This window comes from Mesorhizobium sp. AA22, assembly GCF_001672375.2.
GTDB lineage: Bacteria > Pseudomonadota > Alphaproteobacteria > Rhizobiales > Rhizobiaceae > Mesorhizobium > Mesorhizobium wenxiniae.
On record NZ_CP048406.1, the window covers coordinates 4,270,659 to 4,327,269 of the forward strand.

Genomic DNA, 56,611 nt, shown 5'->3' on the forward strand with positions numbered 1-56,611 from the left:
GGGCGCCAAGGGCGACCTCGGCATCGAGCTCGACCTCGACAAGGTGCCGGTGCGCGAGGAGCGCATGAGCGCCTATGAGATGATGCTGTCGGAGAGCCAGGAGCGCATGCTGATGGTGCTGCGCCCCGAAAAGGAAAAGGAAGCCGAGGCGATCTTCCACAAATGGAGCCTTGACTTCGCCATCGTCGGCAAGACCACCGACGATCTGCGCTTTCGCGTGCTGCATCAGGGCGACGAAGTCGCCAATCTGCCGATCAAAGACCTTGGCGACCAGGCGCCGGAATATGACCGTCCCTGGGCCGAGCCGAAGAAGCCGGCGCCCCTGGCTGCCAGCGATGCCCCACAAGCCGACATCGCCGAGGCTTTGTTGAAACTGCTCGGCGGACCCGACCTTTCATCTCGCCGCTGGGTATGGGAGCAGTACGACACGCTGATTCAGGGCAATTCGCTGCAGCTTCCGGGCGGCGATGCCGGCGTGGTGCGCGTCGAAGGTCATCCGACCAAAGCGCTCGCCTTCTCGTCCGACGTCACGCCGCGCTATTGCGAGGCCGACCCTTACGAGGGTGGCAAGCAGGCGGTGGCCGAATGCTGGCGCAACCTTACCGCCACCGGCGCCCTGCCGCTCGCGGCCACCGACAATCTCAATTTCGGCAATCCGGAACGGCCCGAGATCATGGGCCAGTTGGTCGGCGCCGTGAAAGGCATTGGCGAGGCCTGCCGTGCTCTCGGCTTTCCGATCGTCTCCGGCAATGTCTCGCTGTACAACGAAACCAACGGGCAAGGCATCTTGCCGACGCCGACCATCGGCGGCGTCGGACTGATCGCCGACTGGTCCAAAATGGCACGGATCGGCTTTGCCGCCGAGGGCCAGATGATCCTGCTGGTCGGCGCGCCGTCCATGTGGGGAACGCATCTCGCGCAGTCGGCCTACATGCGCGACATTCATGGCCGCACCGACGGCCCGCCGCCGCCGGTCGACCTCGATCATGAAAAGCGCGTCGGCGACCATGTACGCGCCCTAATCGCCTCCGGCGTCGTTACCGCTGCACATGACGTTTCCGATGGTGGCATTGCGGTCGCGCTGGCCGAGATGGCGATGGCGTCCGGCATCGGCGCGACCGTCCCCGGCCTGGTCGGGACCGATCCGATCCCGGTCTGGTTCGGCGAGGATCAGGGCCGCTATCTCTTGACGCTGTCGATCGATCCGCAGAGCGATGAATGGGATGCAATTCGCGAACAGCAAAGTAAGCTCGGCATCTTTGCGCCGTGGATCGGCTCGACCGGCGGTAGTGACCTGAAACTCGGCGACGCACGGGCGATCCCTGTCGGCGAATTGACCGCTGCCCACGAATCCTGGTTTCCTCGCTTCATGGGAAATGAGCTCGTGGACCCGTGATATAATCGAGTGGGGCCGTTTGGGTGGTCCATCCGCCATTTCGATCATATCTATGAGATCACGACCTGAACAAGGAATCCTCGCATGGCAATGGATGCGCACGACATCGAACGGCTAATCAAGGAAGGCATTCCGGACGCCAAGGTGACGATTCGCGACCTGGCCGGCGACGGTGACCATTATGCGGCCGAGGTGGTGGCCGAGAGCTTTCGCGGAAAAAGCCGCGTCCAGCAGCATCAGATGGTCTATGACGCATTGAAGGGCAATATGGGCGGCGTGCTGCACGCGCTCGCTTTGCAGACCAGCGTGCCGGACTGAGGGTGTCGCCTCCAACCCCTCGTCACTTTTTCGCCGAGACGGCAATGATCGGCCCTGCAGGATAGTTTCCGCCGACGATCATCCTCTCGCCATTCGACAGCGCCGAAACCACGCCGTCGAAGAAAAGTGCGTTGGGGCAATGCAGCGCATCACGGAACAGGCGTGCAAAGCTGCCGAGACTGACTTGCGAGCGTGAGATCGCCAGCACGACCGTGTCTTCGTTACGCACGCCGACGCCATTGCGGATGTGACGCGACGTGCCGTTCGCCTCGAAGCGAGGATGAAGCCGGCCGTCGATCACCAGCATCGGGCCGGATTGCGTGGCGAACGCCACGTCCGGCTTGGCGGCGGCATAGGCGTTCGTTTCCATCACCGCCGCCAAGCCGTCGTTCCGAACCAGGAACACGCCATTCGGCTTCAGGAAGAAATTGCCTTCGCTATCAGCGAGGTTGAGCGGCGCCATCTCGCGACCATTTTCGACGAGAAGGCCGACCGGCGTCAGGTCCTCATGATACATGCCGGCGTTCATGGCGAGCAGCACCGGCCTGCCCTCGCCCGACATCGCCCTGTCGAATTTGTCCAGCGAGCCGAAGACCTTGCCGTCTGCGCCGGCGTGGAAGACAGCAACGTCGTAGCTGCGAAGATCGATCTCGCAGACGATATAGGGGATCGCCTCGAAATTCAGGTCCCGGCATGGCCCGGGCAGTTTGCCGCCGACGGTGACAGGCGGATGCTCCGATGGCCTGAACCACCAGATCAAGGCCAGCGCAACGAGCAGAACACCAATCAGGATTGCCGCGCTAAGTCGCCTTTTCATCGCTTCCTTGGGGAAATAGCTGGTCGATGCTCTTTGCCCAATATCAGGCCATCCTTTGAGCCATTTGCGTGACGATGCGGCAAACGTCTTGTTTCGGGCAACCTATGGGTTTATTTGAAGGGGCATGTTTCGAGCCCGACTCTCGCGGGCATGAAAGGATTCTCCATGAGCGGTATCAACGACTACATCGACAGCGAAGTGAAGGGCAACGACGTGGTTCTCTTCATGAAGGGCACGCCCGGTTTCCCGCAATGCGGATTTTCCGGTCAGGTCGTGCAGATCCTCGACTACATCGGGGCCGACTACAAGGGCGTGGACGTGCTGACCTCGGCCGAGCTGCGGCAAGGTATCAAGGAATACTCCAACTGGCCGACGATTCCTCAGCTTTACGTCAAGGGTGAATTCGTTGGCGGCTGCGACATCATCCGCGAGATGTTCCAGGCAGGCGAACTTCAGACGTTCCTCGTCGAAAAGGGCGTGAGCGTCAAAGGCGCCGCCTGACGAGCACGTCGGGCACTTCGCCAAGCTGATTACCTCCCGGTATCGGGGTACAAGACGAATGAATGCGCCGGTGCGCCGGCGCTTTTTCGTTTGAAGATCGGACTTTGCCGTGGATCAGCATGCACAAGCGCCGCAACAGGTAGGTGCCTTGCCTATTCCGCGCTGGGAATTCATCGCCCTGTGCGCGGCATTGATGGCGCTCAACTCGCTGGCCATCGACATCATGCTGCCGGCGCTGCAGCAGATCGGCGCCTCGCTGGGTGTGGAGAATGAAAACCACCGCCAATATGTGATTGCCGCTTATATTCTGGGCTTTGGCGGTGGACAGCTCTTCTTCGGACCGATCTCGGACCGCTTCGGGCGCCGTGCTCCGCTCGTTGTCGGGCTGGTGATCTATGTCGCGGCAGCGGCTGCGGCGGCAATTGCCCCGACATTCGCCATCCTTATCTTGTGCAGGGTGGTGCAAGGCATCGGCGCCGCGGCCACACGCGTCATCGCCGTCTCGATCGTGCGCGACACTTTCGACGGCCGGCGCATGGCCGAGGTCATGTCATTGATCTTCATGGTGTTCATGGCCATTCCGGTCGTCGCCCCCGGCATCGGTCAGTTCATCATGCTGTTCGCGACCTGGCACGTGATCTTCATCACCATGGCGGCCGGGGCGCTGATCGTGTCGGCGTGGGCGCTGCTGCGCTTGCCCGAAACGCTGCATCCCGAATATCGCAGGCCGCTGACGGCCGAATCCATCATCGGCGGCTTCCGCATCGTGCTGACCAATCGCATGGCACTTTGCTATGCCTTTGCCAGCACTTTTGCCTTCGGCGCGATGTTTGGCTTCATCAACTCGGCGCAGCAGATCTATGTCGGCGTCTTTGGCGTCGGCGAGATGTTCCCGGTGATTTTTGCAGGGATCGCCGGCGTGCTCGCCTTTTCGAACTATCTGAATTCGCGCCTTGTCGGCCGCATCGGCATGCGCAGATTGTCGCAGAGCGCGCTGCTCTTGTTTCTGGCCATCAGCCTCGCCTGGCTGATCGTTTCCATCCAAATGAAGATGCCGCTCTGGCTTTTCATCACCTTCTTTGCCTGCGCGATGGTCCCGTTCGGCGCACTCGGCGCGAATTTCAACGCGCTCGCCATGGAGCCGCTCGGCCAACTGGCCGGCACAGCATCGTCCATTCTGGGTTTCATGCAGACCTTCCTCGGCGGCCTGCTCGGCACGCTGATCGGCCAAGCCTTCAACGGCACGGTGACGCCCTTGGCCGCCGGATTCTGCAGCGTGTCGCTTGGCGCATTGGTGATGGTGCTGATCGCCGAGCGCGGCAAATTCTTCCAGCCGCAAAACCAGCCGGTTTAATGCCGGACGCGCTTTAGGATGCACTCCCACTCGCTGCCGTGAAGCGAGGGAACAGCATACGCCCTGCGATCGCTTCACCCATGCTGTCCGAAACGGGCAGTGGCAGAGCCTTGTCGAGAGCCTCGAGGACGGAAGCCACGAAGGCCCGGTTGAGCGTGGCATCATCTCCTAGACGCGAGTAGGTGGCGCGAGGCTTGCCGATAAGTGTGCCGTTTCGGCGAATTGAGAACTGCAGCGTCAGGGTCATGCCCGCGGTTCCGGGCGGCGGCTCCCAACAGGCGACGATCGCGGAGAACATCTCGTTTATGGTGTCGACGGGATCGGGACTGCGACATGCGCGTTCCTGCGATTTCGCCTCGTTCGGGCCGGCAACCAAGGCCAGGGCAAGAGCCAGTGCGACAATTGCGGACCGAGGTTTCATTTCGGGTCTCCGGTTTTGCGCGGACAAATGTAATCGAATTTTTCGACGAAAGCCTCCATCGAGTATCAGCGCGTCGCATGAATCCCTTCAGACGTCGGCATCGATGACGGCGAGCGCCGCGTCGATGCCTTTGCCGACCACGAGTTCCTGGCCCAAGGAATTCATCGCGCCGCCAAGTGCCGTCAGCGCCGCAATCGCATAGATCGGCTGGGCGGTCGGGCCCATATGGCCGATACGTGTCAGCTTGCCCAATGTTTCGCCACGGCCCGACGAAAACACCACGCCGTAGCGGGCGCGCGCCGCCTGGCGAAGCGCCTTCTCATCAATGTCTTCTGGCGTCCGGACGGCAGTCGTGGTTGGCGATGCGATATTGTCGCTGGCGGCCCAGATCGACAGACCCATGGCGGCGACGCCCGCGCGCATGGCCCTGGCGGTCAGCGCGTGGCGCGCCCACACCGCTGCCGGTCCCTCGTTGAGATAGAGGTCGAGCGCGACGTCGAGCCCGTTCATCCCTGCGACGGACGGCGTGAATGGAAACGGCTTGTCCTTCGACCAAGCATGCTCCCAGTCGACGATGCTGAGCATCGACGCGCGTGGCGCCAGTGGATTTGCCTTCATCTTGGCCCAGGCGCGCTCGCTGACGCCCATCATCGTGAGGCCGGGAGGCGCGCCGAGGCATTTGTTCGGGCCGGTGACGTAGATGTCGGCCTTGCAATCCTCAGGATGCGTTTTCATGCCGCCGAAGGACGAAACGGCATCGACGATCAGATAGGCGCCATGCGCCGAAACCAGCGCGCCGATGGCGTCGATCGGGTTGATGGTGCCCGACGGCGTATCGTGGTGGCAGACGGAAACGATGGTGATTTCCGGATGCGCTTCCAGCATTGCCGCAACCGCCTGCGGGTCGATCGCCTCGTTGTAGGGCACCTCGATTTCGAGGAGTTGCGGCGAATAGCGCTTGGCCCAATAGCCAAACCCCTTGCCGTAGACACCGGAGGCAAGGTTGAGCACGACGTCGTCGGGCGTGATCAGCGAGGCTGCGGCGGCCTCCAGGCCAAGGACCGGCTCGCCATGGAGAATGACCGGCCGGTTCGACAGCCGCATCGCCTTCTGCGCCTTGTCGACCACACGCTCGTAAAAAAGCTGGAACGCCGGATCGTGATCGTAGAGCACGGTGCGGCCGAGGCCGCGCAGCACGGCGGGGTAGGCGTTCACCGGGCCTGCGGTGAGCGTGATGACCGGTTCGGCGTGTTCGAAATAGCGCATGGTCTTTGTCTCCGCATTGGCGGCGTCAGCCGTAGAATGGCGTGCCGGTCCTGTAGGCCTTGAAGTTATCCATGTCGTGCGAATGCATCAGCTCGGCGCCAGTCCTCGGCGAGCTTCTTCACCTTGCGCATCGAATTGAAGGCCGCCTAGCACAACGTTTCAAGGCTCTTCTGCGTTTAGGCCGCGTCGATGGTGAACATGATCGGCTTGCGCTTGGGACCGGATCGATCCCAAACGGCCTATTCCGCCCAGAGTTCGCGGCGCAGTTCGCGCCAACTTTCTTCGTCCGGTGCGACAAGAAGGCCACCTCCGACATGCGAAGGCAGATAGGCGCTGCCGTCGAAACGCGCCGCGTAACCACCTGCCTCGGCATGGATCAGCACACCGGCCAGGTGATCCCACGGCATCAGCTTGTTGTAGACAACGAAGTGGGCGTGGCCGCTCGCCAGCAGGCGGTATTCGTGAGCCGCGCAGCGATAGCCGAATTGCGACAAGGATTTCGTCTGGTTGCGCGCCAGCCGTGACCGTTCCGGCTCGGGCATGTATTGCCAGGACACCGCGCCGGTCATTTGCGAGATCGGTGCAGGCTCGGCGACATGCACCTTCTCCAGAGTGCCATGCGCATGCCGTATGTGGCTGCCAGCACCCTTGGCGCCGATCAGCCAGTCCTTGCCGACGGGATCGTGAATGATGCCGCCGACGGTCTCGCCCTTCACGACGACGCCAAGCATAACGCCGAACAGCGGCACGCCCGAGGCGAAATTGAAGGTGCCGTCGACTGGATCGATGACGAAGGCAAGATCGGCTTCGCCGAGGCCCTGGAGCAGCGCCGGGTCGTCGGAGCAGGCTTCCTCGCCGACGATCATCGCCTGGGGGTAGCGCTCACGCAGCCTGACGGTGATGAGCCGCTCAGCATTCACGTCGGCCTCCGTCACCAGGTCGGCTGCCGAGGTCTTCTGGCGGACCTCGCCCTCATCCAGCCGTCGAAAGCGCGGCATGATCTCGGCAATGGCGGCGTCGGACAGAAGCTTGGCAAGCCAGTCGATCGCGGTATCGTCAAATGTCATCGGGAACGTCTTGCCGAATAACGGTTTCGTTGAGGGCGGCGAAATCGAAGAGTTTGCGATCGAGCAGATGCGAAGGCCGCACATTGGTCATGGCGTGGATCATCGTGTCCTTGCGGCCGGGCATCCGCTTTTCCAAGTCGTCGAGCATCGCCTTCATCGCATTGCGCTGTAAGCCGTCCTGGCTGCCGCACAGATCGCACGGGATGATCGGGAATTTCATGGCGCCGGCGAATTTTTCGAGATCGGCCTCGGCGCAATAGGCGAGCGGCCGCAGCACCATGACGTCGCCGTCGTCGTTGAGCAGTTTTGGCGGCATGGCGGCGAGGCGCCCGCCATGGAACAAATTCATGAAAAAGGTTTCGAGAATGTCCTCCCGGTGGTGTCCGAGCACCAAAGCCGAGCAGCCCTCCTCCCGCGCGATGCGGTAGAGATGGCCGCGCCTGAGCCGCGAGCACAGCGAACAATAGGTGCTGCCCTGGGGAAGCTTGTCGGTCACCACCGAATAGGTGTCCTGATATTCGATGCGGTGCGGAATGGCGTATGTGTTGAGATAATCGGGCAGAATGTGTTTCGGAAAATTCGGCTGGCCCTGGTCGAGATTGCAAGCCAACAGGTCGACCGGCAGCAGCCCGCGCCATTTGAGGTCGAGCAGCAAAGCGAGCAGGCCGTAGGAATCCTTGCCGCCGGACAAGGCGATGAGCCAGCGATCGCCTGATTTCACCATCGAAAAATCGTCGATCGCCTGACGGGCGAGGCGCAGCAGCCGCTTGCGCAGCTTGTTGAACTCGACGGAGGACGGCACATCGGCAAACAGCGGATGAAAGCCGCCTGCGGCATCGGCGATCGGTTCGAGTGTTTTGGCGTCTGGCAGCATGTTCATGGCGCGTCGGCCTCAAAGTCCATGTTGCTGCCCGGATTAACGCATCGGCCCGAAAACCGAAATCGATTTCGAAAAGCATGATGCGCAAATAGAACGAACCAGAGCGTACTTTGTGCGTCCAAGCGGATGCACATCGCTCTAGCATGGCTGACAAGGAAAAGCTGGGCGGACCAAAACCGGACAAAGAAAAGGCCGCCTCGATGGGCGGCCTTCGATGCTGTCGCAGACGGCGCGTTCGATCAGCGCGAATAGAATTCGACGACCAGGTTCGGTTCCATCTGCACGGCGAAAGGAACATCCGATAGGCCGGGGATGCGACCGAAGGTCGCTGTCATCTTGTTGTGGTCGACCTCGATATAGTCAGGGACGTCGCGCTCGGCCAAGCCCACTGATTCCAGGACGATCACCAGCTGCTTCGACTTTTCGCGCACTTCGACGACGTCGCCCGGCTTGCAGCGGTATGAGCCGATGTTGACGCGCTTGCCGTTGACATTAATGTGGCCGTGATTGACGAACTGGCGAGCGGCAAAAATGGTCGGCACGAACTTGGCGCGGTAGACGACCGCGTCGAGACGCGACTCGAGCAGGCCGATCAGGTTCTCCGAGGTGTCGCCCTTGCGGCGATCCGCCTCTTCATAGACCTTGCGGAACTGCTTTTCCGAAACGTCGCCGTAGTGACCCTTCAGCTTCTGCTTGGCACGAAGCTGCAGGCCGAAATCGGAAAGCTTGCCCTTGCGGCGCTGGCCGTGCTGGCCGGGACCGTATTCGCGCTTGTTGACCGGGGATTTCGGGCGGCCCCAGATGTTTTCGCCGAGACGGCGGTCGATCTTGTATTTCGCGGATTCGCGCTTGCTCATCGCATTCCCTTTCAAAACAACACACCCGGAACCTCATGGTCCGGGTGAGGGAAACGCGCCCTCCTCTGGCCCCCGTTTTCGAGACCTGACAGGGTTTTCCCACGCAACGCGGCGGAAAACCCACGGGACACGTCATTTACACAAGACCTGGGAAAATAGAGCGCTTCCCAACCGTCTTGCGCACATAAAGAAACCACCGGGCGTTGCGGCCCGGTGTTGGTGGGCTGATTAAACGGAGATTTAACCGGTGTCAAGCTTGCGGCTGGCGGATAACCGACCCGCTGCGGGCTGTGTGCTGGACCGCGGCCATCCGCGAATCGGACCCGCCCTCCGTGCGGGTGCGGATGAGCGGCTAGTGCTTTGATTTCTTCTCGGGCAGGCCTTTACGCTTGGTCTCCGCGAATTCCTCGAGCTGCTTTTCGCTCATCGATTTGTACATTCCCTTCGAAGCGCCTTTGAGCTCACTCTTTTTGGTCTCGCCACGCTTGGCGGACAATGCCGCTCCTGCGGCTTTCTGCTGGGCTTTTGAAGTGGCTGGCATGATCGTTTCTCCCGTCTTGCAATGAGGGAAAACGCACCGGTCCGGGTGACGTTCCCAGATATCAGGAAATCGCCAGCCCAAACCCCTGCATCAGGCGGCGAGTCGGGAAATCAACCCGCTTCGACGTGAAGACAGCAAGGTCGGCGCCTTCCGGCAACGCCTCGCCGCGATTCCTGGCCACGGTGTCGGCAAGCAGCGAGAGCGCCCGTCGCGCGATCGCCTCGGCGGGATCGAGCCAATCGACCGGCCAAGGTGCCGTCTTGCGCATGCGGTTGGCCAGAAAGGGATAATGGGTGCAGGCAAGCACGACGATATCGGTCCGCAGCTCATCATGTTCGACGAAGCACGGCGCGATCTCGGTTCGCACCGCTTCTTCATCGACAAAGCCATCTCGCATATAAACCTCGGCCAGCCCCGCCAGATTATCGCTGCCAACCAGGCGGACATGGCATTTTTGCGCCCATTTGCCGATGAGGTCGCGCGTATACTGGCGTTTGACGGTGCCGGGCGTCGCCAGCACCGAAACCAGCCCGGAGCGAGTGCGTTCCGCCGCCGGCTTGATCGCCGGCACCGTGCCGACGAAAGGGTGGCCGGGAAATCTCTCACGCAACGCATCGATGACCAGCGTCGAAGCGGTATTGCAGGCGATGACCGAGATGGCCGGCGAAAAACGGTCGAGCAGCTTGCCGAACAGCTCCAGTATATGCGCCCTCAGTGCCGGTTCCTCCCAAGCGCCATAAGGGAAAGCCGCATCGTCGGCGACATAGACGAAGCGGCGGTCGGGCATCAGCACGCGCGCTTCGCGCAAAACCGTCAGGCCGCCGATGCCGGAATCGAACATCAGGATCGGGCGGGCGCTTGAGGGATCGGTCATTGTCGTTTTGAGTCGCGAGAGAAGGCTGGGATTGCGAGAGAGGCTGGGGACCACGTCAGGAAGATGGTCACATTCGAAGGTCCATCATCCTAAAATGATGGACCACACCAAATAACATTCGGTTACTCGTGGTTAAGACTGGTCTTTGTCTGTCGGCTTCACGGCGCGTGCGGCCGCCGCCGGAAGCCGCCTTGGATCATCGCCCGGCGATCCGTCGCCGCGCGGCATGGCCGGCGAAAACCTGTCCAGCGATGATATTATGCCGCGCAGCACCCTGAGTTCCGGCTCGGCGAAGCCGGCGCGCGTCAGCACCGCGCGCAGATTGTCGACCATCTTCGGCTTCTTCGGCGCCGGGCGGAAGTAGCCGCGCGCTTCGAGCGCGCCTTCCAGATACGCGAACAGGCCGTGCAATTGTTCCTTAGTCGCTGGCATCATGTCGGGGCTGGAAAAATTGGTTTTCGTCTCATCTTCCAGGCCGGACTTCATCCATTCATAGGACATCAGCAGGGCCGCCTGGGCGATATTGAGCGAGGAGAAGGCGGCATCGACCGGGAAGGTGACGATCTCGTCGGCCAAGCCAACCTCGTCGTTGTAGAGCCCAAACCGCTCGCGGCCGAACAGGATGCCGGTGCGCTGTCCGGCTTGCTGGCGCGCCCTTAGCGCCCTGCCCGCCTCGACCGGTCCGCGCACCGGCTTGAAATTATCGCGTGCGCGCGCCGTGGTGGCAAAGACGAAATTCAGGTCGGCGACCGCCGAGGCCAAATCGTCAAATACCCTAGCGGCATTTATCACATGGTCGGCCCGGCTCGCGGCAGCGCGCGCCCTTTCGCTCGGCCAGCCGTCGCGCGGATTGACGAGGCGCAGCTCGGACAGACCGAAATTCGCCATGGCGCGCGCGACCATGCCGATGTTCTCGCCGAGCTGCGGCTCGACCAGGATGATCGCCGGGCCTGCGGCAGGAGGGATGTCGTTGCTGGCTTGCATGGCTGTCAATGAACTGCTGTTTGCGACATTTCAGCGTCCCCTGCCATATCCGGCCGCGAAAATGAAGCTTTCACAAAGAGTGGCCGATGGCGATGGTGAAGCACGCCCGCGCGGATCGCCGTTTGCGCGGCCAAAAATGCTTTGATATACGGGCCCATTCCCGGCCGAAAGCCATGCGGGCAAGGCCGTTCCGATCCCAACAATGAGGCATTCTTTCCATGGCGAAGATCAAGGTGGCGAAGCCGGTCGTCGAACTCGACGGCGACGAGATGACCCGCATCATCTGGCAGTTCATCAAGGACAAGCTGATCCACCCCTATCTCGATCTGAAGCTTGAATATTACGACCTCGGCGTCGAGCACCGCGACGCCACCAACGACCAGGTGACCATCGAGGCGGCCAATGCCATCAAGAAACACGGCGTCGGCGTGAAATGCGCGACGATCACGCCCGACGAGCAGCGCGTCGAAGAATTCAAGCTGAAGAAGATGTGGAAGTCGCCGAACGGCACGATCCGCAACATCCTCGGCGGCACCATCTTTCGCGAGCCGATCATCATGAAGAACGTACCGCGGCTGGTGCCCGGCTGGACCAAGCCGATCATCGTCGGCCGTCATGCTTTCGGCGACCAGTACCGCGCCACCGACTTCCGCTTTCCCGGCAAGGGCAAGCTGACGATCAAGTTCGTCGGCGAGGACGGCAAGGTGATCGAGCATGACGTGTTCGATGCGCCGGCCGCCGGCGTCGCCATGGCAATGTACAACCTCGACGAGTCGATCCGGGAATTCGCCCGCGCCTCGCTGAATTACGGCCTGCTGCGCAATTATCCGGTCTACCTCTCGACCAAGAACACCATCCTCAAGGCCTATGACGGTCGGTTCAAGGACATTTTCCAGGAAATCTACGAGGCTGAGTTCGAAGCCGAATTCAAGGCGAAAAAGATCTGGTACGAGCACCGGCTGATCGACGACATGGTCGCCTCCAGCCTGAAATGGTCGGGCGGCTATGTCTGGGCCTGCAAGAACTATGATGGCGACGTGCAGTCGGACACTGTGGCGCAAGGCTTCGGTTCGCTCGGCCTGATGACATCGGTGCTGATGACGCCGGATGGCAAGACGGTGGAGGCGGAGGCCGCACATGGCACCGTCACCCGTCACTATCGCCAGCATCAGAAGGGCGAGGAAACCTCGACCAATTCGATCGCGTCGATCTTCGCCTGGACACGCGGCCTCGCCCATCGCGCCAAGCTCGACGACAATGCCGAGTTGAAGCGTTTTGCCGAGACGCTGGAAAGGGTCTGCATACAGACCGTCGAGGCCGGCTTCATGACCAAGGATCTGTCGCTGCTGATCGGTCCCGACCAGCCATGGCTTTCGACCACCGGCTTCCTCGACAAGATCGACGAGAACCTGCAGAAGGCGATGGCCTGACGCATGACCCTGAAAACCGGAATCATTTTCGGACAGGATCATGCGCAAAATCAAAGTGCTACAGCGTCCTTTGCGCATATGAAAAGACGCGCGCTGTAGTGAGCATCATGAGCAAACCGGTCGTCTACGGGGCGGACTATAGCGTCTACGTGCGCATCGTCCGCCTCGTGCTCGCGGAAAAAGGCATCGACTACGAACTTGTCCCGGTCGACATCTTTGCGGTGGACGGCATTTCGGGCTGGTATTTCGACCATCACCCGTTCGGCCGCATCCCTGCCTTCGAGCATGACGGGTTCCGCCTATACGAGACCAGCGCGATTGCCCGTTATGTCGACGGGGCCTTTGATGGCCCGGCGTTGCAACCGGTCGAAGTTCGGCCTCGCGCAACCATGAACCAGATCATCGGCCTGCTCGACGCCTATGCCTATCGGGCCATGGTCTGGGATGTCGCTGTCGAGCGGCTGGAGAAGACGGCGCCTGACGAGGCTTTGATCGCCGCCGGACTTCGGCAGGCGAGAACGACACTACGGGCGCTCTCATCGCTGAAAGCCGAGGGGCCATGGCTGTTGGGCGAGCAACTGACGCTCGCCGACCTGCATGCCGCGCCAATCATCGGCTATTTCGCCAAGGTCGCCGACGGACAAAAGCTGCTGGCCGAGTTCGCCGATATCCAGGCCTGGTGGGCTCGCATCGCTCAGCGTCCAAGCTTTTCCGGAACTAAAAAGGCAGGGTGAGGCGAATGGCAGCTGCTCATTCGGGAAGGTAGATTTCCGCCTTCATGAAGGTCTTCGCACGACCTGCGATCAGCACGCGATCTCCAGCCAGGTCACACAGCAAATGCCCGCCGCGCTGCGAAAAATTGGAATGCCGACAGATGCGTCTTGCCGAGTTTTTCAGACCAGTAAGGCACCAGTGTCGCATGAGTTGACCCAGTCACCGGATCCTCGGGAATGCCCGCTCCGGGCACGAAATAACGCGAGACGAAATCATGGGCTCGCCCAGGCGCGGTAATGACCAGGCCAAGAGGATGAAGGGTTCCGATCCTAAGCAGATCGGGCACGAATGACCGTACGGATGCCTCGTCGACAAGCTCGACAAACAGGTTTTCGAAATTGCGGAAGCTCGAAACGGACCCCAGAGGAAATATCTCTTGCAGTGCCTGCATTAACTTCCCGCCGAGCGGCTGCGGCGGAAAACACGGCAGCTCGAGCTGGTAGGCACCTTCCCGTTGGGAAACCCGTAGCTCACCCACCCGCGTGGCAAAGGCCATGTCACCAGGCACATTGTGTTCCGCGGCCAACACATGGGCGGTCGCAAGAGTTGCATGGCCACAGAAGTCGGCTTCATGAACCGGCGTGAACCAGCGCAAATCCCAACTCTCGCCATTCGGCCGCGCAAACGCGGTTTCAGCAAGGTTGTTCTCGTTTGCGATAGCCTGCATCCCATCGTCCGATAGCCAGTCCTCCAAAATGAGAACGGCAGCAGGGTTGCCCTGGAAAGCCCGTTCGGCAAACGCGTCGACTTGATACATCGTCAACGTGGTCACATTATCCCCGCCGCCCTTTCGGCCCGCCCTACTGGTACATGTTCACGCCGCTTCCAGCGCCGCTTTCACTGCAGCGATCGCGTTCTCGGCCTTCGAGGCATCCGGGCCGCCGGCCTGGGCCATATCGGGTCGACCGCCGCCGCCCTGCCCGCCCAATGCCGCGGATGCCACGCGGACCAGATCGACGGCGCTGAAGCGGCCGGTCAGGTCGTCGGTGACGCCGACCACGACGCTCGCCTTGTTGTCCTCGCCGGCGCCAACGAAGACGACGACGCCGGAGCCGAGCGACTTCTTGCCGGCATCGGCCAACGGCTTCAAATCCTTTGGCGCGACGCCCGATACCGCCTTGCCGAGAAAACCGACACCGGCAATGGTTTCGTTTTCCGCAGGCACGCCGGCTGGCGAGCGGTCGCCCAGCGCCAGCTTCTTGCGCGCCTCGGTCAGTTCCTTCTCAAGCTTCTTGCGCTCGTCAAGCAGCGCCTCGACGCGGGCCGGCACGTCGGCCGGCGAAATCTTCAGCGTGGCAGCGACCGCCTTCAGCCGCCTGTCCTGTTCGTCGAGATGCTTTCTGGCCGCCTCTCCGGTCAGCGCCTCGATGCGGCGTACGCCAGCGGCGACAGCGCCCTCCGACACCAGCCGGACCAGGCCGATATCGCCGGTGGCGCCGACATGGGTGCCGCCGCAGAGCTCAACCGAATAGGGCTTGCCGGCCTTGTCACCGGCAACCCCGGTGCCCATCGACACGACGCGGACCTCGTCGCCATATTTTTCGCCGAACAGCGCCATGGCGCCCTCGGCAATCGCGTCATCGACGCTCATCAGCCTCGTCGTCACCGGGCCGTTCTGCACGACGATCTCGTTGGCCATCGCCTCGACGCGTTCCAGTTCCTCGGCCGAAATCGGCTTGGGATGGGAAAAGTCGAAGCGCAGCCGTTCCGGCGCGACCAGCGAGCCCTTTTGCGCGACATGGGTGCCGAGCACCTCGCGCAGCGCCTCGTGGACAAGGTGGGTCGCCGAATGGTTTGAGCGAAGTCGCGTGCGCCTGATATGGTCGACCTTCAACTCGACCGCTTCACCCGTCTTGACGGTGCCCTTGGTGACCTTGCCGAAATGCACGAACAGGCCGTCGCCCTTCTTCTGCGTGTCGGTGACGTCGATAGCAAAACCTTCGCCCGAAATCACGCCGGTGTCGCCCATCTGGCCGCCGGACTCGCCATAGAAAGGCGTCTGGTTGACGACGAGGCCGACGGTTTCGCCGACAACGGCGCTCTCCACCGCGGCGCCATCCCTGACTAGCGCCTGAACGATGCCTTCTGCTTGCTCGGTGTCGTAGCCTAGAAACTCGGTCGCGCCCGCCTTCTCGCGCACCGCGAACCAGACGGTTTCGGTGGCCGCGTCGCCGGAGCCGGCCCAGCTCTTCCGCGCCTCGGCCTTCTGCCGCTCCATCGCCGCGTCAAATCCCTCAAGATCGACCGAAACCCCGCGCGGGCGCAGTGCGTCCTGAGTGAGGTCGAGCGGGAAGCCATAGGTGTCGTAGAGCTTGAACGCTGTCTCGCCGTCAAGCCGGTCGCCGCTGCCGAGCGTCTCGGTCGCGTCGGCAAGCAGGCCGAGGCCGCGCGCCAGCGTCTTGCGGAAGCGCGTTTCCTCGAGCTTCAGCGTCTCTGATATCAGCGGCTGGCCGCGCACCAGTTCGGGATAGGCTTGGCCCATCTCGCGCACCAGCGCCGGCACCAGCCGCCACATCAGCGGATCACGGGCGCCCAAAAGCTGCGCATGGCGCATGGCGCGGCGCATGATCCGACGCAGCACGTAGCCGCGGCCTTCGTTCGACGGCAGCACGCCGTCGGCGATGAGAAAGCTCGATGCGCGCAAATGATCGGCAATGACGCGGTGGCTCGCCCGGTTCTTGCCTTCCGCCTTGACGCCGGTCGCCTCTTCCGAGGCACGGATCAGCGCCTTGAACAGGTCGATGTCGTAATTGTCGTGCTCACCCTGCAGGACGGCTGCGATGCGCTCCAGCCCCATGCCGGTGTCGATCGACGGGCGCGGCAGTTCGATCCGCTCCGCCTTCGTCACCTGCTCGAACTGCATGAAGACGAGGTTCCAGATCTCGATGAAACGGTCGCCGTCCTCATCCGCGCTGCCGGGCGGGCCGCCCCGAATGTCGGCGCCATGGTCGTAGAAGATTTCCGAGCACGGGCCGCAGGGACCGGTATCGCCCATCGCCCAGAAATTGTCGCTGGTGGCGATCCGGATGATCCTGTCCTCCGGCAGCCCGGCGATCTTCTTCCAGAAGCCCGCGGCCGCGTCGTCGGTATGGTAGACGGTCACCAGAAGCCGGTCCTTGGCGATGCCGAACTCGCGGGTGATCAGGTTCCAGGCAAGCTCGATGGCGCGCTCTTTGAAATAATCGCCGAAGGAGAAATTGCCGAGCATCTCGAAGAAGGTGTGGTGACGGGCAGTGTAGCCGACATTGTCGAGATCGTTGTGCTTGCCGCCGGCGCGCACGCATTTCTGCGAGGTGGCGGCGCGCGAATAGGGACGGCTTTCCAACCCCGTGAAGACGTTCTTGAACTGCACCATGCCAGCGTTGGTAAACATCAGCGTCGGGTCGTTGCGCGGCACCAGCGGGCTCGACGCCACGACGTCGTGACCCTCTTTGCGGAAATAGTCGAGAAATGCCGACCTGATCTCGTTGACGCCACTCATGAATACTGCCTTTTCGAGAGATCCGCCGATTGCCGGCGGAAAACAGACATCGCCTTTTAGCGGTCGCACCGCACCCTGTCCAGAAACACGGAATTGCTCCAAACCGTAGCGCTTGCCGGCTGTTCACAATGACCAGAGCTATCAGCAAAAACGCAAACCGCCGGCCCAAGGCCGGCGGCATAAACAAATCGATACACCAACTCAATTCGGGATACGCGAACTCAAACGGGTAACTTTGACTGGCAGCCTGTATCCTACATCGCGCCCGCTTCGTCCTCGAAACCATCGTCTCCGCCTTCGGAACCGCCATTTTCGAGGAATTTCTCGGCGATCAGCCCGGCATTCTGCCTCAGCGCCAGCTCGATCTCGCGTGCCGTGTCGGGATTGTCGCGCAGGAACAGTTTTGCGTTCTCGCGGCCCTGGCCGAGACGCTGCGAATTATAGGAGAACCAGGCGCCCGACTTCTCGACCACGCCGGCCTTGACGCCGAGGTCGACCAGCTCGCCGGTCTTGGACACGCCCTCGCCATACATGATGTCGAACTCGACCACCTTGAAGGGCGGCGCCAGCTTGTTCTTGACCACCTTGACGCGGGTCTGGTTGCCGACGACCTCGTCGCGGTCCTTGACCGAGCCGATGCGGCGGATGTCGAGGCGCACCGAAGCATAGAATTTCAGCGCGTTGCCGCCGGTCGTGGTCTCGGGCGAACCGAACATGACGCCGATCTTCATGCGGATCTGGTTGATGAAGATGACCATGGTGTTGGAGCGCGAGATCGAGGCGGTCAGCTTGCGCAGCGCCTGGCTCATCAGCCGGGCCTGCAGGCCGGGCAGCGAATCGCCCATCTCGCCCTCGATTTCGGCGCGCGGCGTCAGCGCCGCGACCGAATCGACCACCAGCACGTCGATGGCGCCGGAACGCACCAGCGTGTCGCAGATCTCCAGCGCCTGCTCGCCGGTATCGGGCTGCGAGATCAAGAGGTTTTCGAGGTCGACGCCGAGCTTGCGGGCGTAGACCGGGTCGAGCGCGTGCTCGGCATCGACGAAGGCGCAGATGCCACCCTTCTTCTGGGCCTCCGCCACCGTGTGCAGCGCCAGCGTCGTCTTGCCCGAGCTTTCCGGCCCATAGATCTCGATGATGCGGCCGCGCGGCAGGCCGCCGACGCCAAGCGCGATGTCGAGGCCAAGCGAACCGGTCGGCACCGTTTCGATCTCGACGACCTGCTCGTTTGCGCCGAGCCGCATGATCGAGCCCTTGCCGAAGGCACGCTCGATTTGCGACAGCGCCGCATCCAGAGCCTTTGATTTGTCCACCGTTTTGTCCTCTACAAGCCGCAAAGAATTCTGAGCCATGATACATCACCCCTTGGTCGTCAATGAAGGCCGGACAATCCGTAAACCTTATCAATTTGTACCTTTTTTGTTCTCGATTGGCAAGGGGAGACAACCGATTGAAAAACCAATAATATCAGGATTTGTTCTTTTTTTGTTTCAGGTTTTCACCCCGGGATGGATCCCGCTTCATCAGCAGGATTCTGCCGGGCATCTTCCGAATCGGCCTCCGGTTGCCGGGTTCCGCCTGGCAACCTAGTCTCATCCGGGGCAACAGCAAGGTCATCTCGCCGGCATGATGAAGTCGCCGACAATCCTGGCCGTGGGCGGCGCCTATATCGAGCGGCGCGGCCAGGTTTTGGGCGCCTTCGTGCCGGCGGCGTCGAATCCCGGCACGATGCGCGAGGAAGTCGGCGGCGCCGTCTTCAATGCGTTGCGCTGCGCCGTGCGCCGCGGCGTCTCCGGCTCGCTGCTTTCGGTTCGCGGCGGCGATGTTCTGGCCGATACGGTCTCGCGCGCCATTGCTGCGGCCGGCATTGCCGATCTGTCGGTGGTGTTCCTCGATCGCGCGACGCCGAGCAACACGGTGCTGATCGACAGCGACGGCGCGCTGATCGCCGGCCTTGCCGACATGGCGCTCTACGACCTGGCGCTTGCCAAGCAGATCCGCCGTGCCAAGGTGCGCGAGGCGATCGGCACCGCCGATTCGGTCCTGTGCGACGCCAACCTGCCGCCGGCGGCGCTGGAGCGGCTGGTGGCGCTTGCCGCCGGCAAGCCGGTTTTCGCCCTCGCCGCTTCACCGGACAAGGCGGTGCGACTCGCGCCGGTGCTCGGCAGCCTGGCGATGGTGTTCATGAACCGGCATGAGGCCTTCGCACTCGCCGATGTCGGTATCGACACAGCGCAGCGAGATATAGTCGACCGCCTGAGGCGCGCCGGCCTCAAAGGCGGCGTGGTGACGGCGGAGGACCGTCCGGTGCTGGGCTTCGACGAAGCCGGGGCGTTTTCGATCGTGCCGCCGAAAAAAGTCGCAGACGGCGCCGCCGATGCGCTGGCGGGCGCTACGGTCGCCGCTCTGCTGCGCGGCCTGACGCTGCGCGCAGCGCTGCGCGAAGGCGTTGCCGCGGCAATGCTTGCGATCGAAAGCGCCGGGCTTGTGCCGGTCTTAACGGCGGCAGATTTTGCCGACGCGCTGGCCCTTGTGCCCGAGCCGCAGAAAATTGGCATGAGCTGATGACCAGCGGAGAGGCAGCCTACTTGCCGGCCCGCAGCCCCGCTTCGTAGGCCCGGCGTGCCCAGACCGCCATCTCATCCGGATCGTCGAAGGCGCTGTCGGGAACGCTCCAGTACGGCATCGCCACCAGCTTGCCGTGCCGCGACCCCGTATAGGTCCATTGCCGGCAGCCGGCCGCCTCGAATTCGGGCGCGCTTTCCGCGTCGGCCTTCAGCATCAATTCGCCACGGATGACGATGGCGATGATGACGCCGTCAAAGTAGATGCCCTTGCCGCCGAACATCTTGCGAATGCTGACCGGGCCGAGGCCTTCGAAAAGTTCGGCGATGCGTTCATTGTCCATGCCGCGATCATGTCATCCGGATTTAGACTTGTCATCGCCGCATCAGGCACCATCCTGACAAGTTGAAAGCCAATTTCGTCGGAGTTTTTCATGCCGCTTCTGCTCAAAGGGTCCTGCCGGTGCAATGCCGTCCGCTTCGAGGTGGAGAGCCACACGCCGGTGCCGTTCATGCTGTGCTACTGCTCGATCTGCCGCAAGCAGCAGGGCGGCGGTGGCTTTGCCATCAATCTCGGCGCCGATTACGAGACGCTGAAAATCAAGGGCAAGCGCCATCTTGGCGTCTACCAGGCCGAGATCGAGGACGACGAGCATCCGCAATGCGAGATCTCGTCAGGCGAACGGAATTTCTGCAGGAAATGCGGATCGGCACTGTGGCTCTATGACCGGACCTGGCCGGAACTGGTCCACCCCTTCGCTTCGGCGATCGACACAGACCTGCCAAAACCACCTGAAAAGGTGCACCTCATGCTGAAATACAAGGCGAACTGGGTCGAGCCCGAGATCGGCAAGGACGACAAGATCTTCGACCTCTATCCCGAGGAATCGATCGCAGACTGGCACAAGCGGACGGGAATGTGGCTGGATTAGCATTCTTCGGCAGTCCCCCTCATCCGGCCCTTCGGGCCACCTTCTCCCCAGCTGGGAGAAGAGACTGGCTTGGCCGCGAAGCGGCCGGATGAGGGGGACTCGCGAAAGCCTACTTAAGGGAAAGCATCAGGCCGACGCGCGCGCCTCGGCCAGAGCCTTCAAATCGGCCGGCTTGAGCTCCACCGATTCGCCGCAGCCGCAGGCCGAGCTCTGGTTCGGGTTGCGGAAGGTGAAGCCGGTGCGCAGCGTCGTCTGCTCGAAATCCATCTCGGTGCCGAACAGGAAAAGCGCTGCTTCAGGCGCGACATAGACATGGGCGCCGTCGCGCTCGATATGATCGTCCTTGGTATTGGGCTCGGTCACCAGGTCTACCGTATATTCCATGCCGGCGCAGCCGCCCTTCTTGATGCCAAGGCGAATGCCGTGCGCATTCTCACGGGTTGCGACGATCTCGCGCACCCGGTCGGCGGCCTTTTCGGTCATCGTGATGACGGCGAAGCGTCCCATCTTTTCTTTCCTTCTCCATTCCTTGCAGGTTCAAGGCCTGCGGAATGATTCATAGCTCAAAATGGTTACAACTGCGCCCTGCTGCAAGGGTTTTATTGCCACTGCCCCTTCAACGCGGCCGTTGCATATGCGTCCCAGCGCGACAACGGCGGAATTCTGGTCATTTTCCTCCAACGCATAGAAAGCATCATCCAAAGCTTCAAAATCTATGCCGTCGCCGACGCTTTCACCTACCAAATCCATCCTTGCCGATCTATCTTCGGGGAAATATTCGCCAAACAATGCACAGGCTTGGTGAGTCAATTCTGCGTGCCGTTCCAAGCCCATGGCAACAAAACCTTGAATGGCGCCTTTGGCCGTTATTCCATAAGAATTATAGAAATATTGCCAAAAACCACCGTTTATAACCTGCCAATGCAATAATTCTACGCAGATTACATTATTTATCGGCACAGGTATTTTTGAAAGAGCTTTATGGTATTCGGCAGGTTCGTCGAGTGCTTCCAGAACTGGGTCACCCCAAAGCTCTACGACTCTCGCCGAAGGCGGGATGTCACTATCGAGCAGTTCGGTCGGCAAGGCATCATCAGCCATCGAATTTCGCCCTGAGACTCAATACCAACCCACCGCGACCTGTGCCTCTTCCGACATGCGGTCGGGTGACCAGGGCGGATCGAAGGTCATGGTGACCTCGACGCCTGAAACGCCCTCCACGGCGCCGACGGCATTTTCCACCCAGCCCGGCATTTCGCCGGCCACCGGACAGCCAGGCGCGGTCAGCGTCATGTCGATCTTGACCGAGCGGTCGTCCTCGATGTCGATCTTGTAGATCAGGCCAAGCTCGTAGATGTCGGCCGGGATTTCCGGGTCGTAGACCGTCTTCAGCGCCGAGATGATGTCGTCTGTCAGCCGCGCCAGTTCGTCGGCGGGAATGGCCGAGGCGGAAACCAGACCGTTGGCAGTCGTTTCCGAAGTGGTCTCAGCGGTCCGGCCTGCATCATCCATCATCGTCACCCGAAGAATTTTCGCGCTTTTTCGAGCGCGTCGGCCAAAGCGTCGACTTCGGCCTTGGTATTATACATGCCGAACGATGCCCTGCATGTGGAAGTTACGCCGAAGCGTTTCAACAGCGGCTGGGCGCAATGCGTGCCGGCGCGGACAGCAATACCCTGCCGGTCGATCACCATCGATACGTCATGCGCATGAATACCCTGCAACTCGAAGGAGATGATGGCGCCCTTATCGGGCGCGTCGCCGAAGATGCGCAGCGAGTTAATGGCACGCAGCCGCTGATGGGCATAATCCTTCAAATCGGCCTCATGGGCGGCAATGCGCTCGCGGCCGATCTTTTCCATGTATTCCAGCGCAGCGCCCAGCCCGATCGCCTGCACGATCGGCGGCGTGCCGGCCTCGAAACGGTGCGGCGGATCGTTGTAGGTGACGATGTCTTGCGTCACCTCCTCGATCATCTCGCCGCCGCCCATGAACGGCCGCATGCGCTCCAGCATATCCTTCTTGCCGTAGAGCACGCCGATGCCCGAGGGCCCGTAGACCTTGTGGCCGGTGAAGACGAAGAAATCGCAGTCGAGATCCTGGACGTCGATCGGCATATGCACGGCGCTCTGGCTGCCGTCGACCAGCACCGGAATGCCGCGTGCGTGCGCGATGCGGACGATCTCCTTGATCGGCGTCACCGTGCCCAGTGCATTCGACATGTGCGTGATGGCGACCAGTTTTGTGCGATCAGTCAGCCGCTTCTCGAACTCCTCGATGTGGAAGACGCCGAGATCGTCGACCGGCACCCAGACCAGGTTGGCGCCCTGCCGCTCGCGGATGAAATGCCACGGCACGATATTGGAATGGTGCTCCATGATCGAAAGCACGATCTCGTCGCCCTCGCCGATATTCGGCATGCCGAAGCCGTAGGCGACGGTGTTGATCGCCGCGGTGGTGTTCGAGGTGAAGACGATGTTGTCGGTGCTTGGCGCGTTGAGAAACCTCTGCACTATCTTCCGCGCATTCTCATAGGCGTCGGTCGCGGCATTCGACAGGAAATGCAGCCCGCGATGGACATTGGCGTATTCCTGGGAATAGACGTGCTGGATAGCGTCGAGCACGACCTGCGGCTTCTGCGCCGAGGCGCCATTGTCGAGATAGACCAGAGGCTTACCGTAAACTTGCCGAGACAGGATCGGAAAGTCGCGGCGGATCGCCTCGACGTCGTAGGGGATGTTTTCGACTTTCTGGTCCATCACAACTTCATCGCCTCATTCCGTCCAACACCCTCGTCCGTCTCGGCGCTACGCGCCGATCCACCTTCTCCCACAAGGGGAGAAGGGAAGGCGCTAGCCGTGCGCCACGAACCAGCCGTCGAGCCTTGCTTCCAGCGCCTCGACAATCGCCTCGTCGTCCAGCTCCTCAATTACCTCGGCAACGAAAGCCTTGACCAGAAGGCCGCGCGCGGTCTTCTCGTCGATGCCGCGGGCCATCAGGTAGAACAGGTGGCTATGGTCGATCTCGGTGACGGTCGCGCCATGGCCGCAGACGACATCGTCGGCGAAGATTTCGAGCTCAGGCTTGGTCGAGAACTCGCCGTCATCCGACAGAAGCAGCGTGTTGCAGGCCATCTTGGCGTTGGTCTTCTGCGCATATTGGTGGACGTTGATGCGCCCCTGGAAGATGCCGCGCGCCTTGCCGGTAACCACATTGCGGATTACTTCCGTCGAAGCCGTGTGCGGCACGGCATGGTCGAGCACCATGGTCACGTCCGTATGAGTGTCACCGGCAAGCAGGTTGATGCCGCGCAGCGTGAAATCGGCGCCTTCGCCTGTCGTCTTGACCACGATCTCCTGGCGCACCAGCTTGCCGCCGGCATTCATCACGAACAGCGTCAGCTTCGCATTCTTGCCGAGATGCGCTTTGAACTGGGCAAGATGCGTGGCTGTATCCGGCTGCTCCTGCACGATCAGCCACGTCACGTCGGCGCCCTCGTCAAGCAAAAGCTGGCTGACCGAGCTGACGAGTGCGGCGCCCTCGCCCGCCTGGCGCTCGACGATAACAGCCTTGGCGCCGGCGCCGACGCGGACGCCCAAGCGCACATGCGTCTGGCCGCCGGCCTGCAGGTTCTGCAGTTCGATCGGCTTGTCCAGTTCGGTGCCGTCGGAGATGTCGACAAAATAGCCGTCTGCAACGAAAGCGGTGTTTAGAGCGCCGATTGCATCGTCGGTGCCATACGGATCGAGCCCAGGTGCTGCGCTGCCGTCGGTCAGCTTCTCCGACAGGCGCTGCACCGCAACGCCATCAACCGTCGGCAGCTTCGTGCTCGAGACGCCGTTCAGGACTGGCAGAACGGCAGAGCCTTCAACGATCGGTGCGATCGCCTTGGCGGCAGCCGCGGGATCGAAGTCCGGCACCGAAGCCAGCAGGCGACGCAGGTCGGTGTAGTGCCAGGATTCGATGCGCCGCGTCGGCAGGCCGCTCTTGATCGCCTCGATGGCGTCGTCGCGTTTCAGCATCACCGTGCCGTCGCCGGGCAGCAGCGAGAGCCGGTCGCTGAAGGCGTCGATCAGCGCCGTTTCGGCTGGCGTTCGCTGGGGTGTCGTATGTATATTCATCAGTTTCGCCTTGCCTAGCTTTGTCTCGCCTTCTGGCATCTCACGCGGCTTGGCCGATCACGCCGGCATAGCCATTGGCCTCGAGATCGAGCGCCAGCGACTTGTCGCCCGATTTGATCACCTGGCCCCTGTAGAGCACGTGCACAGTATCCGGCTCGATGTGTTGGAGCAGGCGCTGGTAGTGGGTGATGATGACGATGGCGCGGTCGGGCGAGCGCAGCGCGTTGACGCCGTCCGAGACGATCTTCAGCGCATCGATATCGAGGCCTGAATCGGTCTCGTCGAGCACGCAGAGTTTTGGCTCCAGGAGCTTCATCTGCAAGATCTCGGCGCGCTTCTTCTCGCCGCCGGAAAAGCCGACATTGAGCGGCCGCTTCAGCATCGCCATGTCCATGTTGAGCGAGGCGGCGGCGTCCTTCACGCGCTTCAGGAATTCGGGGATCTTCAGCGGCTCCTCGCCGCGCGCCTTGCGCTGCTCGTTCGTCGCCACCTTCAGGAATTCCATCGTCGCCACGCCCGGTATCTCCATCGGATACTGGAAGGCGAGAAAGATGCCTGATGTGGCGCGCTCGGCCGGATCCATTTCGAGGATCGACTGGCCGTTGTAGAGGATGTCGCCTTCGGTGACCTCATAATCCTCGCGCCCGGCGAGGATGTAGGACAGCGTCGACTTTCCCGAGCCGTTCGGGCCCATGATCGCGGCGACCTCGCCGGCCTTCACCGTCAGGTTGAGGCCGCGGATAATCTCGGTGCCGTCGTCGACAATGCGGGCATGCAGATTTCTAATTTCAAGCATTCTCTTGCTCTATCGTTCCGTTAACTACATATCGCCGGGCTAGGGTAACGGCGACGTCGCTTTCAAGTTCAGGTGCCAAGTCAAATCGCATACTCCCGTCCTCGACGGCGTCGGCGGGATTCGGCCACCTGGTGATTTCAAAAATCTCAGGACCGTAGACTTGGATCATCAACTCCGTGCCGTCTTCGCGCCCAGCGCTAATTCGGTTGGCTTCGACTTCGATACTGACGGCGACCCTGCTTTCGGCAGCAAAGCTTCGAAGGTAATTTCCAAGCGACGTTGCCAATTCTCCACAAATCTGCTCATCGAGTTTGGCCCGATAGTCGTCGGGTAGCTCACCAGAATCCCTGTCAAACTGGTGGACGCGTGCCACCAACGGCGGACCCTTCTCTGCCTCATCGTCACTCACCCGACACTCCCCTCGAGACTGATCCCAATCAGCTTCTGCGCCTCGACGGCGAACTCCATCGGCAGCTGCTGGATGACGTCTTTGACAAAGCCGTTGACGATCAGCGCGATCGCCTCTTCTTCCGGGATGCCGCGCTGCATGACGTAGAATTTCTGGTCTTCGGAAATTTTCGACGTCGTCGCCTCATGCTCGAACTTCGCCGTCGCGTTCTTGGCTTCCATATAGGGCACGGTGTGCGCGCCGCACTGGTCGCCGATCAGCAGCGAGTCGCAATTGGTGAAGTTGCGGGCGTTGGTCGCCTTGCGGTGCGCCGAAACCTGTCCGCGATAGGTGTTCTGCGAAAGGCCAGCGGCGATGCCCTTGGAGATGATGCGGCTCGACGTGTTCTTGCCGAGATGAATCATCTTGGTGCCGCTATCGACCTGCTGGTAGCCGTTTGACACGGCGATCGAATAGAACTCGCCGGTGGAATCGTCGCCACGCAGGATGCAGCTCGGATATTTCCAGGTGATGGCCGAGCCGGTCTCGACCTGCGTCCACGATATCTTCGAACGATGGCCACGGCAGTCGCCGCGTTTGGTGACGAAATTGTAGATGCCGCCCTTGCCCTCGGCGTCGCCGGGGTACCAGTTCTGCACCGTCGAATATTTGATCTCGGCATCGTCGAGCGCGATCAATTCGACCACGGCGGCGTGAAGCTGGTTCTCGTCGCGCTGCGGCGCCGTGCAGCCTTCGAGATAGGAGACGTAAGCCCCCTCCTCGGCGATGATCAGCGTACGCTCGAACTGGCCGGTATTCTTCTCGTTCATGCGGAAATAGGTCGACAGTTCCATCGGGCAGCGCACGCCCTTGGGCACGAAGACGAAGGAGCCGTCTGTGAACACCGCCGAATTCAGTGTCGCGTAGAAATTGTCGGAGGTCGGCACGACCGAACCGAGATATTTCTTCACCAGTTCCGGGTGCTCGCGGATCGCTTCCGAGATCGAACAGAAAATGACGCCGGCCTGCGCCAGCTCCTTCTTGAAGGTGGTGACGACGGACACCGAATCGAACACCGCGTCGACGGCGACGCGGCCCGACTTGTAGACATTGTCGCTGGGTTCCTCGAGTTCCGACGCGTCGGTCTTCTGCACGCCGGCGAGGATTTCCTGTTCCTTCAGCGGAATGCCGAGCTTTTCGTAGACCCTCAAGAGCTCAGGATCGACGTCGCTCAGCGATGTCGGTCCCGGCGTGCTCTTGGGCGCCGCATAGTAGTAGAGGTCCTGGAAATCGATCTTCGGATAATGGACGCGCGCCCACTTCGGCTCGTCCAGCGTTACCCAGCGCCGATAGGCTTCCAGACGCCATTCCAGCATCCAGGACGGCTCGTCCTTCTTCGCCGAAATGAAGCGGATAATGTCTTCGCTCAGGCCCTTTGGGGCCTTGTCCATCGCGATTTCGGTCTGGAATCCGTATTTATACTGGTCGACGTCGATCTTTCGGACCCGATCGATCGTGTCCTGCACAGCAGGCATATGCGTTCTCCATCCACGCCGGGGTCAAGGCCCGACAGTTTTCAAACTATGGTACCGCGAAACGAGTGCCCGTGGGCAACCAAGGCGGCGTAAGTTCCATATAGTGCGTCCCTGCCGGAAATTCACCCGGCCACCATGAAACGCACGGCTCTACCAGGCCCGAAGGCCTGCATCATTCTGCCGCACTCAGGCAGCTTTTTCCCCTGCCCCCGCGCGCGCGGCAACATCTGTCAGCGCAGCACGGAACAGTTCGATATCCTCGGCGCTCGTTGCGTGGCCGATGGACACACGCAAGGCCCCAAGGCTGTCACTGTGCCCCATGGCTTTCAGCACATGGCTCGGGCCGACCTTGCCCGACGAACAGGCGGAACCGGCCGACAGCGCCACGCCGGCGAGGTCGAAGGCGATCTGCGCTGTCTCGGCCTTGGTGCCCGCAATAGCGAAGAATGTCGTATTGGCAAGCCTCGGCGCGCCGGTTCCGAAGATTTCCGCATCCGGCATCAGCGTTTTCACGATGGCCTCGATCTCGTCGCGGCGGCGACCGACCGCATCGATGCTCTTCAATCCGATCAGGGCTTCCCGCGCCGCCGCGCCAAAACCGGCGATCGCGGCTAGGTTTTCGGTGCCGCCACGGTGGCCCTTTTCCTGGCCACCGCCGGCGATCAAGGGTCTTGGCATCATCAGGTCCGAGGCGGCGATGATGGCGCCAGCGCCCTTGGGACCGCCGATCTTGTGCGAAGACAGAATCAGGTAGTCGGCGTAACCCGCTGACAAATCGAGCGGAATGCGGCCGGCGGCCTGCACGGCGTCGATGATCAGAATGCCGCCCGCCCCCTTGACGATTTCGGCGATGCGCTCGACCGGCTGGATGATGCCGGTCTCGTTATGGGCAGCGTGGATCGCCACCAGCGGCAGGCCGTCTGCCTTGTCATGACGGCCAAGTGCCGCCGCCAACGCGTCCAGCCTGACAATGCCGTCGGTGTCGACGCCGATGCGTGTCACCTGGGCTGCCGGAAAGCGCCCGCCATTCAGCACACAAGGATGATCGGCTTCGCAGACATAGAGCCGGCTCATGCGGATCGTGCCGCGCCCCATCTGCCAATCCGGCGTCAGCAGCGTCGAGGCGGCTTCCGTCGCACCGGAGGTGAACACGACATGCTCGGCGCTGGCGTTGACCAGCGTCGCCACATCGCGCCTTGCATTCTCGATCAGCCGCCGTGCGGCGCGACCCTCGGCATGGACCGATGACGGGTTGGCGGCGACATCAAGCGCGGCAATCATTGCCGTGCGCGCCGCGGCAAGCAGCGGCGCACTGGCATTGTAGTCGAGATAGGCGCGTCTTCCGGCCATTTTCGTTTCGATCGGTCCCTTCAAGAGCCATTCCGCGAGGATGGCGCGTTATTTCCTTGAAATTGCAAGGCAAGCCGTCCTATTTACGCGACTTGCGGCGCGGATGGCCGAACCACGATGTTTTGGCCGCCCAGTTTTGAACAATTCTAAACTAGCTTCTAGAAAGACGCTCGCCCTGCGTCAAGGCCTGGGAAGACTGGGGGCCAGAGGAAGAGTTGTTCCGGGCGCCGCGCATTCATATGCCATGTGGAGTATTTATGCCTGAGGTCATTTTCACCGGTCCGGCCGGCCGCCTGGAGGGTCGCTACCAGCCTTCCAAGGAAAAGAGCGCCCCGATTGCCATCATCCTGCACCCGCACCCCCAGTTCGGCGGCACGATGAACAACAAGATCGTCTACGACCTCTTCTACATGTTCCAGAAGCGGGATTTCACCACACTTCGCTTCAATTTCCGCGGCATCGGCCGCAGCCAGGGCGAATTCGACCACGGCACCGGCGAATTGTCGGATGCGGCCGCGGCACTTGACTGGGTGCAGTCGCTGCATCCTGATTCCAAGAGCTGCTGGGTCGCCGGCTATTCGTTCGGCGCCTGGATCGGCATGCAGCTTCTGATGCGCCGGCCGGAGATCGAAGGCTTCATCTCGATCGCGCCGCAGCCCAACACCTATGATTTCTCGTTCCTGGCGCCCTGCCCGTCGTCCGGCCTCATCATCCATGGCGACGCCGACAAGGTCGCGCCGCCAAAGGACGTGCAGGGGTTGGTCGACAAATTGCACACACAAAAGGGCATCACCATCACCCAGAAGACCTTGCCCGGGGCCAACCATTTCTTCTCCAATGACGCGGACCTCCTGCTCCAGGAATGCGCGGACTATCTCGATCGCCGGCTGGCCGGCGAGTTGTCCGACCCGCGGCCGAAACGGTTGAGATAGGCGGCGAACAGCGATGTACCAGCCCCCGCATTTCCAGGAAACGCGACAGGACGTCCTGCACGGGCTGATCCGGGCGCATCCGCTTGGCCTGCTGATTTCAAATGGAGTCGAGGGACCGGTCGCGAACGCGATTCCGTTCCTGCTCGACGCCGAAGTGCCACCGAACGGCAGGCTGCGCGCCCATCTGGCGAGAGCCAATCCGCAATGGCGCCTGCTGGCCGACAACCCGGCATCGCCTGTGCTGGTCGTCTTCCAGGGCACCGAGGCCTATGTGACGCCGTCCTGGTACGAGACCAAGCGCGAGACCGGGAAGGTCGTGCCGACCTGGAACTACGCCATTGTCCAGGTGCGCGGTGCAGTTAGAGTGATCGAGGACCAGGATTGGCTGGCCCGACAGATTTCCGATCTGACGGTAGCACAGGAAGCCGCTCGCAAAGCACCTTGGGCGGTGACCGACGCACCAGCCAGCTTCATCCAGTCGCAGATCAAGGGCATTGTCGGGCTGGAAATCGAGATCACGGACATGCAAGGCAAGTGGAAGGTCAGCCAGAACCGGCCAATAGCCGACCGTAGCGGTGTCGCCGAGGGGCTCGAGAGCGAGGGCTCGAACTCGCCCGACATGGTCCGGCTTGTACGATCCTACGGCGGACTGGACGACAGGTAGCACCGACCTTGTGCAAGGTCGCAGCCCGGAACTCCCAGGGATTTGCTGCGGCCAGGACGGCATCGGTGTCGACCTTGCCGGCTTGCGCCACGTCGCGCTGAGAGGCAGGTCGCTCAATCGACCTTCGTCATCGCCGCCTTGCGCTCGTTGGCGATCAGCCACAGGTTGCGGATGTAGATGAACAGTCCCAGGGCCTGGCCGGCGATGAACACCGGATCCTGCCGCTGGATGGCGTAGATCAGCAGCAGGCTGCCGCCGAACAGCGAAAAGAACCAGAAAGCGATCGGCACGACGCTGCGCTTGGCTTTTTCCGATGCGACCCACTGCACGACGAAGCGCATGCTGAAAAAGAACTGGGCGACAAAGCCGAGCAGAACCCACGTATCGAACTGCTTGACGAAGACGTCGTGAAGCCAGGTCGCCAGTTCCTGAAGCACGTTAGCCACGCCGGATTTCCTCTGTTTTTGGCATTCTGCGGCGCCGGCGGCGCAGCCACCAGACACCGGCGAGATCAAGCACCCCTTGCAGGCCGCGATCGAAAATTCCGTAATTGGACTTGCCGTGACGGCGAGAGCGGTCGACGACGTCGCAATGCACGACGCGATACCCCTCCTGGATGACGAGGGCCGGGACAAAGCGGTGCGTGCCATCGAAGAACGGCAATTTCCTGAGGATGTCGGTATGGATCGCCTTCAGGCCGCAGCCCGTGTCGCGGGTCTCGTCATGCAGGACGGCCTTTCTCAGCCAGTTGGCAAAACGGGATGCCAGTTGCTTGATCTTGCTGTCGCGACGCTTCAGGCGCTGCCCTTGCGCAACACCGAAACCGGAACCGGCCTGCCGCAGCGCATCGACCAGCACCGGAATGTATTTGGGATCGTTCTGGCCGTCGCCGTCGATCGTGGCGACGATATCGCCGCGGGCCGCCCATGCGCCCGAACGCACAGAGAAAGACTGGCCGGCGGATTTCTCATGCCGGAGGTGGCGAAGCGGAAACGGGCGAAGCACTGCCTGGGCGGCTAGCACCGAGCTGGTCTCGTCGGTCGAACCATCATTGACGACGATCACCTCGAAGTCGCGCCCGACCATCGCCGCCCCGATCTCGTCAAGCAGAAGCGGCAGGTTCGCCGCCTCGTTCCGGCAGGGAATGACGATGGATATCTCCGGCATTTCGGGTCGGGCTCTGTCATAGGATATGGCATTCGATTCGATGCCGTGCGGTGCCGTCCAGCGGGTCATGTGTGGCAAGAATCCGCTGGCGCGGCGCCTCATTACGCCAGCCCAAACGATGAAGCAAGGATGCAGCCGGAAGGCGAGCTTGCGCCGTTTCACGACCCCGTGATTGCGTTCGCACCGAACCGGTCATGTAAACGCGACCGGACGCAAAACCGGATTCCCCTTTTGCTGACCGCGCTTGGATGCTAAACGCCCGCGTTCACGCATGCCACGCCCGATCCGGTTCGGTTGGGCGCTTTCGGGAAAGAAAAAATGTCCGCCTTCAAATCCGATTTCCTGCGCATTATGAGCGAGCGCGGTTTCATCCACCAGATTTCGGATGATGCCGGCCTCGACCAGCTTTTCGCCAAGGAAACGGTGACCGCCTATGTCGGTTACGACGCCACGGCGACCAGCCTGCATATCGGCAATCTGATTTCCGCGACCATGCTCTACTGGCTGCAGCAAACCGGCCATCGACCGATCGCGCTGATGGGCGGCGGCACCTCGATGATCGGCGACCCTTCCTTCCGCGACGAACAGCGCAAGCTTTTGACGCCTGAGGCAATCGCCACCAACATCGATGGTATCAAGCGCATCTTCGGCCGCATTTTGCGGTTCGGGGACGGTGCGGGCGACGCGATCATGGTCAACAATGCGGACTGGCTGATGAAGCTCAACTATGTCGAATTCCTGCGCGATGTCGGCCGGCATTTTTCGGTCAACCGCATGCTGACCTTCGACAGCGTCAAGCTGAGGCTCGAGCGCGAACAATCGCTGTCGTTCCTCGAATTCAACTATATGATCCTGCAGGGCTACGATTTCGTCGAGCTCAGCCGGCGATATGGCTGCCGCCTGCAGATGGGCGGATCGGACCAGTGGGGCAACATCATCAACGGCGTCGATCTCGGGCACCGCATGGGTACGCCGCAGCTTTATGCCCTGACCACACCGCTGCTGACGACGTCGTCAGGCGCCAAGATGGGCAAATCGGCCAAAGGCGCGGTCTGGCTGAACGGCGATCTCTACTCGCCCTATGATTTCTGGCAGTACTGGCGCAACACCGAGGACGCCGACGTCACGCGCTTCCTCAAGATTTTCACCCGCCTGCCGCTCACCGAAATCGCGCGGCTCGCCGCGCTTGGCGGCTCCGAGATCAACGAGGCCAAGAAGGTCCTGGCCACGGAAACCACGGCCATCGTGCACGGCCGCGAGGCAGCCGAAGAAGCCGAGGAAACCGCGCGCAAGACGTTTGAAGAAGGCGCGCTGGCCGAAACGCTGCCAACCGTGGAGGTCGGCAAGGCCGATCTGCAAAGCGGAGTCGGCATATTGTCGCTGTTCGTCACCGCCGGGCTTGCCGCGTCCAACGGCGAGGCGCGGCGACATATCCAGGGCGGCGCCGTGCGGCTGAACGACCAATCCGTGTCCGACGATCGCCGATTGGTCACACTTCAGGATCTCGGCCCGGAACAAGTCGTAAAGCTGTCGCTCGGCAAGAAAAAACACGTTCTGGTGCGGCCGGTCTGACCAGCCGACCGCCTCACCGGTACTCGAAGATCGACCTGAATATTCCGGGCGCGATCACCGACAGCGGGTTGACGTCCAGTTTCGGCTTGTTGGCATCGCCCCTGAGCCGGTAGGTCACGCCGATCAGGCCGCGATCGCGGCCATTGCCGAGCAGCGCGCCGAAGAGCGGCAGTTCGCCGAAGATGCGGTTGAGGCCATAGACCGGCATGAACGTGCCGGTCATGTCCATGTTATTGTTCTGGTCATAGAGCGTGCCCTGGAAAGTGGTGCCGATACGCGGGCCGCGCAGCACGCCATTGGCCAGCTTGAGATAACCGGCGCCCTTTTCGATCTCGGAAAAGCCGCGCTCGAACTTCACTCTCGACGTGTCGATGTTGGCTTTGACAGCTTCGTTGAGGCTGCGGCTGTCGCCCGCCGGCGTCGTCGATACGAGCGAGGCGAGTTTCGGCTCGTTGACCACGAAGAAGTTGTGCGAGTCGACCTGGCCCCTCATCGGCCCATCGCTTGCCCCGGTGAGCGCCAGCGTGATCGAACCGCCCTCCATATGCTCGTAGATGTTGAGGAACCGCAGGATGGCGCCGGCATCGGCCGACGTCACGTTGAGGGCGCGCCTGCCGGCGCCGGTCGTATTGCTGATGCTTATGGCAGCACCCGAACTTGCCGTGGCGCTCACCTTGAGCCCGTTCACCCTGGAGCCGGCCGCGCTGTAGTCGAGCTTCAGGTTCGACAGTCTCTCGTTGTGGAAGCCGGTCAGGGAATTGACATCGGCACTCACCGAAATCGCGTCGGACCCCGTGGCCTTGGTGGCGGTGTCGACATCGGACGTGAATTGCTTGATCAGCGAGCGCGCGTCCAGCGCGTTGCCGCTGATGTCGACCGCGTAGCCCTTGCCCGATCGTTTCACTAACACGGCAACGTTGTCTCCCCGGTTCAACGTGACCTTGCTGAACCGCGCCGAGGACAGAGCGCCGTTGACCAGCACCACGCCGCCGTCGATTGAAAAAGTCTTTCCATCCAGGTCGAAGTCGGACAGCGTCGTGGTGTCGTCGGATTTGGCCATGGCAAATGTGACATTGGCTGGAATGCCGGGTCCCTTGCTCCAGCCTGCCCAGGGAATATCCAGCCTGGCACTGGTCAGATCCGCCGAAACAGTCTGGTTGCCCGTGCCGCTCTTGTCGATCGCAACCTTGATGGTTCCGGAAAGCAGCGGCGACAGGCCAGGCATGGCGGCTGCACGCATCTTGTCGTCGAGCACCAGCGCCACTTTCCGGCTGCGTGGCGGTCCGCCATCCCTGAGCGGCTCGATCAGGTCGAGTTCGGCTGGAATGCCGTTGAGCAGCGCCTTGGCTGATATCACCGCCTTCTCGGGTTCGACCGTGATCGAACCATCGGCGTCCGTCACCGTCTGGTCTTCGAACGGCCTGCCCAGCGACAGGTCTTTGTAATCGAGCGTCACCAGCCAATCGAGTTTCGAGCTATCGACGCCGGACTGCAGCGGAATGTCCGCCTTGACGTGGCCGGTCACCGTGCCGGACAGTTCGTCCGGCAGCAGGCCGACATGGCGCATGGCATTGATCGGCTCGTAGGAGGCGAGTTCGGCGATTGCCGACGCCTCCCCGGCGACGTCGATATCGAGCGCGCCGATCACCGGCGGGCGGTTCGCCGCTTTGATCTTCAACGTGCCGTTGCTTGCCGCCACCGTGCGGCCGCTGGCCATATAAACGTTGCCCGAGGACAAAGCGACGTCAACGTCATTGCCGTGGAATTCGACAACACCGACGGCATCGCGTATCGGCGGAATGTGACCGGCCGTATCGAAGCGCGATCCTTCGATCTGGAAACGGCCGAACACTTCATCTGATGAAAGCGGTATCCCGTTGCCCAGGCGCCCGGGCACGACCTGGAACTGCAGGCTCGCGTCGACGACGCGGCCGCCGAACAGGTTCTTCAGCACCCAAAGGCGAGCATTTCCCGCGGAAAACCAGGGCCACAACTGCTTGACATGCGAGACCGGCATGTCGTGGACATTGAAGGCAACAGATATGCCAGGCACCTTCCCCTCGACGAACTCGACCGAAGCCGTGCCCAGCGCCTCGCTGGCGGCTCCGGACCTGATCCCGATCTGCTCGGCCACGAGCTTGCGGCTCCTGGTCTGGTAGACGCCGGCGACGCGCGCGATGAAATCGAGCGCGGGTTCGGACGATTCCGAAGGCGACAGCGTCGAGCCGTCGCTGGTCAGGTCGTAGCGGTAGGATGGCTCCTCGCCCGCTGTCCCTGTCGCAGGCTTCGGTCCGATCGAACCGGCGAAATTGAAAATCGAGCGACCGGTTTTCAACAGCAGCTTGTCGACCTGGATCTTGTTCGAACCGGCGACAAGCGTGGCATTGAGATCGATGTCTGCTGGAAGTGAGCCGCGGGAGCCAAAATCTAGCACGGAACCGGCGAACGACAACGAGGCCGCCAGCCGCGACGCATTCTCGCCGGATCCTTCCGATCCCGCCAGCTTCAAGGCAATCGCGCCCAGCGTCCCGCCTGGCGTTGCCGCAGTCCCGTTAACCTCCGCTATCTCGACGCTGGCGTCCAAAGCCGTCACGCGCCGCGTCGTCGTATCGCGGGTCGCTGAGGCGGTGATGGTGAGTGCCCTGCCGTCGACCTCCGCGTCGGACGAAAACTCTATGCCGCCCGGCCCCGACTGCCCAACGGTGGCATCTGTGATCCTGACCAGGTTGACCGACCCGGCCTCGGGCAGAACGACGTCGACATTGCGGAGGTCGATCCGGCGCATCGAATCCTCGCGCACCGCATCGAGCGCGTGGTTGACGCTGGCAAAGACCGTGCCGGCCAGTCTTTCCGGGTCGATGAGGCCGTCGTCATTGCGCAGCGCCGCCGTCCAGTCGCCACCCGACGGCAGCGCCGCCATAACGATGCGCGCATCGGAAATCCTGGCGCTGGTAAGCCGCACCTCGCCCGAAAGCAGCGGTATCAGCCTTATGCCGAAGCGGACACGCCCAGCATCGGCCATCGGTTTGCCGTCGGCGGTCTTGAGGCTGACGTCGCTGACCTGTAGCGCGATGAAGCTCGATCCGTCGAGCGTGAGACCGGCCGGCCCGACCGCAACATCGACATCGACGCCGGCCAATTTCTCGATGGCCGTTTCCGCTTCGGCCCGCAGCCGCTCGGCGCCGAAACCGGACATGCCGATCGCATACACAGCGGCGGTGGCCAGCAGCACAAGCACCACAAGGCCGGCAAACAGCCGCGCAAGAACACGAACGCCGCGGCCGATCGACGCCTGGCCGAGCGGCGGTACGCGGCACGCGGACGGGAAGGCACCCAGGTCGGTGATCTCATCACGCCTGAATCTGATCTTCTCGTGCTGCGGCTGCTCCTGATCCACACAATTTTCCGTTGAACGAACTCGACCGTGGACGAATCCCGGTGCGACAATATATCGATGGGGCTTCGCGCGTAACCTCAAACAAGGGCATCGATATGGCTGATCTCGACCTCGGCGACCTTGCGCCGCAGTTCGACCTTCCCCGCGACGGCGGCGGCTCGCTCAGCCTCGCGTCATTGCTGGGAAAGCCGGTCGTGCTTTACTTCTATCCGCAAGACGACACCACAGGCTGTACCAATGAGGCGATCGGCTTTTCGCGGTTGAAGCCGGAGTTCGAAAAGCTCGGCGCCGCCGTCATCGGCCTGTCGCCGGACAGCGTCCGAAAACACGACAAATTCAAATCAAAATACGACCTGACCGTCGACCTCGTCGCCGACGAGGAGCGCAAGGTGATCGAAGCCTATCATCTGTGGGTCGAGAAGAAGCTCTATGGCCGCCGTTATATGGGCGTAGAGCGCGCAACGTTCCTGATCGGCAGCGACGGACGGATTGCCAAGATATGGCGGAACGTACGAGTCAAAGGCCATGCCGAGGCGGTGCTGGAGGCCGTCCGCGCGCTCTGATAGCGACGTTGGCTGTGGGCTGAGAGCCCCATGTGAGGCATGAAGCGCTGAGCCTGCGCCTCATGTCCTCATGCCAATCCAGCTGCAACCCATGGGCTGCAAGGAGCTGGGCGCCAGCAACCGACCGTTAACCTTAATGATGTGTAATCAGGCTTGTCGTTGGTATCGTAACGAAAGCTTGGTCCCGTGAACGTAGCCAGTCAGTCAACGGTCTTCGGCAGGCGCAAGGAGCCCCACACGGTCATTATCGCCCGGGGCAACGAGGTCAGGCATTTCACGATACGTCCATGGGTTGCCGCATTTTGCGGCTCCGCGCTGGCGGCGATGGCCATCGGCTATCTGCTGGCGACCTCCTATCTCGTGCTGCGCGACGACCTGATCGGCGCGACCACGGCACGGCAGGCGCGCATGCAGCAGGCCTATGAGGATCGCATCTCCGCGCTGCGCGCCCAGGTCGACCGGATCACCAGCCGTCAGCTTGTCGACCAGCAGCTCATGGAAACCAAAGTTGGCGAACTGCTGGAACGACAGACCCAGCTCAGCCTGCGCCATGGCCGCCTCGGCCCACTCCTCGAACGCGGCGAGAGCGAAGTCGGAACGCCACCTGCCGCAGGCACTGCTGCGTCCGCAAAGCCGGAAAAACGCGCCGACGTAGCCGACGCCCAGCCGCGGTCCTATTCGGTTGCCAGCGTCGGCGCCAACATTGGCGCCGGCGATACCAGGCCGTTCTCCCTGTGGTCGACCCGCTCCGATCCGCTGCCGAGCGATACGGCGGCCGATCGTGCCGACAAGCTGTTCGTATCGATCAGCGAGTCGCTCAAGGCCATAGAGAGCCAGCAGCTCACCCGCATCACCACGCTTGCCGACAACGCCTACAGAAACGCCGATGCAATCTCTCAGGCGCTCGAGGCGGCTGGCCTGCCGGTCGACAGCGATTTCGGCAAGAGCGATACCGGCGGTCCGCTGATACCACTCGACAGTTCGATGACGTTCGACAGCAAGGTAAGGGAACTCGACGAGGCGCTGGACGCGCTCGATCGTCTGAAGACGGAGGCGCGACGGCTGCCGCTCGCCAATCCCGCCCCCGGTCGCTCGGTCACCAGCCCGTTCGGCGTGCGCACCGATCCGCTCCTCGGCACCGCCGCGCTGCATTCGGGGATGGATTTTAGGGCGCCGACCGGAATGCCTGCCAAGGTGACGGCGCCCGGCGTCGTCGTCAAGGCCGGCTGGAACGGCGGCTATGGCCGCATGGTCGAGGTCGACCATGGCAACGGCTTTGCGACGCGCTATGGGCATCTTAGCAAAATCAACGTGACCGTCGGCAAGAGACTCAATGCCGGCGACGTCATCGGTAAGACCGGCAGCAGCGGGCGCTCGACCGGCCCGCATCTGCATTACGAGATCCGCCACAATGGCGAAGCCATCGACCCGCTGCGCTTCCTAAGGGTCGGCAAGAAGGTCGCGCAGTATCTCTGAAGCCCGCATCTTCTTCATTAAGACAGATCTGGCCGTTTTCCATCTGTAGCGGCCTCTGCTCCTGCTCCGTGTCGCTGGTGAACCCGGGACCGACGCATCATGCGCGGAAGTCAATATTTTTGAATTCCATTTGACTGAATAAATATTCGGTGCGAACCTCATGTCTCCTAGGGACACAAGACATGGCGCTGCGGGGGACCAATCAGGAATTCGGGCGGCCTTACAACAGGCGCATCGTCCTCGAATCCATCCGCCTTCACGGTCCGATCGCCCGCGGCGACATTGCCAGGCGGGTCGGGCTCACCGTCCAAACGGTATCGACCATCGTTCGCGAGCTGGAAGAACACGGCTACGTTCTGTCCATGCGCGAAGAGCCGCGGGGGCGCGGGCTGCCTCCGGCGACCCTGCGGATCAACCCGGAGGGCGGCTATGCCGTCGGCATTCATGTCACCCCGCTAGGTATCAATGCGGCGCTGATCAATCTGAGCGGAGACGTGATCGAGAGCACCTACCGCGAGGCCCCCAACGCAACGCCCGACCATGCCTTCGATCTGATCGGCGCGATGGTGCTTGAATTGACCCGACTGCGGCCTGGCGGTCGCGTTCTCGGCATCGGCATGGCGCTGCCCGGCCCTTTCGGCGTGGAGTCGATGAGCTTTATCGGCCCGACGACGATGACCGGCTGGAAGGACGTGGCGCTTCGAGAACGGCTGGAGGCATCGACCGGGCTGCCCGCGTTTTTTGAGACCGACATGGCGGCCGCGGCAATGGGTGAGCGCCTGTATGGCCTCGGAACGGGATATTCCGAATACTACTATCTCTATTTTGGTGTCGGTCTTGGCGGCGTCGTGGTTCATGACGGAAGCGCGCTGCGCGGCGCCTGGGGAAATGCCGGCGAAATCGGACACATTCCTGTCGTGCCGGATGGCGAGCCGTGCCCCTGCGGCAACCGCGGCTGCCTCGAAAGATACCTCTCGCTCGAGGCGCTGCGGCGCCGGAACATCAGCGACGCCGATTGGGTTGATGAAGTCGGGCCGATCTTTCGCAACGCCATCACCATCATCGAGAACCTGTTCGATCCCGAAACCATCATCCTCGGCGGACTGGCGTCCACCGATTTACTTGAACGGCTGGCCGGTTCGGTTGCGAACCTTCCCAACTCGATCTCGGCGCGAAAGGACCGCACGGCGCCGCGTGTCACCGTCGCACGCGGCGGCCAGCATGCGGTGTTGCGCGGTGCCGCAGCGCTTGTCGTCTCAGGGGTGCTTTCGCCGCGCTTCGGCCAGATATTCACCGCCGAGCGCGAACGCGGGCGAGATATCCTGCAAGGCAAGGGGATCGCGGCATGAGTGAACCTCTGCTGGTGCTCGACAACGTCGCCAAGAACTATGGCGCGATCGAAGCGCTCAAGGGCATCAGCTTCTCGATCGGCAAGGGCGAGGTGGTGGCGCTTTTGGGTGACAATGGCGCCGGCAAATCGACACTGGTCAAGATCATCGCCGGCGGGCTGGAGCCGACCTCCGGTCGCATGCTGTTCGAGGGCAAGGAATTCCTCGCCAAATCTCCCGCCGAGGCCAAGGTCGCCGGGATCGAGACCGTCTACCAGGACCTCTCGCTTTGCACCAATGTCGACGTGGTGGCCAACTTCTTCATGGGCCGCGAGATCACCAAGAAATATCTTGGCGTTCCCGTGCTCGACGAACCCGCCATGGAGCAGGTGGTCGAAAAGGCGCTGGCCAGCGCCGGCACGCGCATCCCTTCGCTCAGAACCAATGTCGAGCACCTCTCAGGCGGCCAGCGGCAGGCCATCGAGCTCAACCGATTCGTGCATTTTGGCGGCAAGCTCGTGCTTCTCGACGAGCCGTTCGCGGCACTCGGTGTCGAGCAGACACGGCGCGGTCTCGACATGATCCGCCAGGTGGCCAGCCAAGGTATCGGCGTCGTCATCATCACCCATATCATGCAACAGGCCTTCCAGGTCGCCGACCGGATCGTGGTGATCCGGCAAGGTGTCGTGGCAGGCGATGTCGCGCGCAACAAAACAAGTCCCGACGCGGTGATCAACATGATTACCGGAGAGACGCTTGCCGGTGCCGGACCGGCAGGCTGAGGGGCAAATGAGGGGTCCGGCGCAAGAGGAGCGAACGACATGAAGAAAATACTTCTTTCCGTCTTCGGTATCCTGGCACTGGCCTTTGCCACGCTCACGCCGGCATTTGCCCAGTCCAAGGGCACCATCTACTACCTGGTGCCGACATTGCTCGACGAATTCCAGACCGGCTCGGTGAGCGCTCTGGAGATGTTCCTGAAGCAGGTCGGCTACGAGATGACGACGCTGAACGCCGATAACAAGACCGACGCTCAGCAATCGCAAATGAACGACGTTATCGCGCTCAAGCCGTCGGCGATCATTCTTGCCGCCGTCGATTTCAATGCGCTGAAGCCGTCTATCGAGGCCGCCCGCGCCGCCGGCATCCCGGTGGTCGAGTTCGATCGGCAGATCACCTCGACACCGTCCGACTTCACGTCGGTGGCGGGAACGGTCGAGATAGGCCAGATTGCCGCCGATCAGGCCGAGAAGCTCTTGAAGGCGAAGCACGGATCGGTGAAAGGCAAGATCCTCCAGGTGCTCGGCGATCCCGGCGACCCCTACACGCTCGACATCCAGAAGGGTTTCGAGGAGAAGATGAAGGCGTTCCCGGACGTCAAGATCATCTCGGTTCCGGCCATGCAATGGGAAGCCAGCAATGCCGGCACCATCGTTGCCGACCAGATGCTCGCCAACCCGGATATCGACCTGATCTTCAGCCACGCCGCGCATCTCTCGGTCGCTGCCGTCGCCTCGCTCGAGGCCGCGGGCAAGAAACCGGGCGACGTTATGCTAATGAGCTCGAATGGCGCGCCGGTCGGCCTTGACCTGATCCGCAAGGGCTGGCTCAACGTCGAGGTCGAGCAGCCGCTCTACGCTCAGGCCGCCGCCGTCGCCATGTTTATGGACAAGGTCGTCAACAAGCAGGAGATCAAGCCGGGAGAGTACGACGTGCTCGGCCTGAAGTCGACCGTGACCAAGGAAGCCTGGGGGCCGAACATCAAGATCCCCGGCGCTCCGATCACCAAGGAAAATGTCGATAACCCGGCCTTCTGGGGCAATATGAAGCCGCCTTCGGACACGGTGAAGCCGGTCGAATAGCAAAGTCGCCTTGGGCTTCGGGCCACGCTGGCCCGGAGCCCACCACTGCAGCCCGGCGCGTCCGAACGGAGGCGCGAGGAACGCTGCAGCAATTTCAATCCGCGCGGTTCCCGAAAACCGAATTGGTTTCGGATCATGCGCCAGCTGGATCAGCACATGAATCCCCGCACGCGCCACGCCCTCGAGTTCGCCCTCGATAACCTCGTCTGGTTCATGCTGGTCTTCGTGCTGGTGGTCTTCTCCATCTTCATTCCGAACTACTTCCAACTGGGCATCTTCGCCAACATCGTAGAGGCGTCGAGCGTGCTTGGCGTCATGTCGATCGGCCTGGCGCTGGTCATCATCACCGGACATATGGACCTGTCGGTCGAATCCGTGGCGGCGCTCGGCGCCATGGCGGTCGGTATCCTGTTCTGCTCGGCGGGCATCGGCCTTGGCGTTCAATTACAGCCGGAATGGCTGATGGTTCCGGTTTCGCTGCTGCTTGCCCTAGTTGTCGGCGGCATCATAGGCTCCATCAACGGCTATTTGGTCGTGAAGGTGAAGATGAGTGCCTTCATCATCACGCTCGCGTCCTACATCTGGGTGCGCGGCCTTGTGCTGGTCATTTCCGGCGGCCGCTCTGCGCAAGACCTTGCGCCGGCGATCCGCTGGTTCGGCATTCAGCGCCTCCTTGGCCTGCCCCTCACCGCCTGGATCGCCATTTCGTGTTTCGTAGTCTTCTCGCTGATCATGGCCAAGACACCCTTCGGAAGGCATCTCGTCATGATCGGCGGCAACGAGACTGCAACCTTCCGAGCCGGCATCCGCGTCAACCGCAACCTTGTTGTTGCCTTTGTTCTCGCTGGCGCCATCGCCGGCCTTGCCGGCTGGCTGCTGGCGATCCGCACCTCGGGCGCCACCGCCAATCTCGGCGTCGGCCTGCTGTTCAACGCGTTCGCCGCCGTCGTCATCGGCGGTGTCAGCCTGAAGGGCGGCGTCGGCACCCTGCCCGGCGTCTATGCCGGCGTGCTTTTGCTGTCGGCCATCAACACGGCGATTAACCTGATGGGCCTTCCGGCCAACTTCACCCAGGTGATCCACGGCCTGCTCGTGCTTGCCGCCGTGCTGCTCGACGCTTTCAAGCAAACCATTCGCCAGAGGCTGGCATGACCGGGCGTCTCAAAGACAAGGTCGCTCTGATCGTCGGCAGTGCGCGCGGCATCGGTAAGGGCATCGCACAGCGCTTTGCCGAAGAGGGCGCGAAGCTGGTCCTGGCCGATACCGAGGTCGAGGCCGGGCAAGCGGCCGCGGACGAGTTCGGCGCTGTCTTCATCCGCACCGACATCTCGCAGCTGGTCGATGCGGAGGCCGCCGTTGCGCTGGCGCTCGACCATCACGGCCGTCTCGACATCATGGTCCAGAATGCCGGCATCTATCCCTGGCAGTTGCTGGAGAACACCAGTCCGGAGGACTGGGACCGCGTCATGGCGGTCAATTTGCGCGGCACCTTCAATGCCGCCCGTGCCGCACTCGTTCCGATGAAGGCGCAGCACTTTGGCCGCATGCTGTTCACCTCCTCCATCACCGGCCCACACGTCACCAGCCCTGGTCACGGCCACTATTCGGCGACCAAGGCCGGTATCAACGGCCTGATCCGTTCGGCCGCTCTCGAATTCTCGGGCTATGGCATCACCGTCAACGGCGTCGAGCCCGGCAATATCCTCACCGAAGCAATCCAGCTGCATCGTGGCGCCGCCTATATAAAGAACATGGAGGACTCCATACCGCTCGGCCGCCTCGGCAGCCCGCGCGACGTCGCCAATGCTTTCCTGTTCCTGGCCTCCGACGACGCCAGCTACATCACCGGCACGACTATAATCGTCGACGGCGGGCAGCTGCTGCCCGAAGGCAAGGATTTCCGGCTCCTTCCGCCATGATCCTCGATTTCGGCGCCGGTTTTTCCTGCACCGGGCGGCAGATCATGCAGCACTTGCCATGGTTCGTCTCAAGAACGGCGGCGCGGGCAAGGATCGTAGCCAAGCGACTTGGCTTCGCGCCGGAAGCTGCAGGCTGAGGCCTCGCCAGACGTGCCGCGGCGCCGAGGAAACAAGGCGTGAGTCGCGTCGATAAAACTCGATTCGCTACCAATACTTTAACATCGGTTTACCCGAAGTTGGTAACAGCAACGACGCTCGTTTTCATAATCAAGCAAAGGGCCTACCTTGCCGCAGCATTTCAGCTCTCCTTTCGGCCATCGGAGCGATTGCAACTGGGCGAGATCGCACCGCCACGAACACCTGACGGTCGCCGCGATGGCCGATGGGAAGCCTGGCGTCACCATGGTCCGGACACGCGGTGGACGGGACTCCGGTGGCGGGAGCCGGGCTTGAGCGTCATTCGCGCCCTGGAAGGTGCCGATCTTCCGGCAGTCGCAGGCATGTTTCAACGCGTGCTGCGCAAAGAGCGGACCGAAGCGCCGGCCTCGCTCATCGAATATATGAGACGGTTTTATCTGGAGGCGCCCGGTTGCGGAGGCGATCTCCGGTCGCTAGTCCATGTCAACGACGCCGGCCGCGTCTCCGGGTTTGTCGGCATTCACGCATTGCCGATGCAGTTCAACGGCCGGCAATTACACGCCGCCATTTGCAGCTCGCTCATGGTCGAGGATCATGAGCGCGACCCGATGGCCGGAGCCCGCTTGTTGAAAGCTTACCTGGATGGTCCGCAGGACATCTCTTTCAGCGAGACGGCCAACGACATCTCCGCAAGGTTGTGGACACGGCTGCGTGGCGTGGTCCTGCCGCAATACAGTCTCGACTGGGTACGCGTGATGCGGCCGTCGAGCTTTGTGCTCAGCCTTTCCGCCAGTCGCTTGAAGCTTGCCCGAATGCTCAATCCGTTTGCGCATGCCATCGACCGATTTTATTGCAGGCGAATGAAGTCCAGCGAACGACGCTGGTCCGGTGTGGCGCCGGACGGGGCAGGCCATGGCGCCCTCCGGACGTCGGAAATCGACAGCGGCACATTTGCCAAGCTCGTCGAACCGTTGACCGCCCAGTTCGTCCTGCGCCCGGAGTGGGCGGAAGGCCAGCTCGATCACATCCTGGCCGATGCGGCACAAAAGCCGGATATGGGCGAGCTTGTCTTCGTTTCCGTGACATCGCCAGTCGGCACCAATGTCGGCGCATTCGCCTATCACGCACGGAAAGATGAAATCGGTCGCGTGCTGCAGATCCTCGCCCTTCCCGGCCAGGCGGGTTCGGTGATCGACTGCCTGATCGATCATGCCGCCGAACGCGGCGTCAGCGGCCTGCGCGGACGGATTCAACCCGCACTTCTAGAAGCAATGCTTGGGCGGCGCATAGCTTTCCTAACTGTTGCCTCGACCGTGGTGCATTCACGCGATCCAGAGCTTTTGGATGCCATGAAGAACTCGCAAGCTTTCCTGAACGGGCTTGCGGGTGAGCAGTGGAGCCGGCTGATCGGCGGCCGCTTCACCTGAAGTGCGGTTTAGGACATGGCCCGATTCGAAGCAGGTCAGGTACCGACTTCCTCGACCTCATCAACGAGTTGCGGGCGCAGGTGCAGATAGCGTGTGGCTTTTCGCTTGGCGGTGATAACGGCCCAGACGCGTTCCACTTGTGAGGCGTCTAGTCCCGCCGCCTGGCCGACCACTTCGGCCGCCACGCCTTTGTTGAGGCCGAAAAGGCAAATATCCATCCGGTCATAGGGAAGCGAGAAGTAGAACTCCTCCTGCGTCTGCGCCAGCGAGTAGGTATCGGTGGTCGGCGGCCGGTTGCGGATTTCCTCTGGAACGCCGAGATAGGCCGCCAGCGCATAGACCTGCGTTTTATAGAGATGTGCGATCGGCTTGACGTCAGCCGCGCCGTCACCGTTCTTGACGAAGAAACCCTGATCGTATTCCAGCCGGTTCGGTGTTCCAAGAACGGCGAAGTTCAAGCGATCGGCATGATAATATTCGATCTGTTTGCGGGTGCGCTGTTTCATGTTGGTGGCGGCGACGACACCGAGATAGACCGGCAGCGGCATTCTTATTTTCGTCTGCTTGCCCTTGGGATCCTGCACCACCAGCGACGAAATATTGTAGCCTTCGCCCTCAAGCGCGTTCGCGATCACGATCTTCGAGGCCCAGCCTTCGCCATATTCCGGGACCAGTTCGCGGATGAAGGCGTCGCGACGCTCATAGCAGCCCATGGCGCGCAGAGCCGGCCCGATATCCTCCACAATGGCCTCGACACCGAAATTGTCGGCGACAAGGCGGCCGAGCCGCAGACTTTCCGGATCGGAATCGTTTTCCGGCATGAACAGACACAATACATTCTGAGGCCCGACGGCTCGCGCGGCCAACGCCACCGAAACGCTTGAATCGATCCCACCCGAAAGACCGAGCGTGAGACCCCGCTTGCGAATACCACGCAACTGCTGGCGCAAAGCGGTGACGATCCTGTCCGTTTCGGCGGCGGGGTCGATCGCCAGGGCCTGCGCCAGAATGGTCTGGGCGTCGTCGCTGGGGCGAACACTCATTGCGCGACCTCCATCATCTCTGCAGCAAGCCGGCGGCTGACCTTGCCCGTATCCGTTTTTGGTAATTCCGAGCGGAACTCGATGACCTTGGGGACCATGAAATCCTCAAGATGACGTGCGCAGTGGCGCATGACATCCTTTTCGCTTAGCTTCGGGTCCGAGCGTATCACGAGTGCGCCGATCGCATGCCCAAGCACCGGATCCGGCACGCCGACGACAACGGCCTCCGCGATGCCCGGATGGGCGTGAAGCACGGCCTCCACCTCCTTCGGGGCCACCTTCTCCCCCCGCGTCTTTATGATGTCGTCCTTGCGCCCGACGAAATAGAGAAAGCCATCCTCATCGGTCCTGAACAGATCGCCGGTATAGAGAACCTTCTCCCAAGGGTTTGGGCCAGGCCGCAGGGCCCGTTCGCTTGCTGCTTCGTTGCGCCAGTAACCCTGCATGACGTGCGGTCCGCGAATGACCAGTTCACCCGCTACGCCTGGCGGCACGCGTTGCCCCTGGTCGTCGACGACAAAGGCTTCGGTGTTCGGGATGGCTATGCCGACCGACCCCGGCCGGCGATCGAGCTCCTCGGGCGGAAGGTAGGTGCAGCGCTTGCATTCCGTCAGGCCATACATCGAATAGAGTCTGACACCGGGAAAAAGGAAACGCAGACGTTCTATGTGCGCCTGCGGCAGGGCCGCTGCCGTATTCGAAATATAGCGAAGGCTGGGCAGGAAGCCCGGCGTCAGGTCACGCATCTGCAGGACCATCGCCGCCATAGTTGGCACGAGCGGAAGACCGGTGACGCCCTCCTCGCGGATACGCTCAAAGATTGCTTGGGGAAAAGCGAAGGACTTTTCGAGCACCAGCGTGGCGCCAAGCCTGACGGCCATCAGCAACTGATAGAGGCCATAGTCGAAGGCAAGGGGAAGAACATTCAAAATGATGTCGTTTGGCGAGTTGCGCAGATAGGTGGTGATCGAGTCCGCGGCCGCGTCGCAATTGCGGTGCGTCATCATCACGCCCTTGGGCCGGCCCGTTGAGCCTGAGGTGTAGATGAGCATAGCCAGATCGACGTCGATGCCGCCGTGGTCGATCTCACCGGCTTCGAGCGTCAGGCAGTCCGCTAGGGATGCAGCCCCTGCCGGGCATTGGCCATCGGTACCAGCGGTGGAAGCCACGAAGATGCCGGTCTCGCCGCTCGATCCGCACGCCTCAGCGACCACGGGCATCAGTTTTGCCTGCGTGAGGATCGCGGCAGCGTCGCAATCGGCGATGATGTAGGCGAGCTTTTCAGCCTTGGTGGATGAGTTGATCGGACTGAACGTCGCTCCTGCCTTGAGGACGGCGAAAATCGAAACCGCGGCCTCCCAGCAATTGTCCATGAAGATCAGGACCCGGTCGTTGCGCCTGACGCCATTCACAAAAAGGGCGGCGGCCAGGCGGCTCGAAAGATCGTCCAGTTCTTCGAAGCTCAGCCTTTTGTCTTTGGTGATCAATGCCGTTTTGGCGGGATGGGCAGCGGCCTTCGCGGCCAGGAAATGTTCGATCCGCATGGACGCTCCTCGCCGCGGGCACCTACGCTGCCAGCGCCTTTGCTCTCGCACTGATGAAGGATGAGAGACGTTCAATCGAATCCAGATTGGCCGGCACGACGTCGGAATCGACCATCGCTATGCCGAAATCGTCTTCGATGAATGCCACCAATTCCAGCACGGCAGTCGAGTCGATGATGTCGTTCTCGATCAGCGAGTCTGTATCTGCAAGCTGGTATGACGTGTCGCCGAACAGGAAGTTGTCGACGATAAAAGTTCTGACCTTGTCCTTGATTGTAACCATTTTCTTTCCTTCCATTCTCAGGCTGCTCGTGCCGCACCGACCTCTTGGCCGGTGAAATTTTTCTGCCACAGCTGCGTCGACAAAATGCCGACGAAGGCCGCGTTGTCGCGAAACCCAGATACCGGCTGCGTGCGGCATTTCTCATGAAGGTTTGCCGCCGCCTTGGCGTTGAATAGTCCGCCGGCAGCGATGCTCGCTTCGCTCAAGCAGTCGCGTACGTAATCCAGTTCTCCGGCTCCAACAAAGGAGCTGGCGTCCGGGGCTCGGTAAGGTTGTTTGGTGCGCTCCCGGATCGCCGTCGGAAGCAGGTGCTTGGCTGCCTTGCGAAGTATGTGCTTTTCCACCAATCCCTTCAGCTTCATCTCCGGCGGTAGTCTTGCCGCGAATGCCACCAAACGAGGATCGAGGAAAGGGAAACGTCCTTCGATTCCATGCGCCATCGCCATGCGATCGCCCTGGCTGGAGAGTATATAACCCGGCAGGAGGAAGCGGGTTTCGAGATATTGTGCCTGATGCAGTGGATGCCACAGGGAAAATGCTTGGGGCAGCTGGCTGACCAGGTCCTCAGCCGCGTCATAGCCCTTCAACGTCGCACGCAGGTCGCCGGAAAAGAAAATCTTCGCCGCCGCCGTGGTCTTGAAGCGCGGCCGATGCGAGAACAGCGGATCGTCGAGCGCAGTGTTACCGGCGCCGAAGAACGCAGCCAGGTACTCCACTGACTGCTGCTGCAGACCCGGCAGATAGGGATAAAGCCTGCGGAACAGCTGTGGCCTCATGCGCGATGCCGGCTGCCGCCCGCAGAACCGGCGAACACGCGCTTCCTTGAAGACATCGTAGCCTGCGAAGACCTCGTCGGCGCCCTCGCCAGTCAGCACCACTTTCAGGCCAGCCTGTCGAACGAGGCCGGATAATTTATAGAGGGGGGCCGGGGCCGTGCGGATGATCGGCCGCTCGGCAAAGCGGATGACTTCAGGGAAGACACCGGCGATATCGCCGGCACGGCAGGCAATGGTTCGATGATGGGTGCCAAGTGCTGAAGCCATCTCGGTCTGGAAGGCGCTTTCGTCGTGCTCGGCGCTGTCGAACGTCACGGAAAATGTCTGCAGCTTGCGAGGAGTCATGCCGGCGGCAAGCGCCGAGACAAGGGACGAATCGAGCCCGCCCGAAAGATAAGAACCGACCGGCACGTCCGCGCGCATGCGAAGCCTCACCGCATCGGTCAAAAGGGCCTGCAGCTCCTCGGCCGCATCGCCCTCGTTCGTGACCGTCGACGGCGCATCCCGATGCGGATAGTCGAGGTGCCAATAGCGTTTGACCGTGACTTGCCCCTGTGTCGCGATCATCACGCTTGCCGGCTCCAGCTCATGGATATTTCGGAAAGCCGTGCGGGGAGCGATCGGCGCCCACAGCGTAAATATCTGGTCGAGTGCAATCGGATCGATTTCGGCTGAGACGCCGGGGACCTTCATGAGGGCTTTGATCTCCGATGCGAAGTAAAGCACGCCGTCCTTGTTCGTGTAGAACAGCGGCCGGACACCCATCCGGTCTCGTGCAAGCACCATACGCCGACGTCTGTTATCCCATATCGCGAAGGCGAAATCGCCGTTCAGAAGCGGCAGGCAGTCTTCGCCCATCTCGTCATACAGGTGCAGGATGACCTCTGTGTCGCTTGACGTACGGAAGCGCCGGCCCTTCGCTATCAGCCCTTCGCGCAGTTCCAGGTAGTTGAAAATCTCGCCGTTGAACGCAATGGTCAAGTTGCCCGATACATCGGACATCGGCTGCTGGCCATCACCGATCCCGATCACGGACAGCCGCGCATGCCCGAGCCCAGCGTCGGGTGTTACAAATTTCCCTTGCTCATCCGGCCCGCGATGGGCGATCGCAGCTATCATGCGCGCAAGCAAAGCTTCCGCATCCCGGATCGAACCTAAATAGCCCCCGAATCCGCACATTACCTAAGACTCATATATCAGCGAGGTACGAAACATAACCTCAATAGTTTCCTCAAGCGTTAACCGGATAACCTCGACTAACACATGGTTAACAATAATTAAAAAACAAAGGTACTTTTTTAGATTTATTATATCATCCAGATAGAGAAGTATATTTCAAGGCTAAACGCAACTTTCTTTCGAGCAATGGCGGCGCAGTCGCGTTGCCGCCCATGGCCGGCTCAGTGGGTCCGTCACAGATCGCTTGTTCGCTCGATGGATTTTGCAATCCCGAGCCGCCCGATCTAACCCGGCAAACGTGCAGAACCAAAAGCGCTCAGTCTGCCCCGAAGTCAGCGAGCGCCCGTCGATCTGCTCACGTGCAATCTCGGACGCGCTGATATCGAATGAACCGGCGGAGATGTGCGGAGGGAAACGAGGGGTATTTCCGCCGGCTCAACTGGAACCCGGAGGAGTCATTCAGGGTCCAGTGCTGCCTGACGCCATCGCCGTTTTCAATTGCCTCCGAGTTCAATGAACCCGGAGGTAACTTCGTCTTCTGGGCGGAACTTATTGATTTTATGGTGGGCGATGACGGGCTCGAACCGCCGACATCTTCGGTGTAAACGAAGCGCTCTACCAACTGAGCTAATCGCCCGCTCCGGGCCGGACCTTTAAGCAGTTAGGACGGGGTTCGCAAGGCCAAATGAGCGCACGATGCCCTCACCGTTGATCGTTTTCCGCAACAAAATTCGGCTTGTCAAAAAACCTTCTCCTGTTTGCTGTTATGCTGTCGCGCTCCGCTTGACACCCGGTGGCTTACGCCTTATCCACCGCCCCAACGACGAACACGGCTGACCGTGCTCGTCTTGCGCGGGTGTAGCTCAGTTGGTTAGAGTGCCGGCCTGTCACGCCGGAGGTCGCGGGTTCGAGCCCCGTCACTCGCGCCATTTTCAATCACTTAGCTGATTGGAAATGAAAAAAAGTCTGAATGCCGGACCGGCAATTCGGATACTGGTGTCGAACTGGCACTCGATAAATCCTAGCGCTCGGTCTGATTTTCAGAGACCCGTTCGATTTGGCTCATCACCGCTTGAGGATCGACGTTCTGAGCTAGCTGGGGCAGTTCGTCATCTGCTGGCGTCGGTACCTTCAAACGCTCCGTCAGAGCGGACATCATTTCGATCAGTCGCGTGGTTTCATGCTCGTTGAGCAGGCTGATTTGCAGATTCAGCTCAGCGCGGCGCTCGCTGAGCTCAGCCATTCTGTTCTGGTTGATCAGTACAAAGGTAGACAGGAAGATCGCCTCAACCGAGGCTACCATTGCCAATATCACAAAACTTGGGTCCCAGGGTGAAATAGCCGGGATCGCCCCAAGGTTCAGCGCAACCCAGACGATCAGGATTGCAAGGTGCAGATACACGAATGCCATGCTCCCCGCGAAACGGGAAATGACGCCGGCAATTCGATCTTGAAACGCCCGATGCTGCTCCTGCTCTCGTCGATGGTCAACCAGAGCCTGAATGTTGTTGTGGAGGACCGACTGCATGTCGGCGGATTGTGGCGCGGCCATGGACATCAAGGCCCGACTTGAAGCGCTACAGGGGCCGGGGTTTTCCCGACAAACTTGCCAACGAGACCAGCCATTTCCGAATTCCTTTCCCGAATTTTCGTCCAGGAACGCGCAAGACTTGCAGTGATTTATTCACCCGTTTCGTCGGCACCTCCGTGGAAGAAGGATCGGATTTCCTCCCTGTCGACGCTGTCATCGCCGTTCTCGTCGACGGCGTTGAATATCCGCCCGATGAAATCCTGAACTTCGGTTTGAGAAAGCGCACCATCGCCGTCGGCGTCCACTATGGCGAACATCATTCGCATCCGTGCGCCATGCATCATCCCGCCTCCCATTCGGCGCCCGTCATGCGGACCTCTGCGGAAATCGCGATGCCAACGGTCGCCACCTCGTCGTTCTGCTCGGGGCCGGCGATGCTCTTGCATTCTCTCCTCCAGCATCTCGGCCATCATCTGACGCATCATATTGCGCATGGAGTCTTCGGTTGGCCCGCTCACTCCTGGCGCTGGCTCTGAGGCGCGATCCTGTGCAGGTGCGGCGGGCGCAGGTGAGCTCGTCTGGGATACTGCCGGGGAAGCCAGCATAGCCAACGCCGCGGCAACTGCTGTGGTCTTGCTTGCTAATGTCATCGTATTCTCCTTGGAGAATGGTGGACCGAACGTGTCGGCATCCAAGCCAAACCCGCTGCTCCCCGCATGGTTCCTGACGAGTTGGTAGATGATCGCTGTGTGCCGGTTCATCGTTCGCGCTGCCGTAGAAAAATGCGGTCCCTACAGCGACGTAGCGCAGCGATTCGCTTTAACAGCGGGCCAGATGGCTATTTGCGACCGGGCTGTTTGGGCCTTGTGGCGGTTACGTTCGAGCCCGTGGGCTCTCGACCCCTGGCGAGTAACGCCTCACACCGGCGGCTTATCCACCGCCCCAACGACGAACGCGGCTGACACGTTCTCGTCTATGCGCGGGCGTAGCTCAGTGGTTAGAGTGCCGGCCTGTCACGCTGGAGTCGCGGATGGCCTTGGATCCTCAATACAAAAGTCCCGACTTTCGGTTTCCTAAGAGTTTCAACTTTTTGTATTTGTTGCATTCCAAGCCTGTCATATGCGTTTGAGCATTGGATTTTCCCGAACCCGGTTCCCACTTTGGGTCCGATGCTCTAACGGAGAAGAAGCCTTGGACGCCCTGAAATCGCTCATCGAATCGCGCCATTTCGACCTCACGATCATGGTCCTGATCCTGATCAACGCCGTCACGCTCGGCCTCGAAACCTCGCCCGATGCGATTGCTGTTTTTGGCCCGCTGCTAACAGCCATCGACCGCGCGATCCTCGCGGTCTTCGTGCTCGAACTCGCGATCCGGGTGGTCGTCTACAGGACGAATTTCTTCCGCGATCCATGGCGCATCTTCGACCTCTTCGTCGTCGGTTTCGCGCTCATCCCCGCGACCGGTTCGCTCTCCGTGCTGCGGGCGCTGCGCATCCTGCGGGTCCTGCGCCTGATCAGCATCGTTCCGTCGCTGCGCCGTGTCGTCACCGGCTTCATCACCGCCCTGCCCGGCATGGGCTCGATCATGCTGTTGCTCGGGCTGGTGTTCTACGTCTTTGCGGTGATGGCGACGAAGCTCTACGGCTCGTCCTTTCCCGAACTGTTCGGCGGCATACCGGAATCGCTCTTCACGCTTTTCCAGGTTATGACTCTCGAAGGCTGGTCGGACGGCGTGGTGCGCCCGGTCATGGCGGTCTATCCGACCGCCTGGCTGTTCTTCATCCCCTTCATCATCGCGACCTCGTTCACCGTGCTCAATCTGTTCATCGGCGTGATCGTTTCGGCGATGGAGGCCGAGCATGAGGCCGTAGAATCGGCCGACAGGGCAACGCTGCACAGCGATCAGGCCATCATCCTCGCGGAGTTACAGGCGCTGCGGGCAGAGGTTCGCGAATTGTCCGGCGTTCGCGGCTAGATCGCCTCATTCGGCGCGACAGGTACTTCCCCGCGAACATTGCAGAACACAGCCAATCCTATCCGTCGGCGGCCTCTGATGGTGTAGTGCCGTGAAAAAGCCCGCCGCTCCATTTGCGAAGCGGCGGCCCCCCCAGATTACCCCCGATTGCCAGGTCAAGGTGCCCCCCGGCATTGCTGACCGTGCAATTGCGGCGCCAGACCCAGTGATCCATTACGGGACACCTATGCCAATGACGCAAGATAGGTTTGCCGATTCATATTAACTGTGGCTAATATGTCACCGTGGTCGGGACTAAAATCGAGAGCGCCGGCCAGGCTGGGCGGCCTCACCCCTTGGCGAGCAATGCCTCGACCTCTTGTAGCGTCGGCATCGACGGCGCCGTGCCGGGCCGGGTGACCGAAATGCCGGCGACGGCGCAGGCGAAGCGGACCGCTTGCAGCGGTTCCACCTCTCTCGCAAGTGCTGCGGCCAAGCCGCCATTGAAGGCGTCGCCTGCTCCGGTGGTCTCGACCACAGCGCCGGCATTGATCGCGCCGACATAGTCGGAGCGGCTGGCCGTTTGCAACAGCGCGCCTTTGTCGCCGAGTGTTACAATGACCGCGCCGACGCCCTTTTCGAGCAGGCTGTCGGCGGCGCGGCGGGCGTCGTCGATGGAAGACACCTTGATACCGGTCAGTTCCTCGGCCTCGGTCTCGTTCGGCGTGACATAGTCGCAGAGCGTATAGATGCGGTCAGGAAGCTTTGCCGCCGGCGCCGGGTTGAGGATGGTCGTCACGCCTGCCCCGCGCGCGATCTCCAGCGCCCGCATCGCCGCCTCGATCGGCTGCTCGAGCTGGGTGACGAAGACGCCCGCCGAGCGGATCAGGCCGGCGTTAGCCTCGATGTCGTCGGGCGAAATCAGCATGGCCGCACCCGGACTGACGATGATGGCGTTGTTGCCGGTGGTCTCCTCGACGAAGATATAGGCCGCACCCGTATAACTCTCCGGCGTGTCGATGACGGCGCTCTTCACCCCGGCCTGCGCCCAGGTCTGCCTAGCCATATCGGCAAAGGGATCGACGCCGAGGCGCGTCAGGAAAGTGATGTCGGCACCGAGACGGCCGGCCGCAACCGCCTGGTTGGAGCCCTTGCCGCCGGGGCCAAGCGTGAAGGAAGTTCCAAGGAGCGTCTCGCCCATGCGCGGCTGGCGGGCGGCGCGGTAGGCAGTGTCGGCGACGAAGACGCCCAGTATGACGACAGGCTTGCCTGGCATCTCCCTACTCCGCATCCGGCGGAACGACGCCCTTGCGGAAGGCGAAACAGCCATAGAAGCGGCGCTCGCCGGTCTGGATGACGCAATAGGCCTTTTTGGCACGTTCGTAGAAGGCGTAGCGTTCGACCGAGATCATAGGCCAGGCCTTGCCCTCAGCAGCATCGATCTCTTTTTGCACTTCTTGCTGCACTGCGGGAATCTCGTCCGGCTTGCCGACGATCTCCATGCGGGCGGCCGCATCGTCGACGAAACTGTCCAGCGGATAGAGCGACAGCACCGCCTTGACTACGTCCGCGGCCGGCGCATCGATGCGCAGCAGTCGGCCGAGGACGGTCTGGCGGGCCACCGAATCGGAGGGGAAATTGGTGTCGGCGATGATCAAATCGTCGCCGTGGCCCATCGCCCGCAGCGCCTGGAGCACATCGGCATTGAGCAGCGGATTGATCCCTTTGAGCATGGCATTCCTCCCGAACGGGCTTTTTGACGTGAAACCTAGCGCGTGATCCCGAAAAGTGATGTCGGTTTCGGATAAGATCATACGCAAATTCAATGTGTTATAGACGACGGCCGGTCTCTGCGTCGAAGAGGTGGACCTGGTCCAGCCGTGGTTTCAGGTGAAGCGTGTCGCCCGGCTTGAAGTCGTGGCGCTCACGGAACAGCGCCACCATCTCGCCCTCGCCGAAACGCAGAAACACCAGCGTTTCGGAACCGGTCGGCTCAACCACGGAAATCTTCGCCGGCACGCCGTCGGGGTGAATTTCGAGATGCTCGGGCCGGACGCCGTAGACAACATTGCGCCCATCCTCCACGGCGCTGTTCGCGGCGTTAGGGAACGGCGTCCCGGCGATCTCGACGACAGGCTTGTCGCCCTTGCGCACCACGCCCTTGAGCAGGTTCATCGACGGCGAGCCGATGAAGCCGGCGACGAACAGATTGGCCGGCCGGTCGAACAGTTCCAGCGGCGCGCCGACCTGCTCAATGCGGCCGTCGCGCATTACGACGATCTTGTCGGCCATGGTCATGGCTTCGATCTGGTCGTGCGTGACATAGATGGTGGTGGTCTTCAGCCGCTGGTGCAGTTCCTTGATCTCGGTGCGCATCTGCACGCGCAGCTTCGCGTCGAGATTGGAGAGCGGCTCGTCGAACAGGAACACCTGCGGGTTGCGCACGATGGCGCGGCCCATGGCGACGCGCTGGCGCTGCCCGCCCGAGAGCTGGCGCGGATAGCGCTTGAGATAAGGATTGAGGTCGAGGATATCGGCGGCGCGCTTGACCCGCTCGGCGACCACAGCCGGATCGGTCTTCCGCAGCTTCAGCGCAAAGGCCATGTTCTGCTCGACCGTCTTGTGCGGATAGAGTGCGTAATTCTGGAACACCATGGCGATGTCGCGCTTGGCCGGCGGCAGATGATTGACGACACGGTCGCCGATGGCGATTCTGCCGCCTGAAACGGTCTCCAGCCCCGCCACCATCCTGAGCAGCGTGGACTTGCCGCACCCCGAAGGACCGACCAGCACCACGAACTGCCCGTCGGCGATGTCAACGCTGACATCGTGCAGGACCTTGACGGTTCCGAACGCCTTGGCCACATTGCTGATCGCGACTTGAGCCATGGGCCCCCCTTTCGTTGCGGTGAAGCTAAACAACGCAAACGGCGAGGGCAAGTCAGTCTTTTATAGATAAAAAACCCCATCCTCGTTGACACGGCACTTGGTTGTGAGAATAGTGAAAGGGCTCGGATTATGACCCTGTTCCGGGCGCGCCGGCACACTAGTTCGGACCACGGAAATCGAAGTGTCGCGGGAGGAAAACTTGGGCCCGATTTCTAGGAGTCGCTGTTGTTGGGGAACACGTCCAGCGCTCCAAACACCCGAAACAATCACCATTGAGATTCTGGGAGGAACGAAATGAAAGTCAGCCTTTACAACCAA

At 61.5% G+C, this 56,611-nt stretch carries 55 protein-coding genes, 2 tRNA genes and 1 pseudogene (2 of these 58 only partly in view); 23 read left to right on the forward strand and 35 right to left on the reverse strand.

Annotated elements, in window-relative coordinates:
• Positions 1–1,396, forward strand: partial view of a phosphoribosylformylglycinamidine synthase subunit PurL gene (gene purL / locus A9K68_RS20665; protein ID WP_065008137.1) — the 3' portion only. The gene continues 845 nt to the left of window position 1, outside the view; only the last 1,396 of its 2,241 coding nucleotides appear in the window; the start codon falls outside the window, past its left edge; the stop codon is at positions 1,394–1,396.
• An 84-nt stretch (positions 1,397–1,480) separates the two neighbouring features.
• A complete protein-coding gene (locus A9K68_RS20670; protein WP_023674714.1) occupies positions 1,481–1,714 on the forward strand; it encodes a BolA family transcriptional regulator in 234 nt (77 codons plus the stop codon).
• 22 nt (positions 1,715–1,736) lie between these two features.
• Here the strand turns inward: A9K68_RS20670 and A9K68_RS20675 are convergent, their stop codons facing one another.
• On the reverse strand, positions 1,737–2,531 hold the full coding sequence (locus A9K68_RS20675; RefSeq protein WP_065008136.1) for a phosphodiester glycosidase family protein: 795 nt from the start codon (positions 2,529–2,531) through the stop codon (positions 1,737–1,739).
• A 165-nt stretch (positions 2,532–2,696) separates the two neighbouring features.
• Here A9K68_RS20675 and grxD point away from each other — a divergent pair, with 165 nt between their 5' ends.
• Entirely contained in the window at positions 2,697–3,032 is a 336-nt protein-coding gene (gene grxD, locus A9K68_RS20680) for a Grx4 family monothiol glutaredoxin (RefSeq protein ID WP_029353656.1), read from the forward strand.
• A 154-nt stretch (positions 3,033–3,186) separates the two neighbouring features.
• The gene (locus A9K68_RS20685) at positions 3,187–4,386 is read left to right on the forward strand and encodes a multidrug effflux MFS transporter (protein ID WP_065008291.1); all 1,200 of its coding nucleotides are present in this window, start codon (positions 3,187–3,189) and stop codon (positions 4,384–4,386) included.
• 13 nt (positions 4,387–4,399) lie between these two features.
• Here the strand turns inward: A9K68_RS20685 and A9K68_RS20690 are convergent, their stop codons facing one another.
• From A9K68_RS20690 to A9K68_RS20730, 9 genes and pseudogenes are all read right to left on the reverse strand, one after another.
• Positions 4,400–4,807 carry a hypothetical protein gene (locus tag A9K68_RS20690; protein WP_065008135.1) on the reverse strand — a complete coding sequence of 136 codons (408 nt, stop codon included), beginning with the start codon at positions 4,805–4,807 and terminating at the stop codon, positions 4,400–4,402.
• 87 nt (positions 4,808–4,894) lie between these two features.
• The gene (locus tag A9K68_RS20695; RefSeq protein WP_065008134.1) at positions 4,895–6,073 is read right to left on the reverse strand and encodes an alanine--glyoxylate aminotransferase family protein; all 1,179 of its coding nucleotides are present in this window, start codon (positions 6,071–6,073) and stop codon (positions 4,895–4,897) included.
• A 25-nt stretch (positions 6,074–6,098) separates the two neighbouring features.
• Positions 6,099–6,291 (reverse strand): annotated as a pseudogene (locus A9K68_RS20700) (N-acyl homoserine lactonase family protein); the annotation flags it as partial.
• Positions 6,292–6,312: 21 nt separating this feature from the next.
• Complete coding sequence (locus A9K68_RS20705; protein WP_065008133.1) at positions 6,313–7,140, reverse strand: inositol monophosphatase family protein; 828 nt, start codon at positions 7,138–7,140, stop codon at positions 6,313–6,315.
• On the reverse strand, positions 7,130–8,020 hold the full coding sequence (ttcA, locus tag A9K68_RS20710) for a tRNA 2-thiocytidine(32) synthetase TtcA (protein WP_065008132.1): 891 nt from the start codon (positions 8,018–8,020) through the stop codon (positions 7,130–7,132). Before ttcA ends, A9K68_RS20705 begins: the two co-directional genes overlap by 11 nt.
• 239 nt (positions 8,021–8,259) lie before the next feature.
• Complete coding sequence (gene rpsD, locus A9K68_RS20715) at positions 8,260–8,877, reverse strand: 30S ribosomal protein S4 (protein WP_065008131.1); 618 nt, start codon at positions 8,875–8,877, stop codon at positions 8,260–8,262.
• A 352-nt stretch (positions 8,878–9,229) separates the two neighbouring features.
• The gene (locus A9K68_RS20720) at positions 9,230–9,418 is read right to left on the reverse strand and encodes a DUF3008 family protein (protein WP_023717374.1); all 189 of its coding nucleotides are present in this window, start codon (positions 9,416–9,418) and stop codon (positions 9,230–9,232) included.
• Positions 9,419–9,479: 61 nt separating this feature from the next.
• Positions 9,480–10,292 carry a glutamate racemase gene (gene murI, locus A9K68_RS20725; protein ID WP_065008130.1) on the reverse strand — a complete coding sequence of 271 codons (813 nt, stop codon included), beginning with the start codon at positions 10,290–10,292 and terminating at the stop codon, positions 9,480–9,482.
• Between the two features lie 132 nt (positions 10,293–10,424).
• Positions 10,425–11,276, reverse strand: coding sequence for an RNA methyltransferase (locus A9K68_RS20730; RefSeq protein WP_065008129.1), 852 nt, complete (start codon positions 11,274–11,276; stop codon positions 10,425–10,427).
• Positions 11,277–11,494: 218 nt separating this feature from the next.
• Between A9K68_RS20730 and A9K68_RS20735 the strand changes: the two genes are divergently transcribed.
• Complete coding sequence (locus A9K68_RS20735; protein WP_065008128.1) at positions 11,495–12,706, forward strand: NADP-dependent isocitrate dehydrogenase; 1,212 nt, start codon at positions 11,495–11,497, stop codon at positions 12,704–12,706.
• A 107-nt stretch (positions 12,707–12,813) separates the two neighbouring features.
• Complete coding sequence (locus tag A9K68_RS20740) at positions 12,814–13,440, forward strand: glutathione S-transferase family protein (RefSeq protein ID WP_065008127.1); 627 nt, start codon at positions 12,814–12,816, stop codon at positions 13,438–13,440.
• 92 nt (positions 13,441–13,532) lie between these two features.
• Here the strand turns inward: A9K68_RS20740 and A9K68_RS20745 are convergent, their stop codons facing one another.
• The 3 genes from A9K68_RS20745 to recA all read right to left on the reverse strand — a co-directional run bounded on the left by A9K68_RS20745 (position 13,533) and on the right by recA (position 18,313).
• Complete coding sequence (locus tag A9K68_RS20745; RefSeq protein WP_348640691.1) at positions 13,533–14,252, reverse strand: PhzF family phenazine biosynthesis protein; 720 nt, start codon at positions 14,250–14,252, stop codon at positions 13,533–13,535.
• A 42-nt stretch (positions 14,253–14,294) separates the two neighbouring features.
• Positions 14,295–16,961 (reverse strand): alanine--tRNA ligase, encoded by a 2,667-nt coding sequence (gene alaS, locus A9K68_RS20750; RefSeq protein ID WP_065008290.1) that lies wholly within the window; start codon positions 16,959–16,961, stop codon positions 14,295–14,297.
• 254 nt (positions 16,962–17,215) lie between these two features.
• Positions 17,216–18,313, reverse strand: coding sequence for a recombinase RecA (recA, locus tag A9K68_RS20755; protein ID WP_023798282.1), 1,098 nt, complete (start codon positions 18,311–18,313; stop codon positions 17,216–17,218).
• A 274-nt stretch (positions 18,314–18,587) separates the two neighbouring features.
• Between recA and A9K68_RS20760 the strand changes: the two genes are divergently transcribed.
• The gene (locus A9K68_RS20760; protein WP_065008126.1) at positions 18,588–19,526 is read left to right on the forward strand and encodes a carbohydrate kinase family protein; all 939 of its coding nucleotides are present in this window, start codon (positions 18,588–18,590) and stop codon (positions 19,524–19,526) included.
• 19 nt (positions 19,527–19,545) lie between these two features.
• On the opposite strand, the gene A9K68_RS20765 is transcribed toward A9K68_RS20760, so the two are convergent.
• On the reverse strand, positions 19,546–19,869 hold the full coding sequence (locus tag A9K68_RS20765) for a TfoX/Sxy family protein (RefSeq protein ID WP_065008125.1): 324 nt from the start codon (positions 19,867–19,869) through the stop codon (positions 19,546–19,548).
• A 90-nt stretch (positions 19,870–19,959) separates the two neighbouring features.
• Here A9K68_RS20765 and A9K68_RS20770 point away from each other — a divergent pair, with 90 nt between their 5' ends.
• A complete protein-coding gene (locus A9K68_RS20770) occupies positions 19,960–20,457 on the forward strand; it encodes a GFA family protein (protein ID WP_065008124.1) in 498 nt (165 codons plus the stop codon).
• A gap of 126 nt (positions 20,458–20,583) precedes the next feature.
• On the opposite strand, the gene sufA is transcribed toward A9K68_RS20770, so the two are convergent.
• The 9 genes from sufA to A9K68_RS20815 all read right to left on the reverse strand — a co-directional run bounded on the left by sufA (position 20,584) and on the right by A9K68_RS20815 (position 28,647).
• Complete coding sequence (sufA, locus tag A9K68_RS20775; protein WP_006206001.1) at positions 20,584–20,964, reverse strand: Fe-S cluster assembly scaffold SufA; 381 nt, start codon at positions 20,962–20,964, stop codon at positions 20,584–20,586.
• A gap of 30 nt (positions 20,965–20,994) precedes the next feature.
• Positions 20,995–21,558 (reverse strand): DUF4375 domain-containing protein, encoded by a 564-nt coding sequence (locus A9K68_RS20780; RefSeq protein WP_082982349.1) that lies wholly within the window; start codon positions 21,556–21,558, stop codon positions 20,995–20,997.
• An 18-nt stretch (positions 21,559–21,576) separates the two neighbouring features.
• Positions 21,577–21,969, reverse strand: a complete 393-nt coding sequence (locus tag A9K68_RS20785) for an SUF system Fe-S cluster assembly protein (RefSeq protein WP_065008289.1) — start codon at positions 21,967–21,969, stop codon at positions 21,577–21,579.
• A 5-nt stretch (positions 21,970–21,974) separates the two neighbouring features.
• Positions 21,975–23,216: a cysteine desulfurase gene (locus tag A9K68_RS20790; protein WP_065008122.1), complete on the reverse strand. Its 1,242-nt coding sequence runs from the start codon at positions 23,214–23,216 to the stop codon at positions 21,975–21,977.
• A 93-nt stretch (positions 23,217–23,309) separates the two neighbouring features.
• The gene (gene sufD / locus A9K68_RS20795) at positions 23,310–24,578 is read right to left on the reverse strand and encodes a Fe-S cluster assembly protein SufD (protein WP_065008288.1); all 1,269 of its coding nucleotides are present in this window, start codon (positions 24,576–24,578) and stop codon (positions 23,310–23,312) included.
• Between the two features lie 40 nt (positions 24,579–24,618).
• Complete coding sequence (gene sufC, locus A9K68_RS20800) at positions 24,619–25,374, reverse strand: Fe-S cluster assembly ATPase SufC (protein ID WP_065008121.1); 756 nt, start codon at positions 25,372–25,374, stop codon at positions 24,619–24,621.
• The gene (locus A9K68_RS20805; RefSeq protein ID WP_065008120.1) at positions 25,367–25,783 is read right to left on the reverse strand and encodes a hypothetical protein; all 417 of its coding nucleotides are present in this window, start codon (positions 25,781–25,783) and stop codon (positions 25,367–25,369) included. The genes sufC and A9K68_RS20805 overlap by 8 nt, the downstream gene beginning before the upstream one ends.
• Positions 25,780–27,297: a Fe-S cluster assembly protein SufB gene (gene sufB / locus A9K68_RS20810; RefSeq protein ID WP_065008119.1), complete on the reverse strand. Its 1,518-nt coding sequence runs from the start codon at positions 27,295–27,297 to the stop codon at positions 25,780–25,782. Before sufB ends, A9K68_RS20805 begins: the two co-directional genes overlap by 4 nt.
• A gap of 186 nt (positions 27,298–27,483) precedes the next feature.
• Complete coding sequence (locus tag A9K68_RS20815; RefSeq protein ID WP_163603056.1) at positions 27,484–28,647, reverse strand: cysteine desulfurase family protein; 1,164 nt, start codon at positions 28,645–28,647, stop codon at positions 27,484–27,486.
• A gap of 257 nt (positions 28,648–28,904) precedes the next feature.
• On the opposite strand from A9K68_RS20815, the gene A9K68_RS20820 reads away from it, so the two are divergent.
• Together A9K68_RS20820 and A9K68_RS20825 are read left to right on the forward strand one after the other, a co-directional pair.
• Entirely contained in the window at positions 28,905–29,579 is a 675-nt protein-coding gene (locus tag A9K68_RS20820) for an alpha/beta hydrolase (RefSeq protein ID WP_065008118.1), read from the forward strand.
• A 13-nt stretch (positions 29,580–29,592) separates the two neighbouring features.
• Positions 29,593–30,243: an FMN-binding negative transcriptional regulator gene (locus tag A9K68_RS20825; RefSeq protein ID WP_065008117.1), complete on the forward strand. Its 651-nt coding sequence runs from the start codon at positions 29,593–29,595 to the stop codon at positions 30,241–30,243.
• Between the two features lie 113 nt (positions 30,244–30,356).
• Here the strand turns inward: A9K68_RS20825 and A9K68_RS20830 are convergent, their stop codons facing one another.
• Both A9K68_RS20830 and A9K68_RS20835 read right to left on the reverse strand, forming a co-directional pair.
• Entirely contained in the window at positions 30,357–30,689 is a 333-nt protein-coding gene (locus A9K68_RS20830; RefSeq protein ID WP_065008116.1) for a lipid-A-disaccharide synthase N-terminal domain-containing protein, read from the reverse strand.
• A complete protein-coding gene (locus A9K68_RS20835) occupies positions 30,682–31,410 on the reverse strand; it encodes a glycosyltransferase family 2 protein (protein ID WP_065008286.1) in 729 nt (242 codons plus the stop codon). Before A9K68_RS20835 ends, A9K68_RS20830 begins: the two co-directional genes overlap by 8 nt.
• Before the next feature lie 318 nt (positions 31,411–31,728).
• Here A9K68_RS20835 and tyrS point away from each other — a divergent pair, with 318 nt between their 5' ends.
• Positions 31,729–32,982 (forward strand): tyrosine--tRNA ligase, encoded by a 1,254-nt coding sequence (gene tyrS, locus A9K68_RS20840; RefSeq protein ID WP_065008115.1) that lies wholly within the window; start codon positions 31,729–31,731, stop codon positions 32,980–32,982.
• A 13-nt stretch (positions 32,983–32,995) separates the two neighbouring features.
• Here the strand turns inward: tyrS and A9K68_RS20845 are convergent, their stop codons facing one another.
• A complete protein-coding gene (locus tag A9K68_RS20845; protein ID WP_065008114.1) occupies positions 32,996–36,379 on the reverse strand; it encodes a DUF3971 domain-containing protein in 3,384 nt (1,127 codons plus the stop codon).
• Between the two features lie 95 nt (positions 36,380–36,474).
• Here A9K68_RS20845 and A9K68_RS20850 point away from each other — a divergent pair, with 95 nt between their 5' ends.
• The 8 genes from A9K68_RS20850 to A9K68_RS20885 all read left to right on the forward strand — a co-directional run bounded on the left by A9K68_RS20850 (position 36,475) and on the right by A9K68_RS20885 (position 45,092).
• Positions 36,475–36,942 (forward strand): peroxiredoxin, encoded by a 468-nt coding sequence (locus A9K68_RS20850; protein WP_065008285.1) that lies wholly within the window; start codon positions 36,475–36,477, stop codon positions 36,940–36,942.
• Positions 36,943–37,128: 186 nt separating this feature from the next.
• Positions 37,129–38,418 (forward strand): M23 family metallopeptidase, encoded by a 1,290-nt coding sequence (locus A9K68_RS20855; protein ID WP_065008113.1) that lies wholly within the window; start codon positions 37,129–37,131, stop codon positions 38,416–38,418.
• Positions 38,419–38,600: 182 nt separating this feature from the next.
• Positions 38,601–39,767, forward strand: coding sequence for an ROK family transcriptional regulator (locus A9K68_RS20860; RefSeq protein WP_065008112.1), 1,167 nt, complete (start codon positions 38,601–38,603; stop codon positions 39,765–39,767).
• On the forward strand, positions 39,764–40,528 hold the full coding sequence (locus tag A9K68_RS20865) for an ATP-binding cassette domain-containing protein (RefSeq protein WP_065008111.1): 765 nt from the start codon (positions 39,764–39,766) through the stop codon (positions 40,526–40,528). The genes A9K68_RS20860 and A9K68_RS20865 overlap by 4 nt, the downstream gene beginning before the upstream one ends.
• A gap of 39 nt (positions 40,529–40,567) precedes the next feature.
• Positions 40,568–41,608, forward strand: a complete 1,041-nt coding sequence (locus tag A9K68_RS20870; RefSeq protein ID WP_065008110.1) for a sugar ABC transporter substrate-binding protein — start codon at positions 40,568–40,570, stop codon at positions 41,606–41,608.
• Positions 41,609–41,764: 156 nt separating this feature from the next.
• Positions 41,765–42,760: an ABC transporter permease gene (locus tag A9K68_RS20875; RefSeq protein WP_065008284.1), complete on the forward strand. Its 996-nt coding sequence runs from the start codon at positions 41,765–41,767 to the stop codon at positions 42,758–42,760.
• Positions 42,757–43,527, forward strand: coding sequence for an SDR family NAD(P)-dependent oxidoreductase (locus A9K68_RS20880; RefSeq protein ID WP_065008109.1), 771 nt, complete (start codon positions 42,757–42,759; stop codon positions 43,525–43,527). The genes A9K68_RS20875 and A9K68_RS20880 overlap by 4 nt, the downstream gene beginning before the upstream one ends.
• Before the next feature lie 449 nt (positions 43,528–43,976).
• A complete protein-coding gene (locus tag A9K68_RS20885; RefSeq protein WP_065008108.1) occupies positions 43,977–45,092 on the forward strand; it encodes a hypothetical protein in 1,116 nt (371 codons plus the stop codon).
• Between the two features lie 35 nt (positions 45,093–45,127).
• On the opposite strand, the gene nadE is transcribed toward A9K68_RS20885, so the two are convergent.
• The 5 genes from nadE to A9K68_RS20910 form a co-directional block, all read right to left on the reverse strand.
• The gene (nadE, locus tag A9K68_RS20890) at positions 45,128–46,135 is read right to left on the reverse strand and encodes an NAD(+) synthase (RefSeq protein WP_065008107.1); all 1,008 of its coding nucleotides are present in this window, start codon (positions 46,133–46,135) and stop codon (positions 45,128–45,130) included.
• The gene (locus A9K68_RS20895) at positions 46,132–47,679 is read right to left on the reverse strand and encodes an AMP-binding protein (protein WP_065008106.1); all 1,548 of its coding nucleotides are present in this window, start codon (positions 47,677–47,679) and stop codon (positions 46,132–46,134) included. Before A9K68_RS20895 ends, nadE begins: the two co-directional genes overlap by 4 nt.
• 22 nt (positions 47,680–47,701) lie before the next feature.
• Positions 47,702–47,962, reverse strand: coding sequence for an acyl carrier protein (locus A9K68_RS20900; RefSeq protein ID WP_029353536.1), 261 nt, complete (start codon positions 47,960–47,962; stop codon positions 47,702–47,704).
• A 17-nt stretch (positions 47,963–47,979) separates the two neighbouring features.
• A complete protein-coding gene (gene asnB / locus A9K68_RS20905) occupies positions 47,980–49,917 on the reverse strand; it encodes an asparagine synthase (glutamine-hydrolyzing) (protein WP_065008105.1) in 1,938 nt (645 codons plus the stop codon).
• A gap of 561 nt (positions 49,918–50,478) precedes the next feature.
• A tRNA-Val gene (locus A9K68_RS20910) sits at positions 50,479–50,554 on the reverse strand.
• Positions 50,555–50,769: 215 nt separating this feature from the next.
• On the opposite strand from A9K68_RS20910, the gene A9K68_RS20915 reads away from it, so the two are divergent.
• Positions 50,770–50,846, forward strand: a tRNA-Asp gene (locus tag A9K68_RS20915).
• A gap of 92 nt (positions 50,847–50,938) precedes the next feature.
• On the opposite strand, the gene A9K68_RS20920 is transcribed toward A9K68_RS20915, so the two are convergent.
• On the reverse strand, positions 50,939–51,469 hold the full coding sequence (locus A9K68_RS20920; RefSeq protein ID WP_065008283.1) for a DUF1003 domain-containing protein: 531 nt from the start codon (positions 51,467–51,469) through the stop codon (positions 50,939–50,941).
• 17 nt (positions 51,470–51,486) lie between these two features.
• Here A9K68_RS20920 and A9K68_RS20925 point away from each other — a divergent pair, with 17 nt between their 5' ends.
• Together A9K68_RS20925 and A9K68_RS20930 are read left to right on the forward strand one after the other, a co-directional pair.
• Positions 51,487–51,984, forward strand: coding sequence for a hypothetical protein (locus tag A9K68_RS20925; RefSeq protein WP_065008104.1), 498 nt, complete (start codon positions 51,487–51,489; stop codon positions 51,982–51,984).
• Between the two features lie 655 nt (positions 51,985–52,639).
• Positions 52,640–53,425, forward strand: coding sequence for an ion transporter (locus A9K68_RS20930; RefSeq protein ID WP_065008103.1), 786 nt, complete (start codon positions 52,640–52,642; stop codon positions 53,423–53,425).
• 328 nt (positions 53,426–53,753) lie between these two features.
• On the opposite strand, the gene rbsK is transcribed toward A9K68_RS20930, so the two are convergent.
• The 3 genes from rbsK to ugpC form a co-directional block, all read right to left on the reverse strand.
• The gene (gene rbsK / locus A9K68_RS20935; RefSeq protein ID WP_065008102.1) at positions 53,754–54,680 is read right to left on the reverse strand and encodes a ribokinase; all 927 of its coding nucleotides are present in this window, start codon (positions 54,678–54,680) and stop codon (positions 53,754–53,756) included.
• 4 nt (positions 54,681–54,684) lie between these two features.
• Positions 54,685–55,137, reverse strand: a complete 453-nt coding sequence (locus A9K68_RS20940) for an RbsD/FucU family protein (protein ID WP_065008282.1) — start codon at positions 55,135–55,137, stop codon at positions 54,685–54,687.
• 97 nt (positions 55,138–55,234) lie between these two features.
• On the reverse strand, positions 55,235–56,293 hold the full coding sequence (gene ugpC / locus A9K68_RS20945; protein ID WP_065008101.1) for a sn-glycerol-3-phosphate ABC transporter ATP-binding protein UgpC: 1,059 nt from the start codon (positions 56,291–56,293) through the stop codon (positions 55,235–55,237).
• A 294-nt stretch (positions 56,294–56,587) separates the two neighbouring features.
• Here ugpC and A9K68_RS20950 point away from each other — a divergent pair, with 294 nt between their 5' ends.
• Positions 56,588–56,611, forward strand: the 5' end (the start) of a protein-coding gene (locus tag A9K68_RS20950; RefSeq protein WP_065008100.1) for a sugar ABC transporter substrate-binding protein. Its footprint extends 1,653 nt past the window's final position; the window shows 24 of its 1,677 coding nt (coding positions 1–24); the start codon lies at positions 56,588–56,590; its stop codon lies off the right edge, out of view.

Coding starts and splice junctions, on each gene's coding strand:
- A9K68_RS20670 (WP_023674714.1), top strand. CDS start 1,481: ATGGCAATGGATGCGCACGACATCGAACGGCTAATCAAGGAAGGCATT.
- A9K68_RS20675 (WP_065008136.1), bottom strand. CDS start 2,531: ATGAAAAGGCGACTTAGCGCGGCAATCCTGATTGGTGTTCTGCTCGTT.
- grxD (WP_029353656.1), top strand. CDS start 2,697: ATGAGCGGTATCAACGACTACATCGACAGCGAAGTGAAGGGCAACGAC.
- A9K68_RS20690 (WP_065008135.1), bottom strand. CDS start 4,807: ATGAAACCTCGGTCCGCAATTGTCGCACTGGCTCTTGCCCTGGCCTTG.
- A9K68_RS20695 (WP_065008134.1), bottom strand. CDS start 6,073: ATGCGCTATTTCGAACACGCCGAACCGGTCATCACGCTCACCGCAGGC.
- A9K68_RS20705 (WP_065008133.1), bottom strand. CDS start 7,140: ATGACATTTGACGATACCGCGATCGACTGGCTTGCCAAGCTTCTGTCC.
- ttcA (WP_065008132.1), bottom strand. CDS start 8,020: ATGAACATGCTGCCAGACGCCAAAACACTCGAACCGATCGCCGATGCC.
- rpsD (WP_065008131.1), bottom strand. CDS start 8,877: ATGAGCAAGCGCGAATCCGCGAAATACAAGATCGACCGCCGTCTCGGC.
- A9K68_RS20720 (WP_023717374.1), bottom strand. CDS start 9,418: ATGCCAGCCACTTCAAAAGCCCAGCAGAAAGCCGCAGGAGCGGCATTG.
- murI (WP_065008130.1), bottom strand. CDS start 10,292: ATGACCGATCCCTCAAGCGCCCGCCCGATCCTGATGTTCGATTCCGGC.
- A9K68_RS20730 (WP_065008129.1), bottom strand. CDS start 11,276: ATGCAAGCCAGCAACGACATCCCTCCTGCCGCAGGCCCGGCGATCATC.
- A9K68_RS20735 (WP_065008128.1), top strand. CDS start 11,495: ATGGCGAAGATCAAGGTGGCGAAGCCGGTCGTCGAACTCGACGGCGAC.
- A9K68_RS20740 (WP_065008127.1), top strand. CDS start 12,814: ATGAGCAAACCGGTCGTCTACGGGGCGGACTATAGCGTCTACGTGCGC.
- alaS (WP_065008290.1), bottom strand. CDS start 16,961: ATGAGTGGCGTCAACGAGATCAGGTCGGCATTTCTCGACTATTTCCGC.
- recA (WP_023798282.1), bottom strand. CDS start 18,313: ATGGCTCAGAATTCTTTGCGGCTTGTAGAGGACAAAACGGTGGACAAA.
- A9K68_RS20760 (WP_065008126.1), top strand. CDS start 18,588: ATGATGAAGTCGCCGACAATCCTGGCCGTGGGCGGCGCCTATATCGAG.
- A9K68_RS20765 (WP_065008125.1), bottom strand. CDS start 19,869: ATGGACAATGAACGCATCGCCGAACTTTTCGAAGGCCTCGGCCCGGTC.
- A9K68_RS20770 (WP_065008124.1), top strand. CDS start 19,960: ATGCCGCTTCTGCTCAAAGGGTCCTGCCGGTGCAATGCCGTCCGCTTC.
- sufA (WP_006206001.1), bottom strand. CDS start 20,964: ATGGGACGCTTCGCCGTCATCACGATGACCGAAAAGGCCGCCGACCGG.
- A9K68_RS20780 (WP_082982349.1), bottom strand. CDS start 21,558: ATGGCTGATGATGCCTTGCCGACCGAACTGCTCGATAGTGACATCCCG.
- A9K68_RS20785 (WP_065008289.1), bottom strand. CDS start 21,969: ATGGATGATGCAGGCCGGACCGCTGAGACCACTTCGGAAACGACTGCC.
- A9K68_RS20790 (WP_065008122.1), bottom strand. CDS start 23,216: ATGGACCAGAAAGTCGAAAACATCCCCTACGACGTCGAGGCGATCCGC.
- sufD (WP_065008288.1), bottom strand. CDS start 24,578: ATGAATATACATACGACACCCCAGCGAACGCCAGCCGAAACGGCGCTG.
- sufC (WP_065008121.1), bottom strand. CDS start 25,374: ATGCTTGAAATTAGAAATCTGCATGCCCGCATTGTCGACGACGGCACC.
- sufB (WP_065008119.1), bottom strand. CDS start 27,297: ATGCCTGCTGTGCAGGACACGATCGATCGGGTCCGAAAGATCGACGTC.
- A9K68_RS20815 (WP_163603056.1), bottom strand. CDS start 28,647: ATGGCCGGAAGACGCGCCTATCTCGACTACAATGCCAGTGCGCCGCTG.
- A9K68_RS20820 (WP_065008118.1), top strand. CDS start 28,905: ATGCCTGAGGTCATTTTCACCGGTCCGGCCGGCCGCCTGGAGGGTCGC.
- A9K68_RS20825 (WP_065008117.1), top strand. CDS start 29,593: ATGTACCAGCCCCCGCATTTCCAGGAAACGCGACAGGACGTCCTGCAC.
- A9K68_RS20835 (WP_065008286.1), bottom strand. CDS start 31,410: ATGCCGGAGATATCCATCGTCATTCCCTGCCGGAACGAGGCGGCGAAC.
- tyrS (WP_065008115.1), top strand. CDS start 31,729: ATGTCCGCCTTCAAATCCGATTTCCTGCGCATTATGAGCGAGCGCGGT.
- A9K68_RS20850 (WP_065008285.1), top strand. CDS start 36,475: ATGGCTGATCTCGACCTCGGCGACCTTGCGCCGCAGTTCGACCTTCCC.
- A9K68_RS20860 (WP_065008112.1), top strand. CDS start 38,601: ATGGCGCTGCGGGGGACCAATCAGGAATTCGGGCGGCCTTACAACAGG.
- A9K68_RS20865 (WP_065008111.1), top strand. CDS start 39,764: ATGAGTGAACCTCTGCTGGTGCTCGACAACGTCGCCAAGAACTATGGC.
- A9K68_RS20870 (WP_065008110.1), top strand. CDS start 40,568: ATGAAGAAAATACTTCTTTCCGTCTTCGGTATCCTGGCACTGGCCTTT.
- A9K68_RS20875 (WP_065008284.1), top strand. CDS start 41,765: ATGAATCCCCGCACGCGCCACGCCCTCGAGTTCGCCCTCGATAACCTC.
- A9K68_RS20880 (WP_065008109.1), top strand. CDS start 42,757: ATGACCGGGCGTCTCAAAGACAAGGTCGCTCTGATCGTCGGCAGTGCG.
- nadE (WP_065008107.1), bottom strand. CDS start 46,135: ATGAGTGTTCGCCCCAGCGACGACGCCCAGACCATTCTGGCGCAGGCC.
- A9K68_RS20895 (WP_065008106.1), bottom strand. CDS start 47,679: ATGCGGATCGAACATTTCCTGGCCGCGAAGGCCGCTGCCCATCCCGCC.
- A9K68_RS20900 (WP_029353536.1), bottom strand. CDS start 47,962: ATGGTTACAATCAAGGACAAGGTCAGAACTTTTATCGTCGACAACTTC.
- asnB (WP_065008105.1), bottom strand. CDS start 49,917: ATGTGCGGATTCGGGGGCTATTTAGGTTCGATCCGGGATGCGGAAGCT.
- A9K68_RS20920 (WP_065008283.1), bottom strand. CDS start 51,469: ATGGCCGCGCCACAATCCGCCGACATGCAGTCGGTCCTCCACAACAAC.
- rbsK (WP_065008102.1), bottom strand. CDS start 54,680: ATGCCAGGCAAGCCTGTCGTCATACTGGGCGTCTTCGTCGCCGACACT.
- A9K68_RS20940 (WP_065008282.1), bottom strand. CDS start 55,137: ATGCTCAAAGGGATCAATCCGCTGCTCAATGCCGATGTGCTCCAGGCG.
- ugpC (WP_065008101.1), bottom strand. CDS start 56,293: ATGGCTCAAGTCGCGATCAGCAATGTGGCCAAGGCGTTCGGAACCGTC.